Below are 55182 nucleotides of genomic sequence, written 5' to 3' on the forward strand. Positions count from 1 at the left end.
TGGCCGCCCTGCTGCGGCGGCGGCGGGGCGTACCAGCCCGGCTGGCCCTGCCCGGGCACCGGCATCGGCGGCTGCGCGCCGGGCGGCAGCGGCTGCTGGAGGCCGGCCTTCTGGTCGATGCTGGAGCGGTAGTCGACGGCGCCCTGCGTCATCCGCATGTACGCCTCCTCCAGCGAGGCCTGGTGCGGCGACAGCTCCCACAGCCGTACGTCCGTGTCGTGCGCGATGTCGCTGATGCGCGGCAGCGGCAGTCCCGTGACGCGCAGCCCGCCGTCCTGCTCCGGCATCACATGGCCGCCGGCCTCGGTGAGCGCGGACGACAGCTTCTCGCGCAGCTGCGGCTCGGTGTCGGGCGTCCGCACGCGCGCGAAGTCGGCGGAGTTCGCCGAGATGAACTCCGTCACGCTCATGTCGGCGAGCAGCTGCCCGCGCCCGATGACGATCAGGTGGTCGGCCGTCAGCGCCATCTCGCTCATGAGGTGGGACGAGACGAAGACCGTACGGCCCTCCGCCGCGAGCGCCTTCATGAGGTTGCGGACCCAGTGGATGCCCTCGGGGTCGAGCCCGTTGACCGGCTCGTCGAACAGCAGCACCTGGGGGTCGCCGAGGAGCGCGGCGGCGATGCCGAGCCGCTGGCCCATACCGAGCGAGAAGCCCTTGGACCGCTTCTTCGCCACGTCCTGGAGTCCGACCACGCCCAGCACTTCGTCGACCCGCCGGGCCGGGATGCCGGACAGCTGGGCCAGGCACAGGAGGTGGTTGCGGGCGGCGCGGCCGCCGTGCACGGCCTTGGCGTCCAGCAGCGCGCCGACCTGGCGGGGCGCGTTGGGCAGCTTGCGGTACGGATAGCCGCCGATCGTCACCTGCCCCGAGGTCGGGTTGTCCAGGCCGAGGATCATCCTCATCGTCGTCGACTTGCCCGAGCCGTTGGGCCCGAGGAAACCGGTGACGGCACCGGGCCGCACCTGGAAGGAAAGGTTGTACACAGCGGTCTTGTCGCCGTAGCGCTTGGTCAGGCCGACTGCCTCGATCATGCTTCGGTCCCCATTGGAAGGTTGCCCAGCGAAAATTCAGGACAGCGGGGCACACGCCCCCGTAAGGGTTAGGAGCTTATCGGGGCGCTGACGGTTCCGCTCAAATGAAAGCAAAGCCCTGAGCCTCACGCGTCGCGCTTCTTGATCATGAGGTAGCCCCCGAGGAGGGCTGCGACCACCCACAGCGCCATGATCCCGAGCCCGCCCCAGGGGCCGTACGGCGTGTCGTTGTCGACCGGCGTGACCACCTGCATGATCTTGCTGCCGGCCTGGTCGGGCAGGTACTGGCCGATCTTCTTCGTCGCGTCGACGTTGCCGAGGATGTTGGAGATCAGGAAGAAGAACGGCATCAGGATGCCCAGCGACAGCATCGGCGAGCGCAGCATCGCGGCCACGCCCATCGAGAACATCGCGATGAGCGTCATGTAGAGCCCGCCGCCGATGACCGCGCGCAGCACGCCGGAATCGCCGATCTGCGCCTTGTGCTCGCCGAGCATCGCCTGCCCGAGGAAGAACGCGACGAAGCTGGTGGCCATGCCGACGACCAGCGCGAGGCCGGTCGCGACCGCGATCTTGCTGAACAGGAAGGTGCCGCGCTGCGGTACGGCGGCCAGCGAGCTGCGGATCATGCCGGTGCTGTACTCGTTCGACACCACGAGCACCCCGAACACGATCATCGCGAGCTGACCGAGGCCCATGCCCGCGAAGCTGACGAAGGTCGGGTCGAAGGTGAGCTGGTCCTGCCGGCTCATGGTGTCGAACTCGCTCTTCGACAGGGCCGAGATCAGCGCGCCCAGCGCGACGGTGACGACCACGGCCAGCGAGAGCGTCCACACCGTGGACGCCACCGACCGGATCTTGGTCCACTCGGACCGGACGACCTGGATCGCCGCCATGCTCAGTTCCTCCTCCAGCTGTCGCCCCACTGCTGTCGCTGCTGCTCGGGAGGCGTCCCGTCGTGCGCGTGGTACTCGACCGACTCCGCGGTCAGCTGCATGAACGCCTCCTCCAGGGAGGCCTGCTGGGGGCTCAGCTCGTGCAGCACGATCTGGTACTGCGCCGCGAGCTCGCCGATGTGCTCGGGCTTGCCGCCGTCGACCTCCAGCGTGCCGTTGCCGGTCTCCACGACCGTCAAGCCGGCCCAGTGCAGCACATCGAGCAGCCGCTCCCGCTGCGGGGTGCGGATCCGGACGTAACTGCGCGAGTTCCGCGCGATGAAGTCGGCCATGGAGGTGTCCGCGAGCAGCCGCCCCTGCCCGATGACGACGAGATGGTCGGCGGTCAGCGCCATCTCGCTCATGAGGTGGGACGAGACGAAGACCGTACGGCCCTGCGCGGCCAGGGACTTCATCAGGTTGCGGATCCAGTGGATGCCCTCGGGGTCGAGGCCGTTGACCGGCTCGTCGAACATCAGGATCCGCGGGTCGCCGAGCAGCGCGGCCGCGATGCCGAGCCGCTGGCCCATGCCGAGCGAGAAGCCCTTGGTCTTCTTCCGCGCGACCGCCGTCAGTCCGACCGTCTCCAGCACCTCCCGCACCCGGCTCTTCGCAATGCCGTTGCTCTGCGCGAGGCACAGCAGGTGGTTGTAGGCGCTGCGCCCGCCGTGCCAGGCCTTGGCCTCCAGGAGCGCCCCGATGTACGTCAGCGGGTCCTTGAGCCGGTCGTAGTGCTTGCCGTCGATACGGACGTCGCCGGCGGTGGGACGGTCGAGCCCGAGCATCATGCGCATGGTCGTCGACTTGCCGGCGCCGTTGGGTCCGAGGAAGCCCGTGACGATGCCCGGTCTGACGGTGAAGGTGAGGTTGTTGACCGCCACCTTCTCGCCGTACCGCTTGGTCAGCCCCTCGAGCTCGATCATGCGCCCCACGCTAGAACGCGGCAAAGCCCTCTGCCACCGCAGGGGCAGAGGGCTTCACCGATGTTCCGCAGACGTATGCCGGACCGTTACCGGGACTGCTGCGCCGGGACGCCCCGGGAGATGGGCTCGTCCTCGGCCGGGGAACCGGCGGCGGCCACCGCGGCGCCCGTGAGCGTGGCGAGCATCTCGCGCACGTTCGTCAGCTGGGCGTTGATCGAGTCGCGGCGGTTGGTGAGAGCCGCGAGCTCGCGCTCGGATTCCGAACGGATGCGGTCGGCCTTGGCGTTGGCGTCGGCCACGATGTCCTCGGCCTGGCGCTGTGCCGTCTCGACGGTCTGGCGGGCGCGGCGCTCGGCGTCCGTGCGCAGCTTCTCCGCCTCCAGGCGCAGCTGCTCCGCGCGGTGCTCGATCTCCGCGAGGCGCTTCTCCGCCTTCTGCTGACGCGAGGCCAGGTCGCGCTCGGACTGCTCGCGGCGCTTGGCGAGGTTCGTCTCGAAGTCGGCGGCGGCCTGCGCGGCCTTGGCACGGGTCTCCTCGAAGAGGGCGTCGGCCTCCTCGCGCTTGGACTGCGCGTCCTTCTGGGCCTCCGCGCGCAGCTGCGAGGCGTCACTCTTGGCCTTCTCGATGACCCGGACGCCCTCGTCCTCGGCCTTGGCCTTGCGCTCCGCAGCGAACGATTCTGCGTCGTTGCGAACCTGCTGGGCCGCGGACTCGGCGAGTTCGCGATGCTGCTCGGCCGCGCGCCTGGCCTCCTCGCGCAGATCCTTGGCCTCTTCCTCGGCGAGGCGGAGGATCTTCTCGACACGCGCGCCGAGACCGGCGTATGACGGCTCGGCGTCGGTTACCTGCGCCTGGGCGTTCTGCGTCTCGAGGTGGAGCTCCTCGATGCGCTTTTCCAGAGCGGTGATGCGGGCCAGAGCGCTGTCGCGGTCGGAGACGAGCTTCGAGATGCGTTCGTCCACCTGCGCGCGGTCGTACCCACGCCGCACAAGCTCGAAGCCATAGGGGGAAGTGTCGCTCATGGGGTTCCTGTCGAATGAGACCGGTGAGGTGATAGGTGGAATCCTAGGGGCCGAAGCGGTGTGTCATCGAGCGGATGCGTGTTTGATCTGGAGAATGACACCCCTTTTGGGTGGCTGACCCTGGGACGGCTTGCCAAAAACTTGGTCAAAGACCCCAGAAAACACCGGAATGCCGTCTTCAGGCTAGCCTTCTGACGACTTGCCACCCGATCGTGGTGCGCCGACCGTGGCACCCGCCTTGACGCCGGTGTCCTTCCCCGCGGACGGGGCCTCGAAGGATTCCAACGCCTCCAGGACGTCCTGGACACGGGAGATCTCGGCATTGATGTCCTCGCGGCGGCGCACCAGGATCTCCAGCTCGCGCTTGCCCTCCTCGACCGTGCGCTTCGCCTCGCGGATCGCCTCGGCCTTGAGCTCCTCGGCCTCCCTGATGAGCGCCGCCTTCTTCTGCTCGGCCTCCTTCAGAAGCCCCTCGGCCTTCTTGACAGCGGCGATACGCACCTTGCCCGCCTCCGAGTTGGCCTCCGAGACCAGCTCCTTGGCCTTCGCCTGCGCCTTCTCCAGCTGCTCCTCGGAGGCCTTGATGAGCGCGTCGCAGCGGTCGCCGGTCGACTTCATCGTCTCGGCGGCCTCGCGGCGGGCCCGCTCGTGCAGGTCCTCGATCTCGGCGGTGATGCGGTCGCGCAGCTCCTCCGCGCGCTCCCGGATGGCGGTTGCGTCCCGGCGGGCGCCGACGAGCAGTTCGTCCGCGTCCGTACGGGCCTTCTCCACCGTCGCGTTGCCCTCGACCGTCGCCTCGGACACCAGCCGGTCGGCCTCGGTACGGGCCGCGCCGACCATGGTGTCGGCCTGGGACTCCGCGTCCGCGGTGGTCTTCAGGGCCTGCTGCTGCGCCTCGGTGAGCAGCTTGTCGGCCTCGGCCGTGGTCTCCGTGATGAGCTTGTCGACCTGCTCGGCCGCCTCGGAGCGCCGCTTGTTGGCCTCCTTGCGGGCCTCGTCGAGCGTCCGGTCGGCCTCCTCGCGCGCGGCCGTCGTGACCCGCTCGGCCTCCGCCAGCGCCTCGGCCCTGACCCGCTGGGACTCGCTGCGGATCCGCTCGGCGTGCTGCCGCGCCGCCCCGATCGTCTCGGCGGCCTCGGCGCGCAGCCGCTCCGCGTCGCCGGTGGCGTCCGCCATCATCCGCTCGGCCGCGGTGGCCGCCTCGGTCCGTACCCGCTCGGCCTCCGCGACCGTCTCCGAACGCAGCCGCTCCGCCTCGGCGACCGTCTCCTGCCGCAGCCGGTCGGTGTCCGCGACCGTCTCCGTGGTGAGCCGCTCGGCCTCGTTGCGCGCCTCGGTGATGAGGGTGTCCGCCTGGGTCGCCGCGTCCGACCGGATGCGATTGGCGTCCTCGCGGGCGTCCGCCCGGGTGCGCGAAGCCGCCTGCTCGGCCTCGGCGATGGTCTCCGACGCCTCCGTACGCACCCGCTGGGCGTGCTCGGACGCGTCCGAGCGCAGCCGCTCCGCCTCAGCGATCGCCTCCGAGACGGTGCGCTCCGCAAGCGCCTTGGCGGCCTCGGACTCCTCGCTCGCCTCCCGCCGGACCCGGCTCGCGTCCTGGGAGGCCCGCTCCCGCTCGGCGTAGGCGTCGTGGCGGACCCGGTCCGCCTCCTCCTCGGCCTCCCGGCGCGTACGGTCCGCCGCGTGCTCGGCGGCCGAGCGCAGCCCGGTGATCTCCTCCTGGGCCTGCTCGTGCAGCCCGGCGACCGAGTCCCGCACCTGCTGGGCGTGCTGTTCGGCCGCCGACACCATCTCGGTGGCACGCCGGTCGGCCTCCTCGACCAGGCGTACGGCCTCGGCCTGCGCCTCCTCAACGCGCTTGCGCGCCGAGGCCAGCAGCTCCTCGCTCTGCTCGCGGGCCCGCTCGCGCTCCTGGTCGGCTTCCTGCCGCGCCGCGCCCAGGTACTCCTCGGCCTCGCGACGACGCCGGTTGGCCTCCTCCTGCGCGGCGGCCAGCGTCTCCGACGCCTCCGTCGCCAGCCGCTCGGCGGCGGCCTGCGCCTCCGCCCGTACCCGATCGGCGGTGTCCTGCGCCTCCGACTTCAGCCGCTCGGCCTCGGAGGCGGCCTCCGAGCGCAGGCGTACGGCGATGGCCTCGCCCTCCGCCCGGGAGGCGGACGCGTCGGACGCGGCCTCGTCGCGCACCCGATCGGCCTCGGCCTCGGCCTGCTCCTGGAGCGTGCGGATCCGCTCGGCGGCCTCACCGCGCAGCCGCTCGGTCTCCTCGGCGGCCTCGCGGCGGATCCGCGCGGCCTCCTCACGGGCGTCGGTCAGCGCCTGCTCGGCGGCGACGAGGCGCTGCTCGGCCTCGGTGCGCAGCCGGGTCAGTTCCTCGGCGGCCTCCGCGCGGCGGGCCTCTATGGCCTGCTCGGTCTCCTCGTGCAGCTCGCGCGCGGTCCGCTCGGCGTCGGCCTTGATGCCCTCGGCCTGCTCGACGACCTCGGCGCGGTGCCGCTCGGCCTCCTTGCGGGTGCGGTCCAGCGTCTCCTCGGCCTGCCGGCGCAGAGTGGTCGCCCGCTCGATGGCCTCCGTACGGACCTTCTCGCTGTCCGTGGTGGCCTTCTGGCGCAGCTCGTCCGCGTCGGCCTTCGCCTTGGACAGCAGCTCCTCGGCGGTCTTGGCCGCCTCCTCGATCTGCGCCACGGCCTCCTTGCGGGCCTCCGCGCGGATCTTCTCGCCCTCGGCGACCGCGTCGGACCGCAGCTGCTCGGCCTCGCCGCGCAGCCGGCGGGCCTCCTCCTGCAGCTCGACCGTCTTGGCGCGGTACTCCTTGGTGTCGTCCTTCGCCGCGCCCTTGAGCTGCTCGGCGATGTCGTGCGCCTCGGCGCGCAGCCGGTCCGCCTCGGCCTCGGCCTCGGTGCGGATCCGCTCGGCCTCCTCGGCCGCGGCCTTGGTGGTGTTCTTCGCGTCCTCCTGCGCCTTGTTGAGGACGTCCTCGGCCGTCTTGGCCGCCTTGGACAGCTGGGTCGCGCTCTCCTCGGCGGTGAGCGTCCGGGCCTTCTCGGCGGCCTCGGCGAGCAGCTTCTCGGCCTCGGCGCGGGCGTCCGCGACGATCTGCTCGGCGTCCGACTTGGTGGTCTCGGCCTCCTTGGTGGCCTCGCTGACCAGCCGGGCGACCTGCTCCTTCGCCGTGCGCGTGCGCTGCTCGTTGGCCGACTCGGCGCTGGCGAGGGCCTTCTCGGCGGCGGCCTTGGCCTCGGTGACCAGCTTCTCCGCCTCGGCGCGCGCCTCGCGCAGAGCGGTGTCCGCCTCCGCGATGCGCTGCTCGGCGGCGCGGCTCAGCTCCTGGGCCTCGCGGCGGGCCGCCTCCGACTCCGTGGTGGTGGAGGTACGCAGCTGCTCGGCGTGGTCGGTGGCCTCCTGGGCCTGCGAGGAGGCGGCGTTCAGCAGGCGCTCGGCGTCCGTGCGGGCGCGGCGCAGCAACTGCTCGGCCTCCGCGCGGGCCGCCTCGGCCTCGCTCTGCAGCCGCTGGCGGGCCTCGGAGGTCAGCCGCTCGGCCTCGGCGCGGGCGGCGGCCATGGCCTGCTCGGCCTCCGCGCGGGATTCGTCGAGGAGCCGGCGGGCCTGCTGCTCGGTGCGGGCGCGCAGCTGCTCGGCCCAGGCCACGTTCTCGTTGACATGCGTCTCGACGGTCTGCCGGCGCTCGGCGAGCTCCTGGTCGAGCTGCTGGCGGCGGGTGACCGCCTCCTGGTGCAGCTCCGCCTGGAGCCGTGCCGCCTGCTCGGCGTGCTCCTGGAGGATGCGCTGGGTCTGGGCGCGGGCCTGGCTCAGTTCGCGCTCGGCATCCTGGCGCAGCTGGTCGGCCTGGATCTGGGCGTTGCGCAGCAGCTGCTCGGCCTGGTAGCCGAGGTCACCGCCGTCGTAGGAGGGCCGGGACATGATGGTGCGCCGCGCCTCGTGCAACTTGGCGCGCAGCACCTCGACCTGGTAGCCGAGGTCCTCGGCGTGCTGGATCGCCTTCTCCCGCTCGGTCTTCAGCCGATCCATCTCGGCCTCGAACCGAGAGAGGTGGTCGACGTCAGCCGCCGGCTCTCGCTCCTGGCGTTCGTAGCCCCGCACTGCGCGGTCCCATCCGTCCCCTGGTCGCAAGTCTCTCCAAACGAGCTCCGTCCATCCGCCGAACGGGGCCCCCGGGGAATGGTGTCAGATCAACGGCGGAGCATGGGCTGCTGCCCCGACGCTCGTCCCCCGAAACCCGGACCCCGGACTTGATCCCGCTTTCGACGGCAGGACCAGGTCGCCCTGGTTGGAGCGGCGACCGACCCCAACCCTACCGGCCCATATGTACGGGGGTCAGTGCTCAGGTGACTCAACAGGCGCTGAAGTGACCAGTTCTGTCAGTACGCCGTGGCAATCCTTGGGGTGAAGGAAGGTGATCCGTGACCCCATGGAGCCGCGTCGCGGCTCTTCGTACAGAACGCGTACGCCCTTGTCCTTGATGTCGGCGGCCTCCGTGTCGACATCCGCCGTACCGAAGGCGATGTGGTGGACGCCCTCGCCGTTCTTCGCCAGCCACTTCGCGACGGTGGAGTCCTCCCGGGTCGGCTCCAGGAGCTGGAGATACGACGCTCCGCCGTCGGACGTATCGTTGATCTTGAGCATGGCCTCGCGCACGCCCTGCTCCTCGTTGACCTCGGAGTGGAACACCTCGAAGCCGTACGTGGCCCGGTAGAACTCGACAGTCTTGTCGAGGTCGAAACAGGCGATCCCGATGTGGTCGATTCGCGTCAGCATGGTTTCAGTGGAGCGCGCCGGAGGTGGTTACGCAACGTGCGCGCGATCACACGCTTCGCCGGATGACGGGGTGGTCTACCGCTCAGTACATTCGAAGTAAACCCTCGTTCACTCCTCGGCCTGTGCAGGCCGGTAAGGGGATCGCAGCTCATGACTGGATCGAACAGCACGACCTCGGTGATCGTCGCGGGTGCCCGTACGCCCATGGGGCGGTTGCTGGGCTCGCTGAAGTCCTTCTCGGGAGCCGACCTCGGCGGCTTCGCGATCAAGGCCGCCCTCGACCGTGCGGGGATCGGTGGCGACCAGGTGCAGTACGTGATCATGGGCCAGGTGCTCCAGGCCGGGGCGGGGCAGATCCCGGCACGCCAGGCCGCGGTCAAGGCGGGCATTCCGATGAACGTCCCGGCGCTCACCGTCAACAAGGTGTGCCTGTCCGGCCTCGACGCCATCGCGCTCGCCGACCAGTTGATCCGCGCGGGTGAGTTCGACGTGATCGTCGCGGGCGGCCAGGAGTCCATGACCAACGCACCCCACCTGCTGCCGAAGTCCCGCGAGGGCTTCAAGTACGGCGCGGTGGAGATGATCGACGCCATGGCGTACGACGGTCTGACCGACGCCTTCGAGAACATCGCCATGGGCGAGTCGACGGAGAAGCACAACACGCGGCTCGGCATCGGCCGGCCGGAACAGGACGAGGTGGCCGCCCTGTCCCACCAGCGTGCCGCATCCGCGCAGAAGAACGGCCTGTTCGAGGCCGAGATCACCCCGGTGGAGATCCCGCAGCGCAAGGGCGAGCCGGTCGTCTTCAGCAAGGACGAGGGCATCCGCGCGGAGACGACGGCCGAGTCGCTGGGCAAGCTGCGGGCGGCGTTCAGCAAGGACGGCACCATCACGGCGGGCTCTTCCTCGCAGATCTCCGACGGTGCCGCCGCGGTCGTGGTGATGAGCAAGGCCAAGGCGCAGGAGCTCGGCCTGGAGTGGATCGCCGAGATCGGCGCCCACGGCAACGTGGCCGGTCCGGACAACTCCCTCCAGTCCCAGCCCTCCAACGCCATCCGGCACGCCCTGAAGAAGGAGGGCCTGGAGGTCTCCGACCTCGACCTGATCGAGATCAACGAGGCCTTCGCCGCAGTGGCGGTGCAGTCGATGAAGGACCTCGGAGTGTCCCCGGAAAGGGTGAACGTCAACGGCGGTGCCATCGCCCTGGGCCACCCGATCGGCATGTCCGGTGCCCGGCTCGTCCTGCACCTGGCGCTGGAGCTGAAGCGGCGTGGCGGCGGCGTGGGCGCGGCCGCGCTGTGCGGCGGCGGCGGTCAGGGTGACGCGCTGATCGTGCGGGTACCCAAGGCGTAACCGCTCTTACCGGTCCGTACCGCCCTCGAGTCTCGAACGGAGCTGTGATGCAGGACGTCTCCACACTGGTGGCCCAGGCCAGGGAGGGCCGGCCGCGCGCCGTGGCCCGCCTGATCTCCCTGGTGGAGGGGGCGTCCCCGCAGCTCAGGGAGGTCATGGCGACGTTGGCTCCGCTGACCGGCGGGGCGTACGTGGTCGGACTGACCGGCTCTCCGGGCGTCGGCAAGTCGACCTCGACGTCGGCCCTGGTGACGGCCTACCGCAAGCAGGGCAAGCGGGTCGGCGTCCTGGCCGTCGACCCGTCCTCGCCGTTCTCCGGCGGGGCGCTGCTCGGCGACCGGGTGCGGATGTCGGAGCACGCGTCCGACCCGGGCGTCTACATCCGCTCGATGGCGACGAGGGGCCACCTCGGCGGCCTCGCCTGGGCCGCGCCGCAGGCCATCCGTGTCCTGGACGCGGCGGGCTGCGAGGTGATCCTGGTCGAGACCGTCGGGGTCGGCCAGTCGGAGGTCGAGATCGCCTCACAGGCCGACACCTCGGTGGTGCTCCTGGCCCCCGGCATGGGCGACGGAATCCAGGCGGCCAAGGCGGGCATCCTGGAGATCGGCGACGTGTACGTCGTCAACAAGGCCGACCGGGACGGCGCCGACGCCACCGCCCGCGAGCTGAACCACATGCTCGGCCTCGGCGAGTCCCGCGGCCCCGGCGACTGGCGCCCACCCATCGTCAAGACGGTCGCCGCGCGCGGCGAGGGCATCGAGGAGGTCGTCGAGGCGCTGGAGAAGCACCGCGCGTGGATGGAGGAGCGGGGGGTGCTGGCGGAGCGCCGGCTGTCCCGTGCCGCCCGCGAGGTGGAGACGATCGCCGTCACGGCGTTGCGCGAACGGATCGGCGACCTGCACGGCGACCGGCGACTGAGCACGCTGGCGGAGAAGATCGTCGCCGGGCAGCTGGATCCCTACCGGGCGGCGGACGAGCTGGTGGCGGGGCTCACGCAGGGGTAACCCCGCGGAGTGGGTCGGCGGCGGCCGGGATCTGACGACGCCGGTCGGGCAATCTCAGCCCGTCCGGCGCTTGAGGACGAGGCCCTTCGGGCCGAAGCGGGGGTCTGGGGGCGGCAGCCCCCAGGGACGGGAAGGGTAGGGGCGGAGGGGGCGAACCACTCAGGGCCCGCCCCCACTCACCCGCACCGAACGGCTACGTCAGTCGTCGCCACCGTCGTTGTCGTCGGCCCTGTCGTCATCGGCCCGGTCCGCCCGGTCCGCCCGGTCCGCCGTGACCTTCCCGCTGTTCAGATCGACCCGCCAGTCCTGCTCGGCCTCGCCGGAGGCGTGGGTCTCGACCTCCCAGCCCTTCGAGGTGCCGTCCTCGTCCAGGTCCACCGACGTCACGGTTCCCTTGCCGGTGACCGCCTTCGCGGCCTCCGCCGCCGTCACGGAGGTGCCCTTCAGCGCGCCCCGCACCTCGGCGGTGTCGTCCTCGCGCTCGGTGTGGGAACCGAGCACCTTGCCGGTGCCGGGGTCGACCCGGACGCTGTGCCAGGTGTCCCCGCCGCCGAGGACGTCGACCTTCCACACGACCGACCCGGCGTCGGCCCCGTCGGCCCCGTCGTCTTCGTCGTCCAGTTCGGCGGAGACGGCGGTGCCCGGGTCGTGCCGCAGTGCGGAGGCGATGGCGTCGGCAGCCGTCACCTCGACGGACGCGGCCTTCCCGGCGTCGTCGTCACGGCCGCTGTCGTCGTCACGGGCCCCGTCGTCGGCCCGTGCGTCGTCCCCCGTACCCCGCACGTCCACCGCCTGCCGCACCGACCCCTCGCCGTCCCCCGTCACCGCGAGAGCCGTGGCCGTACCACCCCCGACCAGCGCGGCGGCCGTAACGGCGGCGATCACGATGTTGCGCTTCATGCGGCTTCCTCCAGATTCATAAGGCTTCGCGTCGCTTTCGACGTCACCCAACATCGCCGACCGACGCTGAGAGCAACCTGAAGCCCCCTGAAGCGATCTTCAGCTTCGCTTTGCGAACCTTTAGGCATGCGCCTGTTGATCGTGGAGGACGAGAAGCGGCTGGCCCTGTCGCTCGCCAGGGGCCTGACCGCCGAGGGGTACGCCGTGGACGTCGTCCACGACGGCCGGGAGGGCCTGCACCGGGCCACCGAGGGGACGTACGACCTCGTGATCCTCGACATCATGCTGCCCGGCCTCAACGGCTACCGCGTCTGCGCCGCCCTCCGCGCCGCAGGGCACGACGTGCCGATCCTGATGCTCACCGCCAAGGACGGCGAGTACGACGAGGCCGAGGGCCTCGACACGGGTGCCGACGACTACCTCACCAAGCCGTTCTCGTACGTCGTCCTCGTCGCCCGGATCAAGGCGCTGCTGCGCCGCCGCGGCCAGGGCGCCGGGGCCTCGCCGGTGCACGTCCTCGGCGACCTCAAGGTCGACACCGCCGCCCACCGCGTCTTCCTGGGCGAGGACGAGGTCGTGCTCACCGCCAAGGAGTTCGCCGTCCTGGAACAGCTCGTGGTGCGGGCCGGCGAGGTGGTGTCCAAGGCCCAGATCCTGGAGCACGTCTGGGACTTCGCGTACGACGGCGACCCGAACATCGTCGAGGTGTACGTCAGCACTCTCAGGCGCAAGCTGCGCTCCGGGCTCATCCGGACGGTCCGCGGCGCCGGGTATCGGCTGGAGGCGGGACGGTGATGAGACGCCTGTTCGGTTCCGTACGGTCCCGGGCGACCCTCGCCGCCACGCTCGTCGTAGCCGTGGCGCTGGTCGCCGCCGGGGCCGCCGTCCTGCTGTCCCTGCGCTCCAACCTGACCGACCAGGCCGAGGCCGAGGCCGACCGCTCCGCGCGGACGGTCGCCGCCGGCCTGGCCCTGGGCAAGCGGTACGACCAGCTGTCCCTGGACGGGGACGAGGAGCCGGTCCAGGTCGTCGACGAGAACCGGAGACTGGTCGCGGCCAGCGAGGACCTGCAGCGGATCAGCGGCACGAACACCGACGTGGTCAAGCCGGCGCAGCCGACCGCCCCCGGAGGCGGCGAGGAGGGCGAGGACTCCGACGGGTCCAACGACGACGGGGACGACGACGAGTCCTCCCTCCATCCGGGCGAGATCGGCGAGAGGACCACCTACACCAACGGTTCCGCGACGATCGACGGCGAGACCGGCGACTACCGCTTCGCCGCCGTAAAGGTCGAGGCCAAGAACAAAGGCCTGCTGATCGTGTACGCCGGCGCCCCGCTCTCCGCCGAACAGAGCGCCGTCGACACCGCGCTGACCGTCATGCTGATCGGCTTCCCACTGCTGCTCGGCGTCGTCGCGGGGGTGACCTGGCTGGTCACCCGGCGCGCCCTGCGCCCGGTCGAGGGCATCCGCGGCGAGATGGCCGCGATCACCGCCTCCGAGGATCTCGCACGCCGGGTGCCGGTGCCGGACACGCACGACGAGGTGGCCCGCCTCGCCCGGACCACCAACGAGACGCTGGCCGCCCTGGAGACCTCCGTGGAGCGGCAGCGCCGGTTCGTCGCCGACGCCTCGCACGAACTGCGCAGCCCGATCGCGTCCTTGCGCACCCAGCTGGAGGTGGGCGCCGCGCATCCCGAGCTGCTGGACGTCAAAGGGGCGGTCGAGGACACCGTACGACTGCAGCGCCTCGCCGCCGATCTGCTGCTGCTGGCCCGGCTGGACGCGGGGGAGCGGCCCGCCGCCGACGCCCGGTTCGACCTCGCCGCGCTGGCGCGGGAGGGAGTCGAAGGGCGCGCGGGCGTGACCCTGGAAGCGCCGGAGGCCGTGGACGTGGCGGGCTCCCGGGGGCAGATGGGGCGGCTGCTCACCAACCTGCTGGACAACGCACAGCGGCACGCCCGCTCGGCCGTCCGGGTGAGTGTGCGGCGCGAGGGGGAGTGGGCGGTGGCCGGGGTCGCCGACGACGGGGACGGGGTGCCCGGGAGCGACCGGGAGCGGATCTTCGAGCGGTTCGTACGGCTGGACGAGGCCCGCAGCCGCGACGACGGCGGCGCGGGGCTCGGACTCGCCATCGCGCGGGACGTCGCCACACGGCACGGCGGCACGCTCACGGTCCGCGACGCGCCGACAGGCGGAGCCCTGTTCGAACTCCGCCTGCCGCTCGCCCGATCAGGTGGCTAGGCCCGCCCCCGCTGCCCGCGAAGATGCTCCGCGATGGGCTTCAGGGCCTTGTCGAGTTCCGACATGGCCTCGGGGGACAGCAGATCGATGAAGTGCCTCCGCACAGACGCCACATGATGGGGCGCGACCTTCTTCATCGTCTCCATGCCGTGCTCGGTGAGGACCGCGTACAGACCTCGGCGGTCCGACTCGCAGTTCTCGCGCCGCACCAGGTCCGCGTTCTCCATGCGGGTGATCTGGTGGGAGAGGCGGCTCTTGGACTGGAGGGTGGCGGATGCCAGGTCGCTCATCCGCATTCGTACGCCCTCCGACTCGGACAGATTCACCAGGATTTCGTAGTCGTTCATTGTCAGGCCGAACGGCTGCAGGTCCTTTTCGAGCTGGTACGTCAACAGCCTGTTGACCTCCAGGTGGGTGCGCCAGGCGCACTGCTCCGCATCGGTCAGCCAGCGCGTGGCCGTCTCGGTCTCCATGAATGAAGTCTACCTAAAAGGTTGAAAGGCGAACTAGTGAGGGTTGTGGTGACGGCGGCGTGCACACGTTCGACGTCACACTCCGCAGACTACCGCTCACAGACCGAAGCGACGCTGGAGGTCTCCCAGCTGTCCGGGAAGGCGCGGTGCGCCGGCTTGCTGTGAGTGGCCTGTGTGCCCCCCGCCGCCAGGCACCCCGGCTTCCCCCGGAACCGCCCCCGTGGCCTGCTCGGCCATGAGGACCTCGGACGACTGGAGCAGGACCGTGCCCGCTCCCACGAACTCGAACTGATGCTCCTCCCCGGAGGCCCCGCCGAGACCTGTCATCGCACGTAGACCGCCCATGAGACCGGTCATGTAGCCGTGGTCGTAGTGATGGCAGGGTGAGGGGCAGTCCGCCCAGCCGACGAGGGCCTGCGGGTCCACCCGGATCGGGGGTTCCATGAACACCACCGGACCGTTGGAGGCGGCCACGAACTTTCCGGTTCCGATGAGTGTCAGAAAACCCGGCACGATCGACTGCTTGAGAGCGAGACTTGGCTGAAAAGCGAGCAAGTTGCCCGAGCGAATGGTCAGATTGCCGTCTTCGAGGTCGTACGAGTTCACGTCGAAGGCCCGGTCGGCGAGGAGCATCTTGCCCGAGCCCTCCGCCACGACCCAGTCGCTGGCGTGCAGAGGCGAATGGAAGGACGTACGCACCAGGCGGTCCAGCCGGCCGTGCCCGATGCCGTTGAACTCCATCGAGCCGTAGTAGGCGATCATCTTCCCCTTCTGCAGGAACCACTGGCTCCCCTTGAGCTCCACGCAGAAGGTGTAGTTGTTGACGTTGTCGTCCGACGGCAGCGTCATCGGGTCGAAGACCGTCGGGCCGCCGGGTCCACCGGGTCCGCCGTGTCCGCCGGGGACGCCGTAGGGAATGGTGCTCACAGCTTCTCCTCCGAGGCCTGGACGTACACCGCACCGCTGCCGCTGAGCTCCAGCTGGAACGCCTCTCCGGAGCCGCGGCCCACCATGTCGCGCCAGCCCAGCGCGGTGGACAGCTTGTTGCGTACGTCGCCGTGGTGGGCGACGTACGCCTGCGGGTCGACATGGACCGGGCGCTGCGGGGTGATGGGGACCTCGATGACCCCGCCGTGCGCCATGACCGCGACCGAGCCGTGCCCCCTCAGGGTGGTGGTGAACAGGCCCTGGCCGGTGACCTGGCCCCGGACCATGCCCATGACGCCGCCCTGGGAGCCCATGAACATCGTCCCCTGCTCCAGCGTGCCCTCGAAGGCGAGCAGCCGGTCCGCCTCCACGAACAGGGTGTCGCCGGTGAGGTTGATGACCTGGATGTGGTGGCCGCCGTGCCCGAACAGCACGGTGCCGCTGCCCTCGACGGTCATCAGGGGCGCCGCCTCATTGGCCACCCGGCGGCCGATCATCGACATGACCCCGCCCTGGCCGCCCTGCATGTTGGGAGTGAAGGACACCTCGCCCTTGTAGGCGAGCATCGCCCCGCGCTGACTGAACAGCCGCTGCCCGGGCGCGACCGTCGCCTCGACCATCTTCGAGTTGAGCTCACGGAAGGCCATGTCACACATCCCCCGCGATCGTGTTCCGCTCGCTGGGCTGGACGTACACCAGGCCGTCGCCCTCGAAGCGGATCTGGAAGGCCTCGCCGCCGCCCTCGCCCATGAACGTGCGGAACGTCACACCGGACTGGAAGGACTGCCGGAGGTTCCCCTGGTGCGCGATGTACGCCCCCGGGTCGACGGTCAGCGGATACTGCGCGCTGACCCGCAGCACGACCGCCGGCCCGTCCGACATGATCGCCGCCTGCCCGTGCCCCTCGACGGTCGTCGTGAACAGCCCGTTGCCCTGCGAGGCACCGCGCATACCGGTGAACGACGTGCCGGTCCGCAGTCCGGAGTCGGTCGCGAGCAGGTTGCTCGACTCCACGTACAGCTTGTCCCCCTGGAGGCCGACGAGGTTGATCTCCGAGGCCCGGTCCGCGAACCAGCACGTCCCGTGCCCCTTCACCTCCATCAATGTCATCTGCTCGCCGGTGATCCGCCGGGTCACCATCCCCCGGATGCCCTCACCGCCGCCGCTGAGCTTCTTGAAGTCCATCTGACCGTCGTACGCGACCATCGAGCCGTTCTTCGCCTTCACGGCGTCACCGGTCATGTCGACGGCAAGCACTTTGCTGCCTTGAAGTCGGAACATCGCCACGCAGTGAAGGTAGCCGCAGGTCGGGCTCCGCGGACAGAGCCCAGGGGTGGAGACGCACCCTGAACGCACCCTTAGGGGAGCCGTTTGCCACAATGGAAGAACGTTTGTGCTCGCATTCACAAACCCGACGTCTCTCCCACCGAAGGTGACCCGTGGACATCAAGACCGCCACCGCCATTCGCCGCCTCCGCCTCGTCTCGGCCCCCGAGGCGGTTTCCTTCCTCCTCCTGCTGGTCTGCTCGGTGCTGAAGCGGACCACGGACTTCAACGCGGTCCCCGTGATGGGGATGGTCCACGGCGTTCTCTTCATCCTGTACGTGATCTTCTGGGCCGACGCCTGGAACCGCACGAAGTGGTCCCTGAAGACCGCCGCCCTCTACTTCGTCCTCTCGATCCTGCCCACCGGCGGCTTCTTCGCCGAGCGCAAGCTGAGGCGTGAGGCCGAGGACGCGGTCATCGCCTCCCGCGCCCGCGAGGAAGGGAAGGTGAGCGCGTGATCGTCGCCTTCTCCGTGACGCCGCTGGGCGTCGGCGAGGACGTGGGGGAGTACGTCGCCGACGCCGTCCGGATCGTGCGCGAGTCCGGCCTGCCCAACCGCACCGACGCGATGTTCACGTCCATCGAGGGCGAGTGGGAGGAGGTCATGGACGTCGTCAAGCGCGCCGTGGCCGCCGTAGAGGCCCGTGCGCCGCGCGTGTCCCTGGTTCTCAAGGCGGACATCCGCCCCGGGGTGGAGAACGGTCTCACCTCGAAGGTGGAGACGGTCGAACGGCATCTGGCCCAGCGGGCGGAGTAGTCGTCTGCTGAGCCGCCGCGTCCGTGACGTGGAAGACCGCTGTCCACCGGTCGTCGTGCAGACAGGCGTTCATCGGCTCGACCAGAGCGGTGTGATCGGGGTCGGTACGCCACCGCTTGACGGCTTCGAGGCTCTCCCACTCGCTGGTGAGCAACCAGCGAGTGGGATCGTCGATGGACCGGCACAGCTGTTCTCCGAGGTGTCCGGGGGAGCCCACGGCGCGTTCGAGGACGCCCTGATAGGACTTCACGAAGTCCGCTTCCATTCCTTCTCGCACGCGCAGCAGCCGAACGACCCGCACACGTGCCGGAGTTTGGGTGCCGTTCACGTCAGGACGGGTCGAGGACGACGGGAAGTTCCGCCAACCCGCGGAAGGCGGGGAACGGTACGGTCAGCCAGCGCGCGTCTTCCGGCGCCCCCGCAAGGGCCATGCGGGGATACCGCGCGAAGAGCGTGGTGAGGGCGATCTGCATCTCCAGACGTGCCAGCGGCGCGCCGGCGCAGTAGTGGGGGCCGACGCCGAATGCGAGATGGGTCGCCTGGACGTTCGGGCGCGTGACGTCCAGTCGGTCCGGATCTGTGAAGGCCTCCGGGTCACGGTTGGCCGAGGTGATCGAGATCTGGACGAGCGCACCCTTGGGGATGAGCGTGTCGCGGATCACGAGGTCTTCCTTGGCGTAGCGGAATGTCGAGTTCTCCACGGAGGACTCGAACCGGAAGATCTCCTCGACGGCCGCGGCTGTCGCGCCCGCATCCTGGAGTGCCAGTCGCTTCTGCTCCGGTTGGGTGAGCAAATGGTAGACGGCGTTGCCGATCTGGTACGCCGTCGTCTTGTGGCCTGCGAAGAGCAGCACCCACGCTGTGGAGACCAGTTCGTGGTCCGTGAGCGCGCCCTCGTCATCCCTGGCTGTGACGAGTGCGCTGAGCAGGGCGCCGTCCGGCTCCTGCCGCTTCCGTGCGATCAGATCCACCAGATAGTCGCGCAGGTTGCCCTCGGCCAGTTCCAGCGCTTTTCTCGCCTCCGGACCGAAACCGGTCCGGGCGACGGTGCTGGACCATTCCTGGGCCTGCTTGCGTTCGTTCTCCGGGACGCCCAGAAGTTCGCAGATCACATGGAGCGGCAGGGGGAAGCAGAACTCCGGGAGCAGGTCGACGGGTTCCGAGGTCGCGCATCCATCCAGCAGATCCTCAGTGATCTTCTGGACGCGCGGACGCAGTGATTCCACCCTTTTCGGGGTGAAGGTGTTGCCGACAATCCTCCTGAGCCTGGTGTGCTTCGGAGGATCCGAGAAGAGCATGTTGTCGTCCAGGGCGATCGACGAGTCACCGAAGATGCGGTGATAGGCGTCGATGGCGCCGTACATGTCCTTGCTCAGGCGGGGGTCGGCCAGGGCGGCGCGAGCGTCGTCATGCCGGGTGATCAGGTACGTCTCGACGCCGTGGGGCGGTGACAGCGGGCATACGGGTGCCGTCTCCCTGAGTTTGGCGTAGATGGGATGCGGGTTGGCGCGGAACTCCCGGCTGCAGGATGAGGCCGCGGCCGCGGCCTCTTCGGATGACATTTCCTCGGATGCGAACGCTTGCGTCATGTCTGGTCCCGGGGGTCGGTGGATTCCATCGGTCAGTGCCCCACGGTTTCCCGTGGGGCACCGCGGGCCAAACGTTGCTGGGCCATATGGGTCGGGTCACCGTATGAACTGTGCATATGAATGTCCCACTTGGTAAACACTGACTGTCAGGCCGGTCCTCGACCCCCGGACTCGGCACCGCCGTATGGGGTAGGAAATCAGTGAGCGGACGCACAGCGGAATCAGTGGAATCAGTACCAGTTCTCATCGTAGGCGGATCCCTGGTGGGCCTTTCCACCTCCGTCTTCCTGGGACGCCTCGGAATTGAGCACATGCTCTTGGAGCGACATGCGGGGACATCGACGCACCCGCGCGGTCGCGGGAACAATGTGCGTACCATGGAGATTTTCCGGACCGCCGGACTGGAGCCGAGCATCCGGGAGGCCGCCTCGGCTCTCGCCGGAAACGACGGCGTTCTTCAGGTGGACACCCTCGCCGGCGGTCAGCGCCGCTGGATCATCCGGGACATCTCCGCCGGAATTGATGTGTCACAGGTCAGTTCCTCGGACTGGTGCCTGTGCAGTCAGAACGATCTCGAGCCGGTACTGCTGACCCATGCCCGCGCCCAGGGAGGAGACATCCGCTTCAGTACGGAGATGCTCTCCTTCACGCAGGACCGAGACGGAGTCCAGGCCCAGATCATGCACCGGGACACCGGTGAGACGTATACCGTGCACGCTGATTTTCTGGTGGCTGCCGACGGGCCCCGAAGCCCCGTTCGCAAACGCCTGGGCATCAGTCAGTCAGGACCTGGTGAGCTCTTCCACAACGTCAGCGTCACATTCCGCAGCAAGAGGCTCAAGGACTACATCGGAGAAAAGAAGTTCGTCGTCTGCTATGTGACGAACCCACAGGGCGAAGGAGCGTTGCTGCCGGTGGACAACGAGGAACGATGGGTGATCCATGTTCCTTGGTTCCCGGACCGCGGCGAATCCCTGGAGGATTTCACCGACGACCGCCTCGTCGCTCATATCCGCGCGGCCGCCGGCGTTCCGGACATCGATGTGGAGATCACCGGAAAGGCGCCCTGGCACGCTTCGAAGCGTGTCGCGGACAACTACGGACAGGGCCGGGTCTTCCTGGCCGGTGACTCGGCACACGAGATGCCGCCCACCGGTGCGTTCGGTTCCAACACCGGGATCCAGGACGCTCACAACCTCGCCTGGAAGCTGGCCGCGGTGCGCCGCGGCTGGGCCGGCATGCGCCTGCTGGACAGTTATGAGCAGGAACGACGGCCTGCCGCCCTCGCGACCAGCACGCGGGCGGCCGTACAGGCGGTCGAGGAGGAGCACCCGGGATTCAGTCCGACGGCGGGACGCAACGACGACCCGGCGGACCTCATGACCGTCGCGCTCTGCTGCCGGTACGCGTCCAACGCCGTCATGGGTGCCTCCCCGGAGCGGCCGGTCGTTCCGGAGACCTTCCAGCTCGGCGGCGACCCGGGCAGCCGCGCACCTCATATGTGGGTCACGAGAGAAGGCGTCAGGATCTCCACGCTGGATCTGTACGAGCGTTCCTTCGTGGTCCTTGCCGGGCCCCGAGGCCACGAGTGGCGGAACGCGGCGGAGAAGGCCTCCGAGACCTTGGGAGTTCCGGTCGAGTCGTATCTCGTGGGAGTCGGCCAGGACCACGACCTCGTTCCTGAGCCGGACGCCGACTGGGCGAAGCTGCACGGCACAGCCGAAGACGGTGCCGTCCTCGTACGCCCCGACGGTTACGTCGCCTGGCGAGCCCACGCCGAGATGCCGCACGCCGATCGCCTGCTGACGAATGTGCTGCGGACGGTACTCGGCCGCACCTGAGATCGGCCGCACCCGAGAAGCCGCACCTGCGAAGCCGCACCTGAGAAGAGGACATGGCAATGACATCAGCGGCCATCGACGGCCCCGCCGCGGGCCGAGTGGACGTCCACCACCACTTCACCGCGCCCGCCTGGCTGGACTGGGCGGAAGAACGGGGCGTCGTCCACCGGGACAAGCTGCCCTGGTGGACGCGGTGGGACCTGGACGCGGCCCTGGAGCTCATGGACAAGGCGGGCATCAGCACGTCCGTGATGACGGTGGCGATGCTCGGACGGCTCCGCGAGCGGACGGAGCGTCAGGAAAGCGCACGGGTCGCCCTGCGGGCAGCGGCCGACGTCGTGGAAAGCCATCCCGCACGCTTCAGGTTCTTCACCCCCGTGTTCCTCGACGACCTCGACCTCTCCCTGTGGAGCCTCGAGTACGGCCTCGATGAACTCGGCGCCGTCGGGGTCAGCACGAGAACGAGCATGGACGGTGTCTACCTCGGCGACGAGGCGCACGACCGCCTCCTGGAGGAACTCAACGACCGGTCCGCGGTCGTCAGTACCCACCCCATGGAAGTGCCGGCGGGAAAGGGCGGCGGTCCCGGCAGTTCGGGGCTGCCGGGAATGCCGCCCTTCGTGTGCGACTTCCTTGTCGACACCACGCGTGCCGCCATCAACCTCATCAAGAACGGCACCCTGGACCGTTATCCGAATCTCACCTTCATCCTTCCTCACGGCGGAGGCTTTCTGCCGTACATGGCCACCCGGCTGGAACTCTTCGGCGGGCATCTCACCCCCGAGATCGAGCCGGGCCGGGTCCGCGACTACCTGCACCGCTTCTACTTCGACACAGCCGGCCCCATGTCACCCTCGGCCACGCCCACCCTGCTGGCCACCGTGGACCCCGGCCACATCCTCTTCGGCACGGACTGGCCGCCCACCCCCGCGCAGGTCATCGCCGACATCACGACGCCCGCTCTGGACAACGATCCGGTCATCTCGGATCAGCAGCTCCAGGGAATCAACCGGGAGAACGCCGTGCGGTTGATGCCTGAACTCGCCCGCTGAGAGGAGACCGGACAGGAAGGACAAAGGGGGCGCAGGAGGACACGAGAAGGCCGCTGCCCGCGCTTCCTCCGCGCGGACAGCGGCCTTCTTCGTTCACCGTGCGGTCGCGTCCCTCTCCCAGTGGTAGAAGCGCTCCGCCATGGCGTCCTTCGGGCTGCGCCAGGTCTCCGGGTCGTACGGGCTGACGTACGCGGTCAGCTTCCTGCTGATGTCGAGGAACTCGGGGTGCTCGGACATGCGCGCGATGGCGGGTCCCGGGTCCTGCTCGGCTTCGATGAGGTGCATGTACACGTCGCCGAACTGGAAGAGCGAACGCCGGGTCACCCCGACGAGGTGCGGGAGTTCGCCGCGGTCGGAGGCCGCGAAGACCTCGGCGATGTCCGGAGCCGACTGCGGGGCCATCCGGGCGACGATCAGGGCGTGGTGCATGAGGTCTCCTTCCGCGACGGTGTCGCTCAGGCTGGCTTGACGGGCTTGGTTCGCCGCTCGCGGGCGGCCTGCTCGACGCGGTCGCGGATGAGGGCCATCTGGATGGGGGAGTTGCGGTTGATGATGTCCGTCATCCCCGCGTCGTCGACCGGGGCGTCGGGCTTCATGGCGAAGTCCTGGGTCCAGCGCATCAGAGTGCCGCCCGGGGTCTCCTCGTACTCCCACTCGATGTTCATGTACTCGAACGGGCCGGGCTCGACCCGGCGTGCGTGGACGGTGAGCTTGTCGCGGTCGGTGATCCGTTCCGACACCCAGCTCCACACCTTGCCGTTCTCGTCGGGGTGCATGGTCAGACGGAAGGTGACCGTGTCGCCGTCGCGGGACAGTACGTCGACGGACGCGTACTCGCTGAACAGCTGCGGCCATCTCTCCAGGTCGTTCGTCATGTCCCAGACGAGGTCGACGGGAGCGGCGATGGTGATCTCGTTCTTCGTGTGGCCGGCCATGTCAGGCTCCCGTCGCGAGCGCGCCGTTGACGAGGTCGAGGAAGGCTCGGGGGCTCTTGCACCGCTCGGCGTCGGTGGGGAGCGCCCGGCCGTGCCGGTTCTCCAGCTCGCCGACGATGCCGAGGAGCCCGAGCGAGTCCAGCCCGAATTCGGCGAAGGGGGTGTCCACCCGGCGCTCGAGGTCGTGCGGGTCGACGGTGACACCGGCGGCCTTCTTCATCAGCGTGGCCAGTTCCTCGACGGTCACTTGAGTCACTTCTGTGGTCATGCGCGTTCTCCCTTGTCGTACCAGGTACGGAGGTGGTGCCGCCGGGTGGCGCCGGTCCACGGCGTCGACCGGGCGGCATGGTTCTAGGCGGCGGATCCCGGGCCGCGGCGCAGGACCAGCGCCGCGTTGGAGCCCATGAGGCCCCGGCTGAGGACCAGGGCCGTGCGGAGCTCGGCCGGGCGTGCCGTGGAGATCACCAGGTCGATCTCGTGGCAGATGTCGAAGACGTTCGGCGTCGGCGGTATCTGCCCGTGCTCCATGGCCATCACCGCCGCCGCGATGTCCAGCAGGGGTGCCCCGCAGTAGGACCGTCCGACGCCGGTCTTGGGCGCCGTGACGGGCACGCGGGTGCCGTGCGGGCCGAGGGCGTCGGCGAGGGCGAGGGTCTCGGCACGGTCCGCCTCCGGTATGCCCATCGCGTCGGCGAAGACGACGTCTATCTCCTCCGGTGCGCAGCCGGCCTCGTCGAGGGCGCCACGGATCGCGTGGGCGAGTCCCTCCCGCGACCGGTCCCAGCGCGAGGCGCCCGTGAACGTGGCGGCATGTCCCGCCACGGTCGCGCGGATCACCGCGTCACGGCGGTGTGCCCGGTCCGCGTCCTCGACGACCAGCACGGCCCCGCCTTCGGCGGGCACGAAGCCGCAGGCCGCCGAGGTGAAGGGGCGGTAGGCGCGTGCCGGGTCGTCGACGGTGCTGAGCTCGGGGTATCCGAGCTGGCACACCATCGAGTAGGGGGCGAGCGGCGCCTCGGCCGCGCCGACCACGACCACGTCGGTTCCCCGCCGCACGGTCCGGGCGGCGTGCGCGACGGCGTCCAGACCGCCCGCCTCGTCGCCGGCCACCACTCCGCAGGGGCCCTTGAAGCCGCTGCGTATGGATATCTGGCCCGTGCTGGCCGCGTAGAACCAGGCGATGGACTGGTAGGGGCCGACGAATCGGGACCCCTGGCCCCACAGCTTCTGCAGCTCCCGCTGGCCGAACTCGCCGCCGCCGGACCCGGCGGCGGTGACCACGCCGACGGAGTACGGCGAGTCGGCGGCGAGGCTGCTGAGCCCCGCCTCCTCCAGGGCGGCACAGGCGGCGGCCATCGCGAAGTGGGTGAACCGGTCGGTCTGGACGAGGAACTTCTCCTCGATGAGCGCCGAGGGGTCGAACTCCCGGACCTCTCCGGCGACGCGGAGCGGAAGGTGCCCGCATCCCTCCCGGGTGATCCGGTCCAGTACGGTCAGGCCCTCCTTGACGGACTTCCAGTAGGTGTCCGTGCTGAGTCCGTTGGGCGCGACCACACCCATCCCCGTGACGGCGGTGCGCCGGCTTGGTTGACCACTCATCGTTTCCTCCCGCCCGGCCCCGTGAGCAGCACCGCGGACTGGAACCCGCCGAAGCCGCTGCCGACGGAAAGCACGTTGTCGAGCCTGCGGGGGCGTGCCGTCCGCGGTACGTAGTCCAGATCGCACTCGGGGTCCGGTGTCTCGTAGTTCGCCGTGGGCGGCACCACCTGGCGGGCCAGGGCCAGGACGCAGGCGACGACCTCGATCGCGCCGATCGCCCCCAGCGAGTGGCCCACCATGGACTTGATCGAGCTCATGGGGGTGTCGTAGGCGTGGGCACCCAGGGACCGCTTGACCGCGGCGGTCTCGTGGCGGTCGTTCTGGCGGGTGCCCGAGCCGTGCGCGTTGACGTAGTCGATGTCCGAGGGGTCCACGCGCGCGTGGTCGAGCGCGGTGTCGATGGCCCGGGCCATCTCCAGGCCCTCACTGGTCAGTCCGGTCATGTGGTAGGCGTTGCCGAAGGTGGCGTAGCCGCTGATCTCGCAGTAGACGTGCGCGCCGCGGGCACGGGCGTGCCCGAGTTCCTCCAGGACGAGCACCGCGGCGCCCTCGCCCATGACGAATCCGTCGCGGTGGGCGTCGAAGGGGCGGGAGGCGTGCGCCGGGTCGTCGTTGTTGGGCGACGTCGCCTTGATGGCGTCGAAGCAGGCCATGGTGATGGGGGAGATGGGGGAGTCCGAGGCTCCGGCTATGCAGATGTCGGCGCGGCCCTCCTCGATGGTGTGGAAGGCGTAGCCCACCGCGTCGAGCCCGGAGGTGCAGCCGGTGGAGACGGTCTGCACCGGCCCCTGCGCGCCGAAGTGCTCCGCGACGACGGAGGCCAGTGTGCTGGGTGAGAACGCCAGGTGCAGCTGTGGTTCGGCGGCGCGATGGTCGACGTCCCAGCGCTGTCCTCGGTCACTGACCAGGACGTAGTCGTGCTCCAGGCGGGTCGTGCCGCCCACCGCGCTGCCGAGGGAGACGGCCATGCGCCACGGGTCTTCCTTGTCGAAGGCCACCCCGCTGTCGGCCACCGCCTCCGCGGCCGCGACGACGGCGAACTGGATGTACCGGTCGGCGCGTTCGACCAGCTCGGGCTCGAGCCCGTGCGCGAGCGGGTCGAAGTCGCACTCGGCCGCGATACGGGAACGCAGCCCCGCGGGATCGAACAGGGTGATGCCGCGTGTAGCGGTACGGCCGTTGGAGAGGAGATCCCAGAACGCCGGCACTCCGATCCCGCCGGGGGCGACGACGCCGATACCGGTGACCGCCACCCGCCGGGTCACGATGGGGCCCCATGGCGTTCGGGCCGCGGGGCCGCCTCCTGGACGAGCGGGTACGGCTTGAGGTCCTCGTTCTCCGCCACGGCCTCGGTGTCGACGTGGCCGAGGCGCGGCTCCGGCGCGAGCGGGCCCAGATGGAAGACCATCCGGGCTTCCTCGTCCCCGACGTTGCGGAAGCGGTGCCGCATGTCGATGGGGATCATGAGGCCCTGGTCGGGGCGGAGAGGAAACGTTTCGTCGTCCAGGTCGACCTCCAGGTTGCCCCGGACGACGAAGATGAACTCCTCGGAATACGGGTGGTAGTGCTCGCTGATGCGTTCGCCGGGCTGCATGATCGCCAGGCCCATGAACCCGCTCGTGGAACCCACCGTGACGGGGGTGAGCATGGTGCGCAGGTCGCCGCCGCGCTTGCGGTTGGGCTCGGTCTCGCTCAGGTCCACGATGCGCGGGCGCGTCTTGTACATGGTCCGTCTCCTGGTTGGGCGGTGGGGTGTTGTCCGGGCGCTGTCTGTCCGGGCGCTGTGTGTCCGGCTCTGTCTTGGGTCATGGGTCTGGGTGCGCTGTCTGTCCGCGTGGTGTCTGTCCGCGTGCTGTCCGTCCGCTGGTGTCTGTCCCCGTGGTGTTCTGTCCGGGTGTTGTCAGGACTGTGGGGCCGTGCGGTCGGTGATCAGCGTCATGTCGGCGTGTGCCAGGAGGCGGGTCGCGTCCCGTTCACCCGTGAGCGGGCCTTCCACGCCGAGTGCGGCACCGTCGAGCAGGCGGGCCAGTACGGCGGCCTTGCGCGGGCCGTGGACGCCGAGGGCTCCGACCGGATCCGTCTCGGGATCGCCCTGCACGTCGATGAGCCGTACGACGAGGTCGTCCCGGTGGAAGACGGTGCTGCGGTGCACAGGGCTCGCGGGGTCGTCCGCGGCGATCTCGTCCTGCTCGGAGAGCAGCCGGGCCAGCGTCATTCCGCAGCCCGGGCGGGCCGGGTAGTACAGCGCGTGCCGTCGCAGGTCGGACGGTTCCGGTCCGCCGCCGGGCACGCCACGGGTCACATGGTGCACGGCGGGCATGGCCGCGCGGGTGAAGAACGCCCGTGCGGACTCGGGGTCGGTCAGGTCCCTGCTCAGTTCCAGGTGCGGGTTGAGGGCCTCCTCGACGGCGCGCACCTCCGGCTGGCGCGAGACGTGGCGCAGCGCGGTCATCAGGTCGCCCTGCACCTCGACGGTGCGGACGACTCGGTTGCCGTGCATGAACAGCGTGGTGCGGCGCAGCCGCGTGGAGTCGTCGACGCGGGACTGTGGTGGTGCGTAGTCGGCGAGGATCTCCGCGACCTTCGATTCGGAGCCGGGCTTGACGGTGAACGTCAGGGCGTGGCGGGTCAGTCCGTCGCCCGTTCGCGCGGGGCCCTGGAGTCCGCCTGTGGTTTCCGCGGTGAGCGGGACGGCGTGTCCGGTCTCGCGGAGGATGCTGAAACGCATCGACCGGAGGTCGCGGACGCAGCTCTGCATCGGCCTGACCGTCTCGATGTGATCTTCGCTGCTCACCCAGGCGAGGTACGACGGGGCGCTTGCCCACTCACTCGTGATGAGCCACTGGGACGGGTTCTCCGCGGACTGGCACAGCTGGTCGGTGAGGTGACCGGGAACCGAGGCGACGTGGTTGCGCATGTGCTCGTACGCGTCGAGGAACTGTTGCTGGGCGCCTTCCTGGAGATCGACGAGCAGGATGACTCGCAGCCTGGAGCCGTCGAAGGCCGACTGGGATATACGTTTCGAAGTGGTCATCCGGCAGGCCCTTCCTTCACGAGAGGCAAGCGGCGGCCTCCGTGTTCCGCGGTGCGAACGACGGTCGGCCCTGAGCCTTCATCGTGGGTCGGGGGGGCGGGGGTCGCGAGCCGCGGGGGCCAATGGGGGGAACGGTTGCCTCCGGCGGTGGGGCGGGAGGCCTGCGGCGGCCTGTGCGGGTTCGGTGGGGGTGCGGGTAGCGCCTTCGGTGGTGTGGTGGGTCGGGGCCGCGCCGGGGGGTGTCCGTCCTCGGAACGGCGCGGAATCGGTCAGCTACCAAGGTGCGCTCGTGTTGACGCGCCAACCGCTGCGGGCGGACACCCCCCGACACGTCCCCTTGCCGCCGTACGCGGCTGGCCCGCCGCGCGGCTTCTACGGTCACCTCTTGGCCGACCGAGTCGGGTGGTTGGGTGGGCATAGGCCCGGGGGTCTGGGGGCGGAGCCCCCAGCGAGGCCCGCGTCGGCGCCGGGTGCCGGACAAGCGGGCGGTACGCAGTCAGCGCCGACTGGTCCGCCGCAATTGGTGTCGCACCGCCCGCTGGGCGACAGGCCCCAGCTCCTCCAACGCCGCCACCAGCAATCCCAGTTGCTCCAACGCGTCCAGCGCCGCAGTCGCCCCCGCCGCATCCACCCCTTCGTACAGCTCGATGCCCACGAACGACGCCGCGACCGCCCGCGCCAGCCCCGCCGGATCCGTGAACTCCCCGAACGGCGTCCCCGCCAGCACCCGCGTGAGGACCTGCTCTATCTCGGCGATCCACAACTCCAGCCCCGACGCCGTGGCCGGCCCGAGCGTGGCGTGCGTCTGGGCGCCGGCCAGCAGCTGGCCGAGGAGGGCGACATGGCCGCCCTCCTGTTCCGCCTCGTGGATCTGCCGGCCGACGGCCAGGAGTTCGGACAGCGAGGTCACCGCCGAGAAACGCGCGCGGTACCGCGCAACCGACCGCTCGGCCCCGTACCGGCACGCGGCGGCCAGCAGCTCGTCCACCGAGCCGAAGTGGTAGAAGACCAGGGCCTGATTGACCCCGGCGGCCGTCGCGATCGTACGGGCCGACGTCTTGGCGATGCCCTGCTCGGTGAGCGTCCGCAGCGCGCCCTCGAGGAGCTTGGTCTTCGTCTCCTGGGACTTCGCCGTCTCGGGGCTCATGCGCGGGACTCCTCGCGTACGGGGCGCAGGCCGGGGCGCACTCCGCAGGTCGCGATGTCGGTGTACGTCGCCGTGAAGGATCCCTCGTAGCCGAAGAGCGGCCCGAAGTACCTGTTGACCACGCGGACCCGGATACGGAAGCGGCCGGCTGTGTCGTCGTACGACTCCCGTACCTCCGCCGTGGCACCGATGAGTTCGGGCACGCGGACGTCCACCACGCCCTCCCGGAAGCGGTGTTCGCCGGAGCGGATGAGGAGGGAGCCGTCGGGCTCCGCACTGAAGCGCAGGTCTGTCGCGAGGTGTTGGTGGGTGCCGAGGTAGTCGAGGATGCGGTCGCCCTTGGGGCTGAGCACCATCTGGGCGTCGAAGCGCCGGGGGCGGCCGGGCAGGTGGAAGGTGCGCACGAAGGTCACCGTCTCACGGCCGAAGGTGTCGGCGTACGGCACGTTCTCGATGGTGAAGGGGACATGGCGGCCCTGTCGGGGGACGAGGATGTTGCGGGTGGTGCCGAGCGCCAGGAACGGCTTCACGAAGGCCCCGCCGTGCCAGACGCGGTCCATCACGCCCCGGCCCGTGCACGCCTCGCCGCTCGTCAGACCGACCGAGAAGCGGCGTTGCAGCTGAGGGTGGAGGCGGTCGAAGCCGGTGCCCATCACCGTGCGGAAGATCGAGGTCATCGCGGGCTCCCCAGGGTGCGCAGGAGCCGGGGGTCGCGCATGCGCGTGGGTGGTGTGCGCAGGCAGCGGCGGGCGGCCGGGGTGCCGGGGAGGGGAGGCGTGAAGAACGCCAGGGTGATGGCCAGGGCGAGGAGCAGGGGGCAGAGGTAGGCCAGGTAGGCCGCCGCCGGGGCCAGGGGGCCGAGGAGGGCGAGGGCGGCCGCTTCTCCGGTGAGGGTGGTGCAGGCGATGGCGATCACCAGGGCACGGACCGTCACCTCCGCCAGCCAGTTCAGGCGGGCTCGTTCGGGGGTGATGCCGCGCTCCAGCCACAGGCGGAGGCGGTCGAAGGACCAGGCCGTCGCCCAGCCCATGAGGGGGCGGAAGAGCAGCCGGTCGGCGAGCGCGCCGAAGGTGCCCCAGCGAGGGCGGTAGTCGTACCCGGTGAGGAAACGGATGCCGTCGCCGTCGGGGACGTAGCGCCAGTAGCCGCTGCCCTCGGCGAGCAGGGACAGCGGGTGCGGGGAGGCGAAGCGGAGGGCGGACGTGCGGGTGCCGTCGGGGCGCTCCTTCTCGCCCGCCGAGATTCCGGTGCCGGCGACCGTGAGAAAGGGCAGCACGCACGTGGCGTACCGGAAACGCTGCGGCTCGCCCTCCGCGCGCGGGAGGTACGTGATCTCGGAGAAGCGGAGGTCCCAGCGCTGGTGCTGGGCCGGGTCCTGGGTGCGAGCCCACAGGTGGTCGATGTCCGCCTCTATGCGTGCCTCTATGTACAGGCCCATGTGGATCCCCCTGTCAGTGCCTGTTTTGAGCGACCGCTCAAGTGCTGTCGAGGGTGAAGCTACAGCTTTTTGAGCGATTGCTCAATGAGTGGGGTGTGAGGGGCACCCGTGGCCGTGGTGTGTCGGGAGCGGCTTCCGTTCGACCGAAACGCGAGACGGGGCTGACCAGGGTGTAACCGGCAAGTAAGGTCTGATGCCGTGCCGAAGCCCCTCAGTCTTCCCTTCGATCCCATCGCCCGCGCCGACGAACTCTGGAAGCAGCGCTGGGGAAACGTGCCGTCCATGGCCGCGATCACCTCGATCATGCGCGCGCACCAGATCCTCCTCGCCGAGGTCGACGCGGTGGTCAAGCCGTACGGACTGACGTTCGCGCGGTACGAGGCGCTGGTGCTGCTCACCTTCTCCAAGGCGGGAGAACTGCCGATGTCGAAGATCGGCGAGCGGCTCATGGTGCATCCCACGTCCGTGACGAACACCGTGGACCGGCTGGTGAAGTCGGGCCTGGTGGACAAGCGGCCCAACCCCAACGACGGCCGCGGCACGCTCGCGACCATCACCGACAAGGGCCGCGAGGTGGTGGAGGCCGCCACCCGCGACCTGATGGCGATGGACTTCGGGCTCGGCGTGTACGACGCCGAGGAGTGCGCGGAGATCTTCGCGATGCTCAGGCCCCTGCGGGTGGCGGCGCACGACTTCGACGAGGAGTGACACGGTCCGACGGGGAGTGACCCGGGCGAAGATCGCCCGGAGTGCGTGGTTACGCTCTTACGCATGAAAAAGAGCGTGCTGACCCGCTATCGCGTCATGGCCTACGTCACCGGCGTGCTACTGGTCCTGCTGACCCTGGGCGTGATCGCCAAGTACGTGCTCGATCTGGACGGCGCCGACGGCTTCACCCGCGTCGTGGGCATCGCGCACGGCTGGCTGTACGTCGTCTACCTGGTCTTCGCGTTCGACCTGGGCTCGAAGGCGAAGTGGCCGGTCGCCAAGCAGCTGTGGGTCCTGCTGGCCGGTACGGTGCCGACGGCCGCCTTCTTCGTGGAGCGGAAGGTCACCCGCGAGCTGGAGTCGAAGATCGCCGAGGACTCTCCGGCGGTCGCCAAGGCGTAACCGCCACCGCCGTACGGAGACGCGTACGGCGGTCTGCCGTCGACAGTTACTTGGACGTCCTAGTAAATTCGATGGTATGGACGCTGACGCGATCGAAGAGGGCCGCCGACGCTGGCAGGCCAGGTACGACGCCGCGCGCAAGCGTGTGGCGGACTTCACGACGCTCTCCGGGGACCCCGTGGAGCCGGTGTACGGACCTCGCCCCCGGGACGCCTACCAGGGCTTCGAGCGGATCGGCTGGCCCGGGGAGTACCCCTTCACACGCGGGCTGTACTCGACCGGCTACCGAGGGCGTACGTGGACCATCCGGCAGTTCGCCGGGTTCGGCAACGCCGAGCAGACCAACGAGCGCTACAAGATGATCCTGGCCAACGGCGGTGGCGGGCTGTCCGTGGCCTTCGACATGCCGACGCTGATGGGGCGGGACTCCGACGATCCGCGGTCGCTGGGCGAGGTCGGACACTGCGGTGTCGCCATCGACTCGGCCGCCGACATGGAGGTCCTGTTCAAGGACATCCCGCTGGGTGATGTGACGACGTCGATGACGATCAGCGGCCCGGCCGTACCCGTCTTCTGCATGTACGTGGTCGCGGCCGAGCGCCAGGGCGTGGATCCCTCCGTCCTGAACGGCACGCTCCAGACGGACATCTTCAAGGAGTACATCGCCCAGAAGGAGTGGCTCTTCCAGCCCGAGCCGCACCTCCGGCTCATCGGCGACCTGATGGAGTACTGCGCGGCCGGCATCCCCGACTACAAGCCGCTGTCCGTCTCCGGCTACCACATCCGCGAGGCCGGTTCGACGGCCGCGCAGGAGCTCGCGTACACGCTCGCGGACGGGTTCGGGTACGTGGAGCTGGGCCTGTCGCGCGGCCTGGACGTGGACGTCTTCGCCCCCGGCCTGTCCTTCTTCTTCGACGCGCACGTCGACTTCTTCGAGGAGATCGCCAAGTTCCGCGCGGCGCGCAGGATCTGGGCGCGGTGGATGCGGGACGTCTACGGCGCCCGCTCCGAGAAGGCGCAGTGGCTGCGCTTCCACACGCAGACCGCCGGCGTCTCGCTGACGGCCCAGCAGCCGTACAACAACGTGGTGCGTACGGCGGTGGAGGCGCTGGCGGCGGTCCTCGGCGGGACGAACTCACTCCACACCAACGCCCTGGACGAGACGCTGGCCCTGCCGAGCGAGCAGGCGGCCGAGATCGCGCTGCGCACGCAGCAGGTGCTCATGGAGGAGACCGGCGTCGCCAACGTGGCCGATCCGCTGGGTGGGTCCTGGTACGTCGAGCAGCTGACCGACCGGATCGAGACGGACGCGGAGAGGATCTTCGAGCAGATCAAGGAGCGGGGACTCCTGGCCCACCCGGATGGGCAGCACCCCATCGGGCCGATGACCTCCGGGATCCTGCGCGGCATCGAGGACGGCTGGTTCACGGGCGAGATCGCCGAGTCCGCGTTCCGGTACCAGCAGGCACTGGAGAAGGGCGACAAGAAGGTGGTGGGCGTGAACGCCCACACCGGGTCCGTGACCGGGGACCTGGAGATACTGCGGGTCAGCCATGAGGTGGAGCGGGAGCAGGTTCGGGTGCTGGGGGCGCGTAGGGGCAGGCGGGACGATGCCCGTGTGCGGGCTGCTCTGGACGGCATGCTTGCGGCCGCCCGCAGCGGCTCCAACATGATCGAGCCGATGCTGAACGCGGTGCGCGCGGAGGCGACGCTGGGCGAGATCTGTGACGCGCTGCGGGACGAGTGGGGGGTGTACACCGAACCGGCCGGCTTCTGAAACGACTTCGGCTCCGGTGCCGTACGGTCAAGACGCCGAACCGCTGTCCGCATGACTTACTGCGGGCGTTGGCCACTGGGAGCGGCCTGCTTTCATCGCTCGTATGAGATGGCCCAGGCGGGCGGGTGTGGTCGCGATGACCTTGTGCGGGGTGTCGCTCTCGCGGAGGCGGAGGGTGCCGTCGGGGGCGGCGGCGAGGTAGAGGCAGTTGTTGTTCTCGTCTCCGCTGAACGAGGACTTCTGCCAGGCGAGTTGGGGCACTGTGGGCCTTTCTACAGGTCGTACAGGAGGTGCTGGATCAGCATCAGAGAGCCAGTCACCGGCTGTGCTTCCGGTGCGGTCGAAGGGGCGATCGGCGGGAGCGCGGACCCTTTCAACCGCTCGAAGAGCGCACGATATTGGGACAGTTGTTCTGGTGAGTCACGGTAGAGCAGCTGTGCTGGGTGGTCCAGTACGACAGTGGCCAACTCCTCGACGGGAGGGACCAGATACAGGAAGGGGGCACTGGCACCCGAGTAGTACGTCCGCGCGCGGAACGGGAAGACCTGGATGGTCACGTTGGGCAGTCTCGCCAGCTCGATGAGATGCAGCAGTTGCTTGCGCATGACACCGGGGCCGCCGTAGTGCATGCGCAGGGCGGCCTCGTGAATCACCGCGTGCACGGTGGGGGCGTTCTCACCTGTGAGGATCCTCTGGCGATCCAGTCGGAAGGAGACGGCATCCTCGGTGGTGGCGTGCCGCGGTCGTGCATCCCCGAACAGCGCCCGGATGTATTCCTCCGTCTGAAACAGGCCGGGGACAAGCAGAGGCTCGTATGAGCAGAGGGCGGCTGAACCAGCCTCCAGCTCCGCGAGGTTGAGAGGGTGCTGGTGCACCCGTTCCTGGTACGCACTCCACCATCCCTTGCCGCTGGACTCGGACATCGTGACCAGCGCCTCAAGATAAGGGGTAGAAATATCACCGTAGCACTCGCAGAGTCTGCGGAGTCGCTCAGTGGCGATGGCAGTGCGACCGCCCTCGATATTGCTCATGAAAGGGGGTCTGAGGCCTGCCATGGCAGCGGCCTCATTCGTGGTGATCCCGTGAGCCTCTCGAATCCTGCGTAGCTCGGCCCCGAGGCGCCGCTGTCGTTCGCTGATCCTGGTCCGTAGTGCCAAAGTCCGTCCCTCTCCGGAAAGCGGCCGTCACTCGTTCGGGGAGTCGAGTAGAAAAACTACCCTCTGATCTCTACGGTCAGTATCGCAGCCAACACAAGTTGTGCGCAGTCGAGTTGCGACTCTTCACCTTGGGGGAGGCCTCATGAACAACAACGAGGACGACTGGGAGTACAGCATCAACCTCCCGCACAACCCTCTCGCCGTCGGCGTCGCCCGCGGCGCCCTGCGGTTGATCCTCCGGGCGCACGGACTCGGCGAACTCCTCGTCACCGCAGAGCTGTTGGCCAGCGAGCTGATCACCAACGCGCATGTGCACGCTCCCGGCCCCTCCTGCCTCCGCGTGAAGCGCACGGAGAAGTGGCTACGGCTCTCGGTGTGGGACACCAGCGGTGAGCCGCCTCGGCCGCCCCGTCCGTGCGGCGCGGATCGTGAGGAGGGGCGCGGGATGGGGATCGTAGAAGAGCTGGCGGACCGGTGGGGGCATTACTCCCTGGGGCTGCCCGGCCTCGGCGGGAAGCTGGTCTGGTGCGAGCTGGGTGGTGGGTGAGGTGTGGGAGATCGCCGGCTGCGACCAGCACGGGCGGGAATCGTCCTGCCGATCACTGGGTTGACGAGTAAGTATTCGAGATCTCCAAGGAGCTGGCATGACCGACGAACCCGCCGTCCGCGAACTCCGCTTAGTGGTCACGGCAGCCGACTACGATGCGGCGCTGCACTTCTACCGCGACGTCCTTGGTCTGACCGAGCGCGGCGCGTTCTCCTCTCCCGATGGGCGGGTCACCATCCTTGACGCCGGCCGGGCCACCTTGGAGCTGACTGATCCCAACCACGCTGTCTTCATCGACGAGGTTGAGGTCGGGCGGCGAGTGGCCGGCCACATTCGGGTTGCCTTCCAGGTCGACGACTCCGTCGCCACAACGTCGAAGCTGGCCGCCGCCGGAGCCCAGGTGGTCGCCGAGCCGACGCGCACCCCCTGGAACTCACTGAACTCGCGGCTTGAGGCACCGGGCGCTCTTCAGCTGACTCTCTTCACCGAGCTCGACGATTAGGCGTTGTGTGACCGTGCTGGTCACAGCTGGCCGGGACCTCCGTCGGCGGCCGCCTGCAGTGCCACGGCGGTTGCCGAGTCCACCGGGAGGAACGCCTCCAGTTTCAGCTCGGTGAGGGTCACGTCGATCGCGGTGGCGAACGTCGTCACGGTCGTCATCAGGTGCAGCTCACCATGCGACGTCTCCAGGTGGAGCGGGACCGCGAAGCCGAGAGCTCCGGCGGACTCCTCCAACTCGGGGATGTATTGCGAGAGTTCGGCACGCAGCTCTTCCCGGTGGTCCAGGCGCGCCAGGATGTGACGCGCCCATTCGGCGAGGTTACGGATGCGGGGCGCCATGCCGTCGGGATGGAGGGCGAGGCGGTAGACGTTCGTCCCCGGGCCGACCAGTTCGGGGGCCGCCCCCTCGGTGATCAGGTCGAGTGCCTTGTTGGCGGCGATCAGATCCCCGTTCCGATCCACGACGAGCGCGGGATAAGGCAGGTGCCCTTGCAGGATGTGGTCCATCGCCACGCGTACCGGGGCCAGGACCGGATCATCGAGGGAGCTCTCCGGATACACGGGCGCGTATCCGGCGGCCAGCAGCAGCTCATTGCGCTCCCGCAACGGCAGTTCCAGCGACTCAGCCAGGCGTACGACCAAGTTCCGGCCGGGGGTGGACCTGCCGGACTCGATGAAGCTGAGGTGCCGCTGGGTGGTACCGGCCCGCATAGCCAGGTCGAGCTGGCTGAGACGGCGTCGGGTACGGCGTTCGCGGAGCGCGCTCGGGAAGTCCACAGGCCTGTTGTAACGGCCGGGGCGGAGGTCCGGCCATTCCCTGGAGGGAATTGTGGGCACGATCGCCGGTCGGGAGCATCTGGGGCATGGACATTGGCGTACTCCTCCCGACCGGAAAGGCCCAGTGGGGCGCGGGCGGCGACCCCCGGGACCTGGTCGCCTTCGGCGTCCGGGCCGAACGGTCGGGCTTCTCCTCGCTCTTCGTCAACGACTCCCTGATCAGCCCGCGTATCGAGGCGCTCACGATGCTGGCCGCGCTCGCCCCCGCGACCGAGCGCGTGACGCTGGGGACCGGCGCGCTGCTGGCGTTCCTACGCCGCCCGATCCAGGTCGCGCAGTCGCTGGCATCGATCGACCTGCTGTCCGGCGGCCGGCTGACCGTGGCGGTCGGCGCTGGTTTCCCCGGACGTTTCGGACGGCCCTTCTACACGCTGTCCGAGGTGCCGTGGGAGCGCCGCTTCGCCCGGCTGGACGAGACCGTCGCGCTCTGGCGCGGCCTGTGGACCGGCGCTACCACCTTCCACGGCGAGATTTTCCGGTTCGACGACATCCCGCCCGCGACCCCGCCCTTCCGCGCGGGCGGCCCGCCGATCTGGCTCGGCGGCGCGACCCCGGCCGCGCTGGCCCGCGCCGGTCGGCTGTACGACGGCTGGCTCCCTTACCCGCCCGACCCGGCCGACTACGAGTCCGGCCTGCTGGACGTACGGAAGGCGGCGGCCGAGGCCGGGCGCCCGGCCGACGACATCACCCCGGCCCTGTTCGTGTCCGTACGGGTCGACGACGGTGTCGAGAACGGCCGCCGGGCGCTCGACGACTACGCACGTGCCTCCTACGGCATGCCGCTGGAAGAACTGGAGAAGATCCAGGCGGTCGTCACCGGCTCCACCGCACAGGTTCTCCAGGGCCTCGGTCAGTACGTTGCCGCCGGCGCGCGCCACCTCGTCATCCGCCTCGCCGCCCTCGGCCTCCGCTCACAGCACGACCAACTCGAGCGGATCGCCGCCCTGATCCCCGATCTCCGAACATCGGCGTTTCACGGGTAGATCATCCCGTGTCCAAGATCCACTTCCCGGGAGCGATGCCGCAGGCAGGCAGCCGGGCCCGAAGACCCCTGCTGCTCGGCCGTACGACGCGTCAGACCACGGCGAGCCGGTCCACCAGCAGCTCGGCTCTCCGTTCGGCGTCCCCTGCGGGGAGCCGTCCCGCCCGGGTCAGGTTCGCCAGCCCGTGCAGGGCCGCCCAGAACACTTCGGTGAACAGTGCCGGGTGGACGCCTTCCCCGGCGACCTCACTGAGAGTCTCCAGCAGGGCGGCGAAGCCGTCCTTCAAAGGCTCCGGGGTCTCCTCGTCTGCGAACGCCAGGCCGCCGTCGAGCTGGAACATGGCGTCGTAGACCGCCGGATTGCGCTCGGCGAAGTCGAGGTAGGTGCGGGCGAGGGCGGTGACCCGGGCGCGCGGGCCGTCCGCGGCGGAGGTCGCGGCCCGCAGCGCCGCGGCCATCTCGGCGGCGCCCTCCAGGGCCACGGCGCCGATGATCTCGCGCTTGCCGCGGAAGTGGCTGTAGAGGACGGGCTGGCTGTATTCGATGCGCTCGGCGAGCTGGCGGGTGGTGACCGCGTCCCAGCCCTGCTGCTCGGCGAGTTCGCGGGCCGTCGCCACGATGAGGCGCTCGCGGACCGCCCGTTCGCGCTCCTTGCGTTCCTGTACCGACATGATTCGATCCTAGCACCGCTAGACAAGCAAGCGGCAGTAGAGCTAGCGTTGCACCATAATCTAGCAACACTAGATTCCAGGAGGGGTCGTCATGCTCGACGCACTTGAGATCGCCACCACCGTGCTCGTCGGCCTGATGGTGGGAGTGGAGTTCTCCGTCGCCTTCGTCATCAACCCGATCCTCAACGCCCTCCCCGACGACAGCAGCCAACGCGGCCGAAGTCACGGCGGCCGGATGCTCGGCGCCGTCATGCCGGTCTGGTACATCGGCTCGCTCGTCCTCGTCGCGGTCTGGGCCATCGCCGGATGGCACCACGACGGCGCCGGACTCGTCGTGACCGCCGGCGCGCTGCTGATCCTCAGCGTGGTCATGTCGCTCCTGCTGCTCGTCCCGATCAACAACCGGGGCAAGAAATGGACCACCGAGAACCGGCCCGACGACTGGAAGGAGCAGATGAACCGCTGGGACCGCTTCCACTACGTCCGCGTCGCCGTCATCATCGCCGCCTTCACCCTGCTCGTCGCCGCCCTCGCCTGAGCCCGCGGGCCCACACCGCGCTGGCGACCCGATACGCGCCCTAGGTGTATTGACCCGCAGGGTTGTTCACGCGGCTGATGGGTGGCTGACCGCCGAGTGCGGTGTGGCAGCGGTGGTGGTTGTAGGTGTGCAGGAAGTCTGCCAGGGCTTGGGTGCGTTCGGTGTTGCTGGTGTAGGGCCGTAGGTAGGCCCATTCGTCGAGCAGGGTGCGGTTGAAGCGTTCGACCTTGCCGTTGGTCTGCGGACGGTAGGCGCGGGTGAGCTTGGCGGTCGCGCCAAGGTCGGCCAGGGCCTGCTGCCAGGCGAAGCTTTTGCGGTAGGGCCAGGCGTTGTCGGTCAGGACCCGCTCGATGCGGTCGATGCCCGCGGTGTGGAAGAAGGCCGCTGCCCGGCGGAGGAAGCCGGCGCAGGTGGCGGCCTTCTCGTCGCCGTGGATCTCGCTGTAGGCCAGGCGGGAGTGGTCGTCGACGGCGGAGTGGATGTAGTCGAAGCCCATGCTGCTGCGCCGGGCACGGCCGGCCCGGCGTCCGAGGACCTTGTGGCCGCCGCCGTCGGGGATCCGGCCGAGTTTCTTGACGTCCACGTGGACCAGCTCGCCGGGGCGGTGGCGTTCGTAGCGGCGGATGACCTGGCCGGTGGGCCGGTCCAGGTGGGCCAGGCGGTTCAGGCCGTGGCGGACCAGAACGCGGTGCACGGTCGAGGCGGGCAGGCCGAGAATCGGGCCGAGGCGGGCGGGCCCGAGCTTGCGGTCCTGGCGCAGGCGGCACACCCGGGCCTCCACCGCTGGCGCGGTGCGGTGGGGTGTCGTCCGGGGTCGGCTGGGCCGGTCGTGCAGCCCCTGATCGCCCTCCGATCGCCAGCGGCGGATCCACTTGTGGGCCGTGACGCGCGAGATCCCCATCTCGGCCGCAACATGCGCGACCGGGCGACCTGAGCGGACACGCTCGACCAGCAGCCGCCTGCCGTGAACGGTCAGCCGGGCATTACGGTGGGACACGAAGACCTCCCGTGTGGTGCGTTCCTAGACAGCTCCACCACACCGGAGGTCTTCGCCATGATCAAGCCCGGCCAGTGTCAACAACGCTCGTGATCAATACACCTAGGGACCGAGGGAGGAGGCACTCCGCAGGGTCTCCGCGAGGTGGATGTCGATGTATCGGGTCAGGATCAGCGCGTCCTGGGGGTCGTCGGCCTGGAAGGTGACGCGTCGTATCAGGCTGGCCCCGTTGAGGGCGACACCCTCGCGGGCGAGGACGAAGACGAGGGCGAGGAAGGCGGACCGGGCATTGCCGTCGTCGAAGGGGTGGAAGCAACAGACGTCGAGATAGGCGCGTGCGGCGCGGGCGATCAGAGGGAGGGGCCTACCGCAGCCCGTTGCGCTCTCGGCCAGGCAGGCGTCGAGGCGGTCGCGGGTGTCCGGGCCGATGCCGTAGCGCTCCCTGCCCCGCTTGGCGAAGGCGGGCAGGCTGCGGAACGGCGGCGGCCGCGGGGTGTCCAGGACATGCTGCTGCCAGCCGCGAAGCAGTTCGAAGTCGAGCGAGGCGCCGCGTGCGGCGTCGGCCCGCACCAGGTCCAGAGCGGCGAGCAGGCCCTCTGCGCGTGCAGGATCCAAGGCGCCGTCGAAGGAGCGGATGTCCTCCGCCGCGCCGTCGCGCGACGGGGTCACGGGTTCCTCCGCGCCACCGTCCGGGACCTTCTGCCATGGGACGACCTCGCGCACTGCCAGCCAGCGCTGCAGGTGGTCCGGCGCGGGCCCTGCGGACCGTGCGCCGTCGTCCGGCCGCAGCGACAGTGCGAGCTGCTCGGCGACATCGTCGACCAGGATCGTGTCAGGGCTGGTCCAGCTCCCGAACCGCCCTCCGATCGCCTGGTCGACCAGTTCTTCTGCGACCTCGGGGTCGACTCCCCAGCGGCTGAGGAACCAGGTGAGCACTTGATGGCAGTGCCCGTGCCAGCCGCTGCCGCAGCCGGTGCGGTCGACGACTTGCAGGATCAGATTCCGGGCGGCACGCTCCCACAGGATCTGCTGGTCCTCGACGTCGGCCAGTTCCAGTGGGTACGCCTCGAACCATCCGGCGAGAGTCTCCAGCCACTCGCGCCACTCGCACAGTGCCGCGACGACACGGGCGAGCGTCTCCTCCGGGGTGGTGATCGAGTGCGGCGGGCAGCACCAGTTCCCGACCGGCCCTCCATCGAAGTCCCCTTCGTCGTGCGCCCAGCGCCAGCCCACGACCCAGCGGCCGTAGCGCTGGACCAGGGCATGCGACATGGCGTCGGCCCAGAGCTCGGCCTCGCCCCAGCTCCAGTCACTCATCGCCGAGTCGGCGAGGGGCACATCGGGGCGGCGTGGCACACGGTGGGCCGGCCCGAGCGAGTGCACCACCTGCGTCGCCGACGCGCTGTCGAAGGGATGACGGGCGGGGTCCACCTCGTCCCAGCTCAGACAGCCAGGGAACAGCTCGACAATCACCGCGCAAGCCTGCCCGTCCGCCCGGCGCCCGTTCAAGCGGATTACCGCAGGACGCGACCCACGCGCAGACCCAGGCTGCGGGCAGGGCTCGGCTCAGCCAGGTTCCTCGCCGCTGACCGCGGCTTCGTATGCGAGCAGCGTGTCGACGAAGATCTGCCGCTGATCCGGTGTCAGGGGAGCCAGGGCCTTGCGCCATGCGGCCGCGCCCGGGGCCAGCCAGGCGGTGATCGCCGGTTGTTGGTCGGGCGCAATGCCGACGATCCGCCGGCGCCGTCCGCCTCGTCCTCGCGCCGCTCCAGGATCCCCTCGTCACCCTCAGCATGCGCGAGGCCGCCTATCACCTTCCAGAGATCCCGGACGCTCCCGCCCGTCTGGTCGCCGCCATTACCGACGCGCTGGTCGGCGTTCTCGGCGAGGACATCCGTAAGCAGATCATCGTGACGATCGTCGGCGTCCCGGACGGTCGCACCGGAGTTGCCGGCACGGTGGCCTGACGCGCGTGTGGGCCAGGACCGCCGGTTCAGCGGCCAGGACCGCCGGTTCTGGCCCACACACCGCGGACCCTACGTATTGACTACGCCAGTTCTGATGCGGTCTCCGTCGCGCCCGTCAGACCCAGGAGCAGCACCTGGGTGAAGGAGTGTGCCCATTCCGCGTCCACGGGTTCCGCGCTCACCAATGTGCGATGCACCACCGCGCCGGCCACCATGTCGAAGATCAGGTCCACCGTGCGGCCGGACTCCTCCGGATCGGTCTGCGGCGGCAGTTCACCGCGGGCCTGCGCGCGCGCCCGGCCCTTGAGGACCAGTCTCTTCTGGCGTTCCACGACCGACACCCGAATGCGCTCCCGAAGCGCGTCGTCCCGCGTCGACTCCGCCACCACCGCCATCAGCCCGCTCTTCGCCTCCGGCCGGTCCAGGATCGCCGCGAACTGCAGCACCACGCCCTCGATGTCGGCGGCCAGCGTGCCGCGGTCGGGGAGGCGGAGTTCGTCGAAGAGTTCGGCGACCGCGTCGACCACCAGCTCGTTCTTGCCCGCCCAGCGGCGATAGAGGGTCGTCTTCGCAACGCCGGCGCGCGTTGCCACGTCTCCCAGGGTGAGCTTCGACCAGCCCAGTTCGACCAGCGCCTCCCGCGTCGCGGCCAGGATCGCGGTGTCCGCGGTGGCGCTGCGCGGGCGGCCGGTGCGGCCGGCGGGGGTGCGGCTCTGCATCCGAAGACGATAACCGGGGTTTCCCGCGTGTCAGTGAGGGAGATCACCGGGGTGGGGTGTTCGTGAGGCACTCCGTGCCATTACGCTACGACTCGTAGCGAAAGCTCGTGGTGGACGTCCGCGAGTGGTGGCACATGCGGCGTGGGGTGGGGACCCGGCGCCGGGCGGAACGCGGAACGGAACACGGATCCGTAGAACCCAGCACAACACGCAGCACAACCGGATTTCACACCGCTTTTCACACACGCGCGCTCACGGGGGAGGATAGACGCATGCAGCCACGGAACATGTCCATGAGCGGAGTCGTCGACCTCGCCGCGGTGAAGGCGGCCCAAGAGGCCAAGGCGAAGGCGGAGCAGGCGCGGGCCGAAGCCGCCCGGCAGGGCGGGGCGGGCGGGGCCGTCTCTCCGGCCGATCTCGTCATTGATGTTGATGAAGCCGGGTTCGAGCGGGATGTCCTGCAGCGGTCCGCCGAAGTGCCCGTCGTCATCGACTTCTGGGCCGAGTGGTGCCAGCCCTGCAAGCAGCTGAGCCCGGTCCTGGAACGGCTCGCCGTCGAGTACAACGGGCGGTTTCTGCTCGCCAAGATCGATGTCGACGCGAATCAGATGCTGATGCAGCAGTTCGGGATCCAGGGGATCCCGGCTGTGTTCGCGGTGGTGGCCGGACAGGCCCTGCCGCTCTTCCAGGGTGCCGCCGCCGAGGCGCAGATCCGGCAGACCCTCGACCAGCTGGTGGAGGTCGCCGAGCAGCGCTTCGGTCTGACCGGTCTGGTGGTCGACCCGGACGCCGAGCCGGGCGGCGCCGAGGCGGCGGCTCCCGCGGCGCCTGCGGGGCCGTACGACGCCCTCCTGGAAGCCGCCGTACAGGCCCTGGACGCGGGGGACTTGGGCGGTGCCATTCAGGCCTACAAGAACGTGCTGAACGACGACCCGGGCAACACGGAGGCCAAACTGGGCCTCGCCCAGGCCGAGTTGCTCCAGCGCGTGCAGGGCGCGGACCCGCAGCAGGTGCGCAAGGACGCGGCCGACAATCCGAAGGACGTGCGGGCGCAGATCGCCGCCGCCGACCTGGACTTGGTGGGCGGGCATGTGGAGGACGCGTTCGGGCGGCTCATCGAGACCGTGCAGCGTACGGCGGGTGAGGACCGGGATGCCGTACGGCTGCGGCTGCTTGAGCTGTTCGAGGTCGTCGGCGCCGAGGATCCGCGCGTGACGGCGGCGCGCAGGGCGCTGGCGCGCGCCCTGTTCTGACCGGGGCGGGAGCCCGGTTCTGACCAGTCGCTAAACACTGGGGCCTGTGATGCCCGAGTGAAAGAATTGCCGACGGAGTGTCAGTGCGGCCGCGTTTTACCAAATCTTGGTAAACGCGGCCGCTGTTACTTGGAGTAAGTCGAGGGCGTTGATCTGTCGGAATCTGTCCATTGATCAACAGCTTTGTCCTCCCCCCAACTGACACCCAGCGTTGTCGACCGAGACCGGTGGGTCGTTGTTCGGTTATCCGGCCGTTACCCGTGAGTAACGAACCCCCTTGTGCGGGCGGCGAGAATGCACCACGATCGGCCACGCTCGGTCCATTCCCGTACCCCGACAGCCGGTTGGGCCTACGGGATTCCCTGGGTCCCCACCGAGCAGAGTCGGCGGCAGTGGTGCCGGCTCTTGGACAGGGGGGTCTTCGCCCACTCGGCGAAGCCTGTCCAGCAAGGTTGTGCGTGATGCGTGTCAGGCGCGACCAGTGGTTGTCGCTCGGGGGTGATCGCCGGTGATTCGGGCGCGGTTCGTGCCTCCGAGCGCGGGCGCTCCCCTTCCCGAGGACGTAGCGCTTCTCCCATCCCTGCCCGGCTGAGGCGTCGAGAGACGGTGGCAGTCAGGTCAGGCGATGTACGTCCGAGAAGGAGGAAATATGGAGTCCCAGGTGCGTGGCGGGACCAGATGGAAGCGGTTCGCTGTGGTCATGGTGCCCAGCGTCGCCGCGGCCGCATGTGTGGGTGTCGGCCTCGCGCAGGGTGCGCTGGCCGCGTCGTTCAGCGTGTCCGGCCAAGATTTCAAGGTGACGGTCGATCATCTGCACGGCGAGGGCTTTGCTCAGTACGGCGGTATAGACACCGGCTACACGTCGACCGACGGCGGTAAGAAGACGCAGCATCCCGTCGCGATCTCGTCGTTCAAGACCGCCGAGCTCACGAAGATGTGCCAGTCGGTCAAGACGGAGATCCCGCTCATCGGGAAGACGGTCTACCTTCGTCTTGACGCTGGGCCGAACGCCCAGAAGAAGGTCGAGGCCACGAACCTCTACATCGACGTCGCTCAGCTCGACGCCGATGCGGAGTTCAAGAACATCGACATCGGTGTTGCGGTCAAGGACCAGAACAAGGGTCCTGCCGTCAAGGAGGGCGAAAATGTGCTGCCCGGCGGCTTCGCCCAGCAGGCGGAATCGGCCGACCTCTACAAGGTCAGGCAGACGGCATGGGCGACCACGGCCGGCACCTTCAAGCTCAGCGGCCTGAAGATGCGTCTTGGCACCGACCCCGACATGGAGTGCTACTGACGGCTCATGCCGCAGGGGTGTCCCCGGGCGGTTGAGCTGTCCATGGGGGCGGGGAAGCAGCCGCTTCTCCGCCCCGTACACCCCCACCTGACGTTCCGCGTCGGGCACATGCACATACTCAGAGACTTCCGGCTTCTCCACGCCTACGGCCGAGCCGGTACGTACTTCCCCCGGACCCAGGGAGCTGTTTTCCATGAGTGCCGAGACTCCGGTCCAGAGCGTCGGGACCTTCGCCCGGCTGCGTCTGCGATTCCGTGACTGGCGGGGCGCCCGGCCGTTCTGGGCAGGCCTGTTCACCCTGCTCGGCGGGGTGCCGATCGCCTACTTCCCGTATGCCACCCTCAAGTTGGGGAACATGTCGCTCGCCATGGCGACCACCGCGGGTGCGGGCTCCCTCATCATCGGCGTTCTGCTGGTCACGCTGGGCCTGACGATGTGGTTCCAGCAGGCCACGCGCATCTTCGCCGGCGTAGCGGCGATCATCCTCGCCCTGGTGTCCCTGGTCGTCTCCAACATCGGCGGCTTCGTCGTCGGCTTCCTGCTCGCGATGCTCGGCGGCGCGCTCGCCGTCTCCTGGGCGCCGGGCCAGGCGCCCGAGTCCGACGCCGGGCAGAAGGGCGCGGACCAGGGCCCCACGGGGGAGAGTGTCGCTGGGCCCGCTCCCGAGGCCGCCGCGGGTGAGCCGGGATCACCAGGTGGGCACGGAGTGCCAGGTGGGCCGGGAGAGCCATACCGCCCGCAGAGCCCCGGCTACGGCGGCGGACCGACTGACCGTACGTCCGAAGGCGTCTGGGCCGACGACTCCAACGGGGGGTACCGTGTCGGCTGACGAGATCCGCGGCGAGAGCCCTGCGGTGCCGGCACGGGCGAGAACGGGACCGCGGCACGCGGCGCCCAAGAAGCCGTTGTTCACCAGGTTCCACATGCCGGCCGGCAAGGCGATAGCCATGGCGGCGATGCCGACGGCGGTCCTCATGGGGATGGGGTTCACGCCGACGCTCGCGATAGCCGACGAGCAGCCGACGTCGAACAGCCTGAAGGCGGACGAGTACAAGGACTGCCTGGCGGCGCTGGAGGACGGCCCCTCCAAGTCGCCTACGCCGTCGCCCTCTTCCTCGACGGACAAGCCCTCCGACAGCTCGTCGGACACCTCGGACAAGGGTGACGCGGCAGAACCGAAGCCGTCGGCCCCCACGGGCTCCTCGGACGACTCCTCTTCGTCGGATTCAGGTTCCGACGACAAGGACGACGCCGCCGCCAAGCCCGAGCCCACACCGTCCCCCTCCACCTCGCCGGGCAAGGAAGGCACCTCCGGCGACGGCGCCGCCACGCCGAGCCCTTCGCCGTCCGAGACCGGCGGGGGCAACCTGCTGGAGGACATCGGCGACGCGATCACCGGCATCTTCACCGGCGGCAAGGACTCCTCCTCGGAGGCGAGCCCGACACCGTCGACGACTCCTTCCCCCTCCGACTCTGACGACGCGGCCAAGGACACCTCCGACGCCGTCAAGGAGACGACCGAGAAGGTCACCGGCACGGTGGACGACACCGTGAAGGACACGACCGACAAGGCGTCCAAGGCGGCCGAGGACACCACCAAGGCCGTGGAGAAGGCGGCCGAGGACGCGGCGGAGAAGGCCACCGCCTCGCCCAGCCCGTCCCCGAGTTCCTCCACGGACCCGGAGAACTGCCCGGCCGCCACGGACGCGGAGGGCGGGGTCGACAACAAGATCCTGGTGCCGGACAACCCGTGGTATCTGGAAGCCAGTTCGCTGACGCTGAAGGGTGCCGACTACCAGGGCATCGTCGAGGTGAGGACCGCGAGCGGCAAGACCAAGAAGGTCCTGAAGTACGTCATCTCCGACGGGACCGACATCGGCGACCTGCACCAGCTCGTGAAGGAGCACGGCAAGACCTACCACGTGCAGGCGGCCAAGGGTTCGGAGTCCACGATCACCGGCGGCAAAACGGTGATGTACACGGAGAGCATCTCCGGCAACCTGCTCGGCCTCGTCCCGCTCACGTTCGACCCCGAGCACCCGCCGCCGCTGAACCTCCCGTGGATCTACTTCACCAACGTGAAGGTCGTGCAGGCCGCCCAGTTCGGCGGAACCCTGCGCATACCCGGGATGCGGCAGTACGTCACCGAGTAAGCGCCCCCATAAGCCCGTTCGGGAGCCGCACACAGGGCTGTGGCCCGGTTCTTCCGCTGAGGCGGGGGCCGGGTCACAGCCTTGTACGGTGACGGCCACCAGGGGAGAGGACGTGACCGCTTCGGATTTCGTCCGCGAGGGCCGGCTGTTCCGGGTCGTGGGGTTCAACCCGTCCCACCGGCAGCTCTACCTCACCAGCGAGGCGCTCGCCGTCGACCGGACGACGACGCACATCGAGATTTACTTCGGTCATGTGGAGCTCATGCTTCTCAAGCCCTTCTATCGCAACGGTGTTCACATCCGGCGGGCCTCTGCCGACGAGTTCGCCGTCCTCCAGGAGCGGCACAAGCTGGAACCGGGCGACGCCGCCTACACCTGGATGCTCGACCCCGACGGCGACAGCTTCGTCATCGCCGGCAACCCGAGCTGGCGCGAGGCCGAGTACGCGCAGATGGGCGACCGGGAGGTCCTCTACGACGCCTCCAAGCCCTGGCCCCCGGACTTCCCGGTGGAGTCGGGCAGCATCGGCTGCTGAGCTCATGGAGCTGACTTGAGCGGACTCTTCGACGACCTGAGCCGACTCGACCTGGACGGCCACGTTCGGCGCTGGTCGGCGCCGGAGGTCGTGCGAGCCGGCGGGGACATGAACCAGTGGCTAGCCGCAGCCCAGCAGTTCGCTGCCCGCGTCCAGAGGGGCGACCCGTACGGAGTGACCGACGAGCGGTGGCGGGCGATCGGGGATTCCTGGTCGGCCCTCCTCGCCGCCGCCGAGCAGGCTACCGGCCCCGACGAAGAATGGCTGTTTCGGGACCTGTGGCTCAGGTCTTGGCTACTGCAAACGCTGGGCCCGCGTGAGGGCATACCCCTGTTCGATCCGGAGTTCGTCCTGGTGCGGGCCCTGGACGCCATGCCGATGAGTCCGGAGGAAGCCGCCGCGCTCGGTCTGCGGTGGCATGAGATGGAGCATTCGCAGAAGCTGGAGTTCCTGCCGCAGGCACGCGAGCTCCGGAAGATCCGACGGCTGCTCAATCCGGTGCGTTCCTTGGCACCCCTGCTCGCCGACCATCCACGCTGGCGCGAGTTCCAGGCGTGGGAGCAGGTGGCCCCCGGCCTGCCGTAGCCCGAAGCAGTCTCGGACACACACCGAGGGCGCCCTCACGAGAGAGGGCGCCCTCACCGCCGTACAAGCGGACATCCGGACAAAGCCCGTCAGCCCCGCCCCTCCCCCAAGTGATGCACCCGAACCATGTTCGTAGTCCCCGGCACCCCAGGCGGCGAGCCCGCCGTGATGATCACGATGTCGCCCTCGTCGAACTGGGTCATCTTGAGCATCTCCTGGTCCACCAGTTCGACCATCTCGTCGGTGCTGTTCACGAACGGCACGACGTACGGGTCCACGCCCCAGCTGAGCGTCATCTGGTTGCGGGTGCCCTCGTCCGTGGTGAAGGCCACGATGGGCTGGGAGGCGCGGTAGCGGCACAGGCGGCGGGCCGTGTCGCCGGACTGGGTGAAGGCGACCAGGCCCCTGCCGCCGAGGAAGTCGGCGATCTCGCAGGCCGCGCGGGCGACCGAGCCGCCCTGGGTGCGGGGCTTCTTGCCGGGAACCAAGGGCTGGAGGCCCTTGGAGAGCAGCTCCTGCTCGGCCGCCGTGACGATCTTCGACATTGTTTTGACCGTCTCGATCGGGTATGCGCCGACGCTCGACTCCGCCGACAGCATGACCGCGTCCGCGCCGTCCAGGATCGCGTTGGCCACGTCGGAGGCCTCCGCGCGGGTCGGGCGGGAGTTGGTGATCATCGACTCCATCATCTGGGTCGCCACGATGACCGGCTTGGCGTTGCGGCGGCACAGCTCGATGAGGCGCTTCTGCACCATGGGGACCTTCTCGAGCGGGTACTCGACGGCCAGGTCGCCACGGGCGACCATCACGCCGTCGAACGCCATCACGACGTCCTCCATGTTCTCCACCGCCTGCGGCTTCTCCACCTTGGCGATGACGGGGACGCGGCGGCCCTCCTCGTCCATGATCCGGTGGACGTCGGCGACGTCCTTGGCGTCCCGGACGAAGGACAGCGCGACCAGGTCGCAGCCCATGCGGAGGGCGAAGCGGAGGTCCTCGATGTCCTTCTCGGACAGCGCGGGGACGTTCACGGCCGTGCCGGGCAGGTTGATGCCCTTGTGGTCGGAGACGACACCGCCCTCGATGACGATCGACTTCACCCGCGGGCCCTCGACGTCCAGGACCTTCAGCTCGACGTTGCCGTCGTTGATCAGGATCTGGTCGCCGCGCGCGACGTCCGCGGGCAGGCCCTTGTACGTCGTCCCGCAGATCTGCTTGTCACCCGGGACGTCCTCGGTGGTGATGACGAACTCGTCACCGCGCTCCAGCTCGACCGGGCCCTCGGCGAAGGTCTCCAGGCGGATCTTCGGGCCCTGCAGGTCGGCGAGGACACCGACGGCCCGGCCGGTCTCCTTGGACGCGGCACGGACGCGGTCGTACCGCCCCTGGTGCTCGGCGTGCGTGCCGTGGCTGAAGTTGAAGCGGGCCACGTTCATACCGGCCTCGATCAGTGACACGAGCATCTCGTGGGAGTCGACCGCGGGGCCGAGAGTACAGACGATTTTCGAACGGCGCATGGGGCGATCCTATCGGTTTGTTTCGCTACGGAATATTCCGCCTGGTGGAAGGTGCCGAACGTGCGGAACCTGCGGAACGTTCGGAAGATACAAATGGGCGGTCGCGCGCTCAGTTGTTCTTTCCGGTCAGCTCTTTCCCACCAGTGCATAAGTCTGTGTGGCGATTTCCAGTTCTTCGTCCGTCGGGACCACCGCGACCGCCACGCGCGCGTGTGCGGGCGAGATCAGCCGCGCCTCGTCGCCGCGTACGGCGTTCAGCTCGCCGTCCACCGCCAGGCCCAGCTCCTCCAGGCCCGCGACGGCAGCCTCCCGCACCGGCGCCGCGTTCTCCCCGACCCCGGCCGTGAACGCGATCGCGTCCACCCGGCCGAGCACCGCGTAATAGGCGCCGATGTACTTCTTCAGGCGGTGAATGTAGATGTCGAAGGCGAGCTGTGCCTGTGCCGCGTCCTCGCCGCCCGCATCGATCCGGCGGCGGATCTCCCGCATGTCGTTGTCCCCGCACAGACCGATCAATCCGCTCTTCTTGTTGAGAAGAGTGTCGATCTCGTCCGTGGACATTCCGCCAACGCGCATCAAATGGAAGATGACAGCCGGGTCCATGTCTCCGGATCGCGTACCCATCACGAGCCCCTCCAAAGGCGTCAGCCCCATGGAGGTGTCGACACATCGACCGCCCCGGACCGCCGAGGCGGACGCCCCGTTGCCGAGGTGCAGCACGATCACGTTCACCTCCTCGGGCGCCTTGCCCAGCAGCCGAGCCGTCGCCCGTGACACGTACGCGTGCGAGGTGCCGTGGAAGCCGTAGCGCCGGATCCGGTGCTCGTCGGCGGTCCGTACGTCGATCGCGTAGCGCGCGGCCGATTCCGGCATCGTGGTGTGGAAGGCGGTGTCGAAGACGGCGACCTGCGGGAGGTCCGGGCGCAGGGACCGCGCCGTGCGGATGCCGGTCAGGTTGGCCGGGTTGTGCAGCGGCGCCACCGGTATCAGCCGCTCGATCTCGGTGAGCACGGCGTCGTCGATCACGGTCGGCTCGGTGAAGTGCTTCCCGCCGTGCACCACCCGGTGCCCGATCGCGGCCAGCTCCGGCGAGTCCAGGCCGAGCCCGTCCTTCGACAGCTCCTCCGATACGGCCTTCAGGGCGGCCTCGTGGTCGGCGATCGGGCCGGTCCACTCACGGGACGCGCCCCCGCCGTCCAGCGGCGTGTGCTTGAGCCGGGCGCTCTCCTCGCCGATGCGCTCGACGAGGCCCACGGCCAGCCGGCTGCTGTCCCGCATGTCGAGCAGCTGGTACTTCACCGACGAGGAGCCGGAGTTGAGGACGAGGACACGCGTGGAGCTCACTGGGCGGTTGCCTTCTCGCTGAGGGACGGGATGGGGGACGGGACGGGGGACTGGGCCTGGATCGCCGTGATGGCGACCGTGTTGACGATGTCCTGGACCAGGGCGCCCCGGGACAGGTCGTTGACCGGCTTGCGCAGACCCTGCAGCACCGGCCCGACGGCGATCGCGCCGGCCGACCGCTGCACGGCCTTGTACGTGTTGTTACCCGTATTGAGGTCAGGGAAGATCAAAACCGTTGCCTGCCCGGCGACCTCGGAGCCCGGGAGCTTGGTCGCCGCGACCGACGGCTCCACGGCCGCGTCGTACTGGATCGGCCCCTCGATCTTCAGGTCGGGACGCCTTTCCCGTACCAGCTCCGTCGCCTCGCGCACCTTGTCGACATCGGCGCCCGAGCCGGACGTACCGGTCGAGTACGACAGCATCGCGATCCGCGGCTCCACGCCGAACTGCTCGGCGGTGGCGGCCGACTGGATGGCGATGTCGGCGAGCTGTTCGGCGTTCGGGTCGGGGTTCACCGCGCAGTCGCCGTAGACGAGGACCTTGTCGGCGAGGCACATGAAGAAGACGGAGGAGACGATGGACGCGTCCGGCTTGGCCCGCCCGTCTCCCACCGCCGCCCTATCCGACGCGCTTCGCGCGGCCCCCTTTGTTCTTATGATCTCGAAGCCGGGGCGGATGGTCGCCGCCGTGGAGTGCACCGAGCCCGACACCATGCCGTCGGCCAGGCCCTCCTGGACCATCAGCGTGCCGAAGTAGTTCACGTCGGAGACGACGTCGTAGGCCAGCTCGACGGTGACGCCCTTGTGGGCCCGCAGCCGGGCGTACTTCTCGGCGAAGGCGTCGCGCAGCTCGCTGGTGGCCGGGTCGATCAGCTGGCAGTCGCCGAGGTCGATGCCGAGGTCGGCGGCCTTCTTGCGGATCTGGTCGACCGGGCCGAGCAGCGTGAGGTCGCAGACCCCGCGCCGCAGCAGGACCTCGGCGGCGTGCAGCACGCGTGCCTCGGTGCCTTCGGGCAGCACGACGCGGCGCCGGTCGGAACGGGCCCGCTCCAGGAGCTTGTGCTCGAACATCATCGGCGTGAGGCGGTCGCTGCTCGGGGCGGACACCCGCTTCAGCAGGTCACTCGTGTCGATGTACCGCTCGAAGAGGCCGAGGGCGGTCTCCGCCTTGCGGGGCGTGGCCGCGTTCAACTTCCCTTCCAGGGAGAAGAGTTCCGCGGCGGTGGGGAAGCTGTTGTCGGGCACCGACAGCACCGGGGTGCCGGGGGCGAGGCGGGCGGCCAGGGTGAGGATGTCGTCGCCGGGCACCTCGTTGAGGGTGAGCAGTACCCCGGCTATCGGCGGGGTGCCGGCGCTGTGCGCGGCCAGCGAGCCGACGACCAGGTCGGCGCGGTCGCCCGGGGTGACGACCAGACAGCCCGGGGTCAGGGCACCCAGGAAGTTCGGCAGCATCGCCCCGCCGAAGACGAAGTCGAGCGCGTCCCGGGCGAGCCCCGAGTCGTCGCCGAGGACGACCTTGGCGCCGAGGGTGTGCGCGATCTGGGCGACGGTGGGCGCGGAGAGGGCGGGCTCGTCCGGGAGGACGTAGCACGGTACGGGGAGGCGGCCGTCGAGCTGTTCGGCGATCTCGTCCCGGTCGGCGCGGGCGACCCGGTTGGTGACCATGGCGAGGACGTCGCAGCCGAGGCCGTCGTAGGCCCGGTAGGCGTTGCGGGTCTCGGCGAGCACGGACTCGGCGGTCTGCTTGCGGCCGCCCACGACCGGGATCACGGACGCGCCGAACTCGTTCGCCAGCCGGGCGTTGAGGGAGAGCTCGTCGGGGAACTGGGTGTCGGCGTAGTCGGTGCCGAGGACGAGGACGACGTCGTAGGCACGGGCGACGCGGTGGAACCGGTCGACCAGCGTCGACACCAGCTCGTCGACGCCCTGCTCGGCCTGGAGGGCGGACGCCTCGTGGTAGTCCATGCCGTAGACCGTCGCCGGGTCCTGGGACAGCCGGTAGCGGGCGCGCAGCAGCTCGAACAGGCGATCGGGGCCGTCGTGGACGAGGGGACGGAACACGCCGACCCGGTCGACCTGCCGGGTCAGGAGCTCCATGACCCCCAGTTCGACGACCTGGCGGCCGTCGCCGCGGTCGATACCGGTCACGTACACGCTGCGGGTCACGCGTGCTCTCCCCTTCGTCAACGTCATAAAAATCGCACGTCATAAAAATCGCCCACCGAGGTGAGCCAGAACCCTCTTGACAATACCTCCGCCGATGGATAAGGCGCCCGTCAGGAGCGGAGGCCGCATCGCCTTGTGGGACGTGCCTGTGGGACGTGAAAGAATCGGACCTGGCTCACCGGTATCAACAGCGAGCAGGAGATACAGCACGATGCGTATCGGAGTTCTCACCGCAGGCGGCGACTGCCCCGGCCTGAACGCCGTGATCCGGTCGGTCGTGCACCGCGCGGTCGACAACTACGGCGACGAGGTCATCGGTTTCGAGGACGGGTACGCGGGCCTGCTGGACGGCCGCTACCGCAGCCTCGACCTGAACGCCGTCAGCGGCATCCTGGCCCGCGGCGGCACCATCCTCGGCTCCTCCCGCCTGGAACGCGACCGCCTGCGCGAGGCCTGCGAGAACGCGGCCGACATCGTCACCGACTTCGGCATCGACGCGCTGATCCCGATCGGCGGCGAGGGCACGCTGACGGCGGCGCGGATGCTGTCCGACGCGGGTCTGCCGGTGGTCGGCGTCCCGAAGACCATCGACAACGACATCTCCTCCACCGACCGCACCTTCGGCTTCGACACGGCGGTGGGCGTCGCCACGGAGGCGATGGACCGTCTGAAGACCACCGCCGAGTCCCACCAGCGGGTGATGGTCGTCGAGGTCATGGGCCGGCACGCGGGCTGGATCGCCCTGGAGTCCGGCATGGCCGCCGGCGCGCACGGCATCTGCCTGCCCGAGCGCCCCTTCGACCCCGCCGACCTGGTCAAGATGGTCGAGGAGCGCTTCGCACGCGGCAAGAAGTTCGCGGTGATCTGCGTCGCCGAAGGCGCGCACCCCGCCGAGGGCACCATGGACTACGGCAAGGGCGAGATCGACCAGTTCGGCCACGAGCGCTTCCAGGGCATCGGTACGGCGCTGGCGTTCGAGCTGGAGCGCCGGCTCGGCAAGGAGGCCAAGCCGGTCATCCTCGGCCACGTCCAGCGCGGCGGCGTACCGACCGCGTACGACCGGGTGCTCGCCACCCGCTTCGGCTGGCACGCGGTGGAGGCCGCGCACCGGGGCGAGTTCGGCCGGATGACCGCGCTGCGTGGCACCGACGTGCTGATGGTGCCGCTGGCGGAGGCGGTGACCGAGTTGAAGACGGTGCCCAAGGATCGTATGGACGAGGCGGAGTCGGTCTTTTAGGCCTCCCATGCCTTCTACGTGTTCTGGCCGGTGTTGCTCTGGAGCGTCGTCCAGAAGTGCTCGACGATCCGGTCGAGGAAGTCCTGACCGGTGTCACCGGCGCCGCTGCTGCCGCCGCCCCAGCTCAGGGTGGCGACCATCTGCCCCTGGTACTGCCGGTGCAGCTCCTGGAGTGCGACCTCCAGGAGACGCCGGTCCAGGGGTACCAGCTTCGCGACGGGACGGACGTAGGCCTGCCACCGCGTGGTCACGGCACTGCACAGGGACTCGGCCAGCTTCCGGTCGCGCCCTGTCACGGTGATGAAGTCCGGGAGCGAGAGGTCGAGCAGCTCCGCCAGCGCGGACGACTGGCGGTCGGTGCCGCGCCACTCCTCGTTCTCCTCCATGCTGAGGTAGGCGAGGAGTTCGAGACCGACGGCACGGGCGACGTCGTCCGGCGCGAGCCCGTGCGAGATGCGGTGCTCGCGCAACGTCCGGGGTCTGCCGATGAGTTCACCTGGGGAGCACCACAACACGCCCGCGAGGGCGATGAGTTCGGAGCCGGTCGGGGCGGTGGTCCCGCGTTCCCAGGCGATGACGAGGTCCGGGGTGACGTGGGGGAGTCCGTACGAGGCCCGCATGCCGTAGGCGACGTGTTCAGGTCCCATGCTCAGGGCGGTACGGAGTCTGCGGGCGGCGGGGGCGTCGAACGGGGGAGACGGCGGCGGGCTGGGCGGATTCGGCTGGGCTGGGGGTCGGCGCACGGGCCACAAGGTAGGGCCGCGACGGTGCGGTGACTACGGTCTGTTCGGCCAGGATCACACATTGTAGGAATGTACGGTTCCGGCCGTCCGTTCGGGGTGGCTGAAGATCGTCTGTCGGTGATGCGGCGGGGGTGGTGAGGATGGCGCGGGGCCGCCCCGAAGGCGGCGGGAAAGGAACGTGATCTTCGTGTACTCGGTGAATGGCAAGGTAGAGGGGCATATTCGCGAGCGGCTGCTGGCGCCGAACT

Annotated in this window: 58 protein-coding genes (1 of these 58 only partly in view); 24 read left to right on the plus strand and 34 right to left on the minus strand. The window is 69.4% G+C overall.

The window, feature by feature from the left end:
- The 6 genes from CLM62_RS44140 to mce all read right to left on the minus strand — a co-directional run.
- A partial coding sequence (locus tag CLM62_RS44140) for an ABC transporter ATP-binding protein (RefSeq protein WP_095755534.1) occupies window positions 1-1034 on the minus strand: 1034 nt, incomplete at its 3' end.
- Window positions 1035-1159: 125 nt separating this feature from the next.
- Complete coding sequence (locus CLM62_RS44145) at window positions 1160-1930, minus strand: ABC transporter permease (RefSeq protein WP_095755535.1); 771 nt, start codon at window positions 1928-1930, stop codon at window positions 1160-1162.
- 2 nt (window positions 1931-1932) lie between these two features.
- The gene (locus CLM62_RS44150; RefSeq protein WP_179382481.1) at window positions 1933-2892 is read right to left on the minus strand and encodes an ABC transporter ATP-binding protein; all 960 of its coding nucleotides are present in this window, start codon (window positions 2890-2892) and stop codon (window positions 1933-1935) included.
- An 86-nt stretch (window positions 2893-2978) separates the two neighbouring features.
- Window positions 2979-3914, minus strand: a complete 936-nt coding sequence (locus CLM62_RS44155; RefSeq protein WP_095755537.1) for a cellulose-binding protein — start codon at window positions 3912-3914, stop codon at window positions 2979-2981.
- A 183-nt stretch (window positions 3915-4097) separates the two neighbouring features.
- On the minus strand, window positions 4098-8012 hold the full coding sequence (scy, locus tag CLM62_RS44160; RefSeq protein ID WP_095755538.1) for a polarized growth protein Scy: 3915 nt from the start codon (window positions 8010-8012) through the stop codon (window positions 4098-4100).
- Window positions 8013-8246: 234 nt separating this feature from the next.
- Entirely contained in the window at window positions 8247-8687 is a 441-nt protein-coding gene (gene mce, locus CLM62_RS44165) for a methylmalonyl-CoA epimerase (RefSeq protein WP_095755539.1), read from the minus strand.
- Window positions 8688-8837: 150 nt separating this feature from the next.
- Between mce and CLM62_RS44170 the strand changes: the two genes are divergently transcribed.
- Entirely contained in the window at window positions 8838-10040 is a 1203-nt protein-coding gene (locus CLM62_RS44170; RefSeq protein ID WP_095755540.1) for an acetyl-CoA C-acetyltransferase, read from the plus strand.
- Between the two features lie 47 nt (window positions 10041-10087).
- The gene (gene meaB, locus CLM62_RS44175) at window positions 10088-11044 is read left to right on the plus strand and encodes a methylmalonyl Co-A mutase-associated GTPase MeaB (RefSeq protein ID WP_095755541.1); all 957 of its coding nucleotides are present in this window, start codon (window positions 10088-10090) and stop codon (window positions 11042-11044) included.
- Window positions 11045-11242: 198 nt separating this feature from the next.
- Here the strand turns inward: meaB and CLM62_RS44180 are convergent, their stop codons facing one another.
- Window positions 11243-11944: a PepSY domain-containing protein gene (locus CLM62_RS44180; RefSeq protein WP_095755542.1), complete on the minus strand. Its 702-nt coding sequence runs from the start codon at window positions 11942-11944 to the stop codon at window positions 11243-11245.
- Window positions 11945-12070: 126 nt separating this feature from the next.
- Between CLM62_RS44180 and CLM62_RS44185 the strand changes: the two genes are divergently transcribed.
- Together CLM62_RS44185 and CLM62_RS44190 are read left to right on the plus strand one after the other, a co-directional pair.
- Window positions 12071-12739 (plus strand): response regulator transcription factor, encoded by a 669-nt coding sequence (locus CLM62_RS44185; RefSeq protein WP_095755543.1) that lies wholly within the window; start codon window positions 12071-12073, stop codon window positions 12737-12739.
- Complete coding sequence (locus CLM62_RS44190) at window positions 12739-14187, plus strand: cell wall metabolism sensor histidine kinase WalK (RefSeq protein WP_095755544.1); 1449 nt, start codon at window positions 12739-12741, stop codon at window positions 14185-14187. The genes CLM62_RS44185 and CLM62_RS44190 overlap by 1 nt, the downstream gene beginning before the upstream one ends.
- On the opposite strand, the gene CLM62_RS44195 is transcribed toward CLM62_RS44190, so the two are convergent.
- The 4 genes from CLM62_RS44195 to CLM62_RS44210 form a co-directional block, all read right to left on the minus strand.
- Complete coding sequence (locus tag CLM62_RS44195) at window positions 14184-14660, minus strand: MarR family winged helix-turn-helix transcriptional regulator (protein ID WP_095755545.1); 477 nt, start codon at window positions 14658-14660, stop codon at window positions 14184-14186. The genes CLM62_RS44190 and CLM62_RS44195 overlap by 4 nt on opposite strands.
- A gap of 96 nt (window positions 14661-14756) precedes the next feature.
- A complete protein-coding gene (locus CLM62_RS44200; protein ID WP_095755589.1) occupies window positions 14757-15509 on the minus strand; it encodes an AIM24 family protein in 753 nt (250 codons plus the stop codon).
- Between the two features lie 74 nt (window positions 15510-15583).
- Window positions 15584-16234 carry an AIM24 family protein gene (locus tag CLM62_RS44205; protein ID WP_095755546.1) on the minus strand — a complete coding sequence of 217 codons (651 nt, stop codon included), beginning with the start codon at window positions 16232-16234 and terminating at the stop codon, window positions 15584-15586.
- Between the two features lies 1 nt (window position 16235).
- Window positions 16236-16868, minus strand: a complete 633-nt coding sequence (locus tag CLM62_RS44210; RefSeq protein WP_095755547.1) for an AIM24 family protein — start codon at window positions 16866-16868, stop codon at window positions 16236-16238.
- 158 nt (window positions 16869-17026) lie between these two features.
- On the opposite strand from CLM62_RS44210, the gene CLM62_RS44215 reads away from it, so the two are divergent.
- Together CLM62_RS44215 and CLM62_RS44220 are read left to right on the plus strand one after the other, a co-directional pair.
- Window positions 17027-17371 carry a DUF3817 domain-containing protein gene (locus CLM62_RS44215; protein WP_095755548.1) on the plus strand — a complete coding sequence of 115 codons (345 nt, stop codon included), beginning with the start codon at window positions 17027-17029 and terminating at the stop codon, window positions 17369-17371.
- A complete protein-coding gene (locus CLM62_RS44220; protein WP_095755549.1) occupies window positions 17368-17670 on the plus strand; it encodes an MTH1187 family thiamine-binding protein in 303 nt (100 codons plus the stop codon). The genes CLM62_RS44215 and CLM62_RS44220 overlap by 4 nt, the downstream gene beginning before the upstream one ends.
- On the opposite strand, the gene CLM62_RS44225 is transcribed toward CLM62_RS44220, so the two are convergent.
- Both CLM62_RS44225 and CLM62_RS44230 read right to left on the minus strand, forming a co-directional pair.
- Window positions 17618-17998 carry an antibiotic biosynthesis monooxygenase family protein gene (locus CLM62_RS44225; RefSeq protein ID WP_306457976.1) on the minus strand — a complete coding sequence of 127 codons (381 nt, stop codon included), beginning with the start codon at window positions 17996-17998 and terminating at the stop codon, window positions 17618-17620. The genes CLM62_RS44220 and CLM62_RS44225 overlap by 53 nt on opposite strands.
- Window position 17999: 1 nt before the next feature.
- Window positions 18000-19259 (minus strand): cytochrome P450, encoded by a 1260-nt coding sequence (locus CLM62_RS44230; protein ID WP_095755551.1) that lies wholly within the window; start codon window positions 19257-19259, stop codon window positions 18000-18002.
- 224 nt (window positions 19260-19483) lie between these two features.
- On the opposite strand from CLM62_RS44230, the gene CLM62_RS44235 reads away from it, so the two are divergent.
- Both CLM62_RS44235 and CLM62_RS44240 read left to right on the plus strand, forming a co-directional pair.
- On the plus strand, window positions 19484-21100 hold the full coding sequence (locus tag CLM62_RS44235) for an FAD-dependent monooxygenase (protein ID WP_257004446.1): 1617 nt from the start codon (window positions 19484-19486) through the stop codon (window positions 21098-21100).
- 53 nt (window positions 21101-21153) lie between these two features.
- The gene (locus CLM62_RS44240; protein WP_257004447.1) at window positions 21154-22152 is read left to right on the plus strand and encodes an amidohydrolase; all 999 of its coding nucleotides are present in this window, start codon (window positions 21154-21156) and stop codon (window positions 22150-22152) included.
- Window positions 22153-22245: 93 nt separating this feature from the next.
- On the opposite strand, the gene CLM62_RS44245 is transcribed toward CLM62_RS44240, so the two are convergent.
- The 10 genes from CLM62_RS44245 to CLM62_RS44295 form a co-directional block, all read right to left on the minus strand.
- Window positions 22246-22581, minus strand: coding sequence for a TcmI family type II polyketide cyclase (locus CLM62_RS44245; RefSeq protein ID WP_095755554.1), 336 nt, complete (start codon window positions 22579-22581; stop codon window positions 22246-22248).
- Between the two features lie 26 nt (window positions 22582-22607).
- On the minus strand, window positions 22608-23087 hold the full coding sequence (locus CLM62_RS44250) for an SRPBCC family protein (RefSeq protein WP_095755555.1): 480 nt from the start codon (window positions 23085-23087) through the stop codon (window positions 22608-22610).
- Between the two features lies 1 nt (window position 23088).
- Window positions 23089-23355, minus strand: coding sequence for an acyl carrier protein (locus CLM62_RS44255; RefSeq protein ID WP_095755556.1), 267 nt, complete (start codon window positions 23353-23355; stop codon window positions 23089-23091).
- 83 nt (window positions 23356-23438) lie between these two features.
- A complete protein-coding gene (locus tag CLM62_RS44260) occupies window positions 23439-24686 on the minus strand; it encodes a ketosynthase chain-length factor (RefSeq protein ID WP_095755557.1) in 1248 nt (415 codons plus the stop codon).
- On the minus strand, window positions 24683-25951 hold the full coding sequence (locus CLM62_RS44265; RefSeq protein WP_095755558.1) for a beta-ketoacyl synthase: 1269 nt from the start codon (window positions 25949-25951) through the stop codon (window positions 24683-24685). Before CLM62_RS44265 ends, CLM62_RS44260 begins: the two co-directional genes overlap by 4 nt.
- A complete protein-coding gene (locus CLM62_RS44270; protein ID WP_095755559.1) occupies window positions 25948-26412 on the minus strand; it encodes a cupin domain-containing protein in 465 nt (154 codons plus the stop codon). The genes CLM62_RS44265 and CLM62_RS44270 overlap by 4 nt, the downstream gene beginning before the upstream one ends.
- A 174-nt stretch (window positions 26413-26586) precedes the next feature.
- Entirely contained in the window at window positions 26587-27720 is a 1134-nt protein-coding gene (locus CLM62_RS44275; protein ID WP_095755560.1) for a SchA/CurD-like domain-containing protein, read from the minus strand.
- A 496-nt stretch (window positions 27721-28216) separates the two neighbouring features.
- The gene (locus CLM62_RS44285; protein ID WP_095755561.1) at window positions 28217-28867 is read right to left on the minus strand and encodes a TetR/AcrR family transcriptional regulator; all 651 of its coding nucleotides are present in this window, start codon (window positions 28865-28867) and stop codon (window positions 28217-28219) included.
- Window positions 28864-29544, minus strand: a complete 681-nt coding sequence (locus tag CLM62_RS44290) for a DUF4166 domain-containing protein (RefSeq protein ID WP_095755562.1) — start codon at window positions 29542-29544, stop codon at window positions 28864-28866. Before CLM62_RS44290 ends, CLM62_RS44285 begins: the two co-directional genes overlap by 4 nt.
- Window positions 29541-30305 (minus strand): hypothetical protein, encoded by a 765-nt coding sequence (locus tag CLM62_RS44295; RefSeq protein ID WP_095755563.1) that lies wholly within the window; start codon window positions 30303-30305, stop codon window positions 29541-29543. Before CLM62_RS44295 ends, CLM62_RS44290 begins: the two co-directional genes overlap by 4 nt.
- A 198-nt stretch (window positions 30306-30503) precedes the next feature.
- Between CLM62_RS44295 and CLM62_RS44300 the strand changes: the two genes are divergently transcribed.
- The 3 genes from CLM62_RS44300 (at window position 30504) to CLM62_RS44310 (ending at window position 33192) form a co-directional block, all read left to right on the plus strand.
- Window positions 30504-31013, plus strand: a complete 510-nt coding sequence (locus CLM62_RS44300) for a MarR family winged helix-turn-helix transcriptional regulator (RefSeq protein WP_095755564.1) — start codon at window positions 30504-30506, stop codon at window positions 31011-31013.
- 63 nt (window positions 31014-31076) lie between these two features.
- Complete coding sequence (locus tag CLM62_RS44305; protein WP_095755565.1) at window positions 31077-31415, plus strand: DUF3817 domain-containing protein; 339 nt, start codon at window positions 31077-31079, stop codon at window positions 31413-31415.
- A gap of 76 nt (window positions 31416-31491) precedes the next feature.
- Window positions 31492-33192, plus strand: coding sequence for a methylmalonyl-CoA mutase (locus CLM62_RS44310; protein ID WP_095755566.1), 1701 nt, complete (start codon window positions 31492-31494; stop codon window positions 33190-33192).
- 27 nt (window positions 33193-33219) lie between these two features.
- On the opposite strand, the gene CLM62_RS44315 is transcribed toward CLM62_RS44310, so the two are convergent.
- Window positions 33220-33453, minus strand: coding sequence for a DUF397 domain-containing protein (locus tag CLM62_RS44315; RefSeq protein ID WP_095755567.1), 234 nt, complete (start codon window positions 33451-33453; stop codon window positions 33220-33222).
- Window positions 33454-33464: 11 nt separating this feature from the next.
- The gene (locus CLM62_RS44320; protein ID WP_095755568.1) at window positions 33465-34349 is read right to left on the minus strand and encodes a helix-turn-helix transcriptional regulator; all 885 of its coding nucleotides are present in this window, start codon (window positions 34347-34349) and stop codon (window positions 33465-33467) included.
- Window positions 34350-34491: 142 nt separating this feature from the next.
- On the opposite strand from CLM62_RS44320, the gene CLM62_RS44325 reads away from it, so the two are divergent.
- On the plus strand, window positions 34492-34896 hold the full coding sequence (locus CLM62_RS44325; protein WP_095755569.1) for an ATP-binding protein: 405 nt from the start codon (window positions 34492-34494) through the stop codon (window positions 34894-34896).
- Between the two features lie 97 nt (window positions 34897-34993).
- Window positions 34994-35398 carry a VOC family protein gene (locus CLM62_RS44330; RefSeq protein WP_095755570.1) on the plus strand — a complete coding sequence of 135 codons (405 nt, stop codon included), beginning with the start codon at window positions 34994-34996 and terminating at the stop codon, window positions 35396-35398.
- Between the two features lie 20 nt (window positions 35399-35418).
- Here the strand turns inward: CLM62_RS44330 and CLM62_RS44335 are convergent, their stop codons facing one another.
- On the minus strand, window positions 35419-36174 hold the full coding sequence (locus tag CLM62_RS44335; protein WP_095755571.1) for a helix-turn-helix domain-containing protein: 756 nt from the start codon (window positions 36172-36174) through the stop codon (window positions 35419-35421).
- An 86-nt stretch (window positions 36175-36260) separates the two neighbouring features.
- Between CLM62_RS44335 and CLM62_RS44340 the strand changes: the two genes are divergently transcribed.
- The gene (locus CLM62_RS44340; RefSeq protein WP_095755572.1) at window positions 36261-37217 is read left to right on the plus strand and encodes an LLM class flavin-dependent oxidoreductase; all 957 of its coding nucleotides are present in this window, start codon (window positions 36261-36263) and stop codon (window positions 37215-37217) included.
- A 91-nt stretch (window positions 37218-37308) separates the two neighbouring features.
- Here CLM62_RS44340 and CLM62_RS44345 read toward each other — a convergent pair whose 3' ends face one another.
- Window positions 37309-37887 (minus strand): TetR/AcrR family transcriptional regulator, encoded by a 579-nt coding sequence (locus tag CLM62_RS44345; RefSeq protein ID WP_095755573.1) that lies wholly within the window; start codon window positions 37885-37887, stop codon window positions 37309-37311.
- 91 nt (window positions 37888-37978) lie between these two features.
- On the opposite strand from CLM62_RS44345, the gene CLM62_RS44350 reads away from it, so the two are divergent.
- Complete coding sequence (locus CLM62_RS44350) at window positions 37979-38425, plus strand: DUF1772 domain-containing protein (RefSeq protein ID WP_095755574.1); 447 nt, start codon at window positions 37979-37981, stop codon at window positions 38423-38425.
- Between the two features lie 40 nt (window positions 38426-38465).
- On the opposite strand, the gene CLM62_RS44355 is transcribed toward CLM62_RS44350, so the two are convergent.
- Both CLM62_RS44355 and CLM62_RS44365 read right to left on the minus strand, forming a co-directional pair.
- A complete protein-coding gene (locus tag CLM62_RS44355) occupies window positions 38466-39422 on the minus strand; it encodes an IS481 family transposase (protein WP_095755575.1) in 957 nt (318 codons plus the stop codon).
- A 102-nt stretch (window positions 39423-39524) separates the two neighbouring features.
- Window positions 39525-40895, minus strand: a complete 1371-nt coding sequence (locus CLM62_RS44365) for a Fic family protein (protein ID WP_179382482.1) — start codon at window positions 40893-40895, stop codon at window positions 39525-39527.
- Between the two features lie 320 nt (window positions 40896-41215).
- Between CLM62_RS44365 and CLM62_RS50530 the strand changes: the two genes are divergently transcribed.
- Window positions 41216-41389, plus strand: a complete 174-nt coding sequence (locus CLM62_RS50530) for a tautomerase family protein (RefSeq protein ID WP_179382483.1) — start codon at window positions 41216-41218, stop codon at window positions 41387-41389.
- Between the two features lie 80 nt (window positions 41390-41469).
- On the opposite strand, the gene CLM62_RS44375 is transcribed toward CLM62_RS50530, so the two are convergent.
- A complete protein-coding gene (locus CLM62_RS44375) occupies window positions 41470-42108 on the minus strand; it encodes a TetR/AcrR family transcriptional regulator (protein WP_095755576.1) in 639 nt (212 codons plus the stop codon).
- Window positions 42109-42380: 272 nt separating this feature from the next.
- On the opposite strand from CLM62_RS44375, the gene CLM62_RS44380 reads away from it, so the two are divergent.
- The 6 genes from CLM62_RS44380 (at window position 42381) to CLM62_RS44410 (ending at window position 47928) form a co-directional block, all read left to right on the plus strand.
- Entirely contained in the window at window positions 42381-43361 is a 981-nt protein-coding gene (locus CLM62_RS44380; RefSeq protein ID WP_095755577.1) for a tetratricopeptide repeat protein, read from the plus strand.
- Window positions 43362-44010: 649 nt separating this feature from the next.
- Entirely contained in the window at window positions 44011-44655 is a 645-nt protein-coding gene (locus CLM62_RS44390) for a DUF6230 family protein (RefSeq protein WP_095755578.1), read from the plus strand.
- A 193-nt stretch (window positions 44656-44848) separates the two neighbouring features.
- Entirely contained in the window at window positions 44849-45484 is a 636-nt protein-coding gene (locus CLM62_RS44395) for a DUF6114 domain-containing protein (protein ID WP_095755579.1), read from the plus strand.
- Entirely contained in the window at window positions 45474-46808 is a 1335-nt protein-coding gene (locus CLM62_RS44400) for a hypothetical protein (RefSeq protein WP_095755580.1), read from the plus strand. Before CLM62_RS44395 ends, CLM62_RS44400 begins: the two co-directional genes overlap by 11 nt.
- A 112-nt stretch (window positions 46809-46920) precedes the next feature.
- Window positions 46921-47343 carry a hypothetical protein gene (locus CLM62_RS44405; protein WP_095755581.1) on the plus strand — a complete coding sequence of 141 codons (423 nt, stop codon included), beginning with the start codon at window positions 46921-46923 and terminating at the stop codon, window positions 47341-47343.
- Window positions 47344-47358: 15 nt separating this feature from the next.
- Window positions 47359-47928, plus strand: coding sequence for a hypothetical protein (locus tag CLM62_RS44410; RefSeq protein WP_095755582.1), 570 nt, complete (start codon window positions 47359-47361; stop codon window positions 47926-47928).
- A gap of 89 nt (window positions 47929-48017) precedes the next feature.
- Here the strand turns inward: CLM62_RS44410 and pyk are convergent, their stop codons facing one another.
- From pyk to pta, 3 genes are all read right to left on the minus strand, one after another.
- Window positions 48018-49445, minus strand: a complete 1428-nt coding sequence (pyk, locus tag CLM62_RS44415; RefSeq protein WP_095755583.1) for a pyruvate kinase — start codon at window positions 49443-49445, stop codon at window positions 48018-48020.
- Between the two features lie 126 nt (window positions 49446-49571).
- Window positions 49572-50789 (minus strand): acetate kinase, encoded by a 1218-nt coding sequence (locus tag CLM62_RS44420; RefSeq protein ID WP_095755584.1) that lies wholly within the window; start codon window positions 50787-50789, stop codon window positions 49572-49574.
- Window positions 50786-52954 (minus strand): phosphate acetyltransferase, encoded by a 2169-nt coding sequence (gene pta, locus CLM62_RS44425; protein WP_095755585.1) that lies wholly within the window; start codon window positions 52952-52954, stop codon window positions 50786-50788. Before pta ends, CLM62_RS44420 begins: the two co-directional genes overlap by 4 nt.
- 211 nt (window positions 52955-53165) lie before the next feature.
- On the opposite strand from pta, the gene CLM62_RS44430 reads away from it, so the two are divergent.
- Window positions 53166-54191 carry an ATP-dependent 6-phosphofructokinase gene (locus CLM62_RS44430; RefSeq protein ID WP_095755586.1) on the plus strand — a complete coding sequence of 342 codons (1026 nt, stop codon included), beginning with the start codon at window positions 53166-53168 and terminating at the stop codon, window positions 54189-54191.
- Between the two features lie 14 nt (window positions 54192-54205).
- Here the strand turns inward: CLM62_RS44430 and CLM62_RS44435 are convergent, their stop codons facing one another.
- The gene (locus CLM62_RS44435; protein ID WP_095755587.1) at window positions 54206-54934 is read right to left on the minus strand and encodes a transcriptional regulator; all 729 of its coding nucleotides are present in this window, start codon (window positions 54932-54934) and stop codon (window positions 54206-54208) included.
- Window positions 54935-55112: 178 nt separating this feature from the next.
- Between CLM62_RS44435 and CLM62_RS44440 the strand changes: the two genes are divergently transcribed.
- On the plus strand, window positions 55113-55182 hold the start of the coding sequence (locus tag CLM62_RS44440) for a PPOX class F420-dependent oxidoreductase (RefSeq protein WP_095755588.1). Its footprint extends 389 nt past the window's final position; only the first 70 of its 459 coding nucleotides appear in the window; it begins with the start codon at window positions 55113-55115; its stop codon lies off the right edge, out of view.

Origin of the sequence: Streptomyces sp. SA15 (assembly GCF_002291145.1) — a bacterium.
GTDB lineage: Bacteria > Actinomycetota > Actinomycetes > Streptomycetales > Streptomycetaceae > Streptomyces.

What these genes read in the sequence shown, in the direction of transcription:
- CLM62_RS44145 (WP_095755535.1), bottom strand. Translation starts at nt 1,930, where the DNA reads ATGGCGGCGATCCAGGTCGTCCGGTCCGAGTGGACCAAGATCCGGTCG.
- CLM62_RS44150 (WP_179382481.1), bottom strand. Translation starts at nt 2,892, where the DNA reads ATGATCGAGCTCGAGGGGCTGACCAAGCGGTACGGCGAGAAGGTGGCG.
- CLM62_RS44155 (WP_095755537.1), bottom strand. Translation starts at nt 3,914, where the DNA reads ATGAGCGACACTTCCCCCTATGGCTTCGAGCTTGTGCGGCGTGGGTAC.
- mce (WP_095755539.1), bottom strand. Translation starts at nt 8,687, where the DNA reads ATGCTGACGCGAATCGACCACATCGGGATCGCCTGTTTCGACCTCGAC.
- CLM62_RS44170 (WP_095755540.1), top strand. Translation starts at nt 8,838, where the DNA reads ATGACTGGATCGAACAGCACGACCTCGGTGATCGTCGCGGGTGCCCGT.
- meaB (WP_095755541.1), top strand. Translation starts at nt 10,088, where the DNA reads ATGCAGGACGTCTCCACACTGGTGGCCCAGGCCAGGGAGGGCCGGCCG.
- CLM62_RS44180 (WP_095755542.1), bottom strand. Translation starts at nt 11,944, where the DNA reads ATGAAGCGCAACATCGTGATCGCCGCCGTTACGGCCGCCGCGCTGGTC.
- CLM62_RS44185 (WP_095755543.1), top strand. Translation starts at nt 12,071, where the DNA reads ATGCGCCTGTTGATCGTGGAGGACGAGAAGCGGCTGGCCCTGTCGCTC.
- CLM62_RS44190 (WP_095755544.1), top strand. Translation starts at nt 12,739, where the DNA reads ATGAGACGCCTGTTCGGTTCCGTACGGTCCCGGGCGACCCTCGCCGCC.
- CLM62_RS44195 (WP_095755545.1), bottom strand. Translation starts at nt 14,660, where the DNA reads ATGGAGACCGAGACGGCCACGCGCTGGCTGACCGATGCGGAGCAGTGC.
- CLM62_RS44200 (WP_095755589.1), bottom strand. Translation starts at nt 15,509, where the DNA reads ATGACGCTGCCGTCGGACGACAACGTCAACAACTACACCTTCTGCGTG.
- CLM62_RS44205 (WP_095755546.1), bottom strand. Translation starts at nt 16,234, where the DNA reads ATGGCCTTCCGTGAGCTCAACTCGAAGATGGTCGAGGCGACGGTCGCG.
- CLM62_RS44210 (WP_095755547.1), bottom strand. Translation starts at nt 16,868, where the DNA reads ATGTTCCGACTTCAAGGCAGCAAAGTGCTTGCCGTCGACATGACCGGT.
- CLM62_RS44230 (WP_095755551.1), bottom strand. Translation starts at nt 19,259, where the DNA reads ATGACGCAAGCGTTCGCATCCGAGGAAATGTCATCCGAAGAGGCCGCG.
- CLM62_RS44240 (WP_257004447.1), top strand. Translation starts at nt 21,154, where the DNA reads ATGGCAATGACATCAGCGGCCATCGACGGCCCCGCCGCGGGCCGAGTG.
- CLM62_RS44245 (WP_095755554.1), bottom strand. Translation starts at nt 22,581, where the DNA reads ATGCACCACGCCCTGATCGTCGCCCGGATGGCCCCGCAGTCGGCTCCG.
- CLM62_RS44250 (WP_095755555.1), bottom strand. Translation starts at nt 23,087, where the DNA reads ATGGCCGGCCACACGAAGAACGAGATCACCATCGCCGCTCCCGTCGAC.
- CLM62_RS44255 (WP_095755556.1), bottom strand. Translation starts at nt 23,355, where the DNA reads ATGACCACAGAAGTGACTCAAGTGACCGTCGAGGAACTGGCCACGCTG.
- CLM62_RS44260 (WP_095755557.1), bottom strand. Translation starts at nt 24,686, where the DNA reads ATGAGTGGTCAACCAAGCCGGCGCACCGCCGTCACGGGGATGGGTGTG.
- CLM62_RS44270 (WP_095755559.1), bottom strand. Translation starts at nt 26,412, where the DNA reads ATGTACAAGACGCGCCCGCGCATCGTGGACCTGAGCGAGACCGAGCCC.
- CLM62_RS44275 (WP_095755560.1), bottom strand. Translation starts at nt 27,720, where the DNA reads ATGACCACTTCGAAACGTATATCCCAGTCGGCCTTCGACGGCTCCAGG.
- CLM62_RS44285 (WP_095755561.1), bottom strand. Translation starts at nt 28,867, where the DNA reads ATGAGCCCCGAGACGGCGAAGTCCCAGGAGACGAAGACCAAGCTCCTC.
- CLM62_RS44290 (WP_095755562.1), bottom strand. Translation starts at nt 29,544, where the DNA reads ATGACCTCGATCTTCCGCACGGTGATGGGCACCGGCTTCGACCGCCTC.
- CLM62_RS44295 (WP_095755563.1), bottom strand. Translation starts at nt 30,305, where the DNA reads ATGGGCCTGTACATAGAGGCACGCATAGAGGCGGACATCGACCACCTG.
- CLM62_RS44305 (WP_095755565.1), top strand. Translation starts at nt 31,077, where the DNA reads ATGAAAAAGAGCGTGCTGACCCGCTATCGCGTCATGGCCTACGTCACC.
- CLM62_RS44310 (WP_095755566.1), top strand. Translation starts at nt 31,492, where the DNA reads ATGGACGCTGACGCGATCGAAGAGGGCCGCCGACGCTGGCAGGCCAGG.
- CLM62_RS44325 (WP_095755569.1), top strand. Translation starts at nt 34,492, where the DNA reads ATGAACAACAACGAGGACGACTGGGAGTACAGCATCAACCTCCCGCAC.
- CLM62_RS44330 (WP_095755570.1), top strand. Translation starts at nt 34,994, where the DNA reads ATGACCGACGAACCCGCCGTCCGCGAACTCCGCTTAGTGGTCACGGCA.
- CLM62_RS44340 (WP_095755572.1), top strand. Translation starts at nt 36,261, where the DNA reads ATGGACATTGGCGTACTCCTCCCGACCGGAAAGGCCCAGTGGGGCGCG.
- CLM62_RS44345 (WP_095755573.1), bottom strand. Translation starts at nt 37,887, where the DNA reads ATGTCGGTACAGGAACGCAAGGAGCGCGAACGGGCGGTCCGCGAGCGC.
- CLM62_RS44350 (WP_095755574.1), top strand. Translation starts at nt 37,979, where the DNA reads ATGCTCGACGCACTTGAGATCGCCACCACCGTGCTCGTCGGCCTGATG.
- CLM62_RS50530 (WP_179382483.1), top strand. Translation starts at nt 41,216, where the DNA reads ATGCGCGAGGCCGCCTATCACCTTCCAGAGATCCCGGACGCTCCCGCC.
- CLM62_RS44375 (WP_095755576.1), bottom strand. Translation starts at nt 42,108, where the DNA reads ATGCAGAGCCGCACCCCCGCCGGCCGCACCGGCCGCCCGCGCAGCGCC.
- CLM62_RS44380 (WP_095755577.1), top strand. Translation starts at nt 42,381, where the DNA reads ATGCAGCCACGGAACATGTCCATGAGCGGAGTCGTCGACCTCGCCGCG.
- CLM62_RS44390 (WP_095755578.1), top strand. Translation starts at nt 44,011, where the DNA reads ATGGAGTCCCAGGTGCGTGGCGGGACCAGATGGAAGCGGTTCGCTGTG.
- CLM62_RS44395 (WP_095755579.1), top strand. Translation starts at nt 44,849, where the DNA reads ATGAGTGCCGAGACTCCGGTCCAGAGCGTCGGGACCTTCGCCCGGCTG.
- pyk (WP_095755583.1), bottom strand. Translation starts at nt 49,445, where the DNA reads ATGCGCCGTTCGAAAATCGTCTGTACTCTCGGCCCCGCGGTCGACTCC.
- CLM62_RS44430 (WP_095755586.1), top strand. Translation starts at nt 53,166, where the DNA reads ATGCGTATCGGAGTTCTCACCGCAGGCGGCGACTGCCCCGGCCTGAAC.